This window comes from Paenibacillus sp. sgz302115 (assembly GCF_056120445.1).
Window position 1 is genome coordinate 1 of record NZ_JBVYOK010000033.1, and the last position, 54839, is coordinate 54839.

Sequence of the window (54839 nt, forward strand, 5' to 3'; positions counted from 1 at the left end):
GTATCTGTTGCGCAGACACTGGCAGAGGCCTCTGTCCACATTGGCACTTACCTCAGCCAAGGCTGGCAAAAGCTGATCGAACCGGCGGCTATTGCACTGGCAACAGCAATGGCGATGGGCCTGGTCGAGCTGGCGATGGAGTTGGGCTTCAAGGGCCTCGGCAAGGGACTCAAGAAGACCGGACAAGCCGTGAAGAAAGGCGCAGCGGCAACCGCCAAAGGTGTGAAGAAAGTAGCTGGCGCAGGAGCCAAGGGAATCAAGAGCCTTTTGAAGTCAGGAGCCAAACTGGCTTCCAAGAGCGGCAGCATGATCATCCGCAACGGTAAAATCGTAATCAAGAGCCTGCAAAAAGGGCTCATGAAGGGGGTCAAAAAGCTCCAAGGCCTGCTTGGCCGGATTCTTGCGAAGTTCAAGTTCAAGAAGTTTGAGTTGGAACGCCAAGGGAAACATATCCGTCTTTACGGAATAGTAAACCCTCGTGTGTTGCTGATTGACGGAACGATACGGGACGTCGATGCAGATGAATTGAAACAGCTTAAACGCGATGGCAAGAAACCGATCACCCTTAGCAATGCGGAGTTAGAAAAACTCAATAAATTAGATATTGATCAGCGAGCCAATATCTCTAAGAGTGCGGATGGAGATAAAGCTGAACTCAAAAGATTAATACGTGAAAGAAACAAATTGGCTAATAAACTCGATACAACCAATGAAATAAGTGAGAAATTTGACTTGAAAGTTGCAAAAGAATATGAAAGAAAAATCGATAACTCTAAATATTTCAGTCACGATAAAGGTGATTTTGGCGAAGAGGTAGCCAGAATTGTAGCAAAAGAAAACAACTTGGGTGATGATATTACATCAATGTTCCAAACAGGTAGAAACGGTATAGATGGATCATTCTTATCGAAAGGTCCGCCTCCAAAGTTAACAATGATCGAATCGAAAGCATCAGATGCGGCTAGCTTTGCATATTCAGATGCTCAGAAATTAGGTGGAGAAGGATATTTTCAACAAATGATGCGGAGTGGTGATTCAAGGTATTCGGATTTTAGGGCAAAATACAATCGCTTAAAAAGGGAAAATCCGGGATTGCAGTTTGATTATATTAGGGTAGAGACAGATATAAAGATAACTAAAAAAGGATTTGGAGTAGATACATTAAAAATAAAAGTTTGGAGTGAAATTTGAGGAGGATATAATGCTAAATCAAAAAAAGATAGAACTGGCGTATAAAAAGTACATTAAAAACTTTACGAATGGGATCATTTTTGAAAGTAGCGAAGCGGAATATGAGGAGAATAAAAGTGAAATTGTTAATCTCGTCGAAGCAAATAATATAGAGAAGGATCACATCCTATTAGTAGATTTAGAGTCGATTTTCTCATACCACCTGTCCATGTGGAAGAAGGAGGTACTTATTAACGGTGGAGACAGAGCTGACGGATTAAAACAGATGCTCATCGCCTTATTTTATCAGTGCATGGCGCAGGATCTTTATAAAATTCGTTATCCTGATGTGATGGTGGATTACACGTTTAAGGAGGTAATTGCAACCTTAATTCATTTCACGATGTACGGGTGGGAGAAAGAAGAAAAAATACTATTTGATTTTATTGTTGAACATCTTGGTGAGAATGCAATGACAGCCAATGACTGGAACAAACATACATGGTTTTTGCTGGAGCTCTACCTGCAATACAAAAATAAGACCATTTATGGAACCAACAAACATCTGTATGTTACGTTAAAAGAGAAATTCATGGAATCCGGGCTGAAATATGCTTTAATTCCGGAAGATTTGGATGTTTATGAGGAAGTGTTGGAAAGATGGTCAACTCCGGATGAGGAAGAGATCGCAACTTTGATCAATAAAATGATCATTCTCCATTCTACACTAGCCTCGGAGTTGGGGAAGTCCATTGAATTTGGCGATTATAGATATGGGTTCTATCCGTATGAGATTTTGTTCCTTATACATGTAAGGAAAAAGCTGGGCATGCCGGTTCCAGAACATTTTGACGAGTTATTGATGAATACACCAGAAGCTAAAGTGAAGATTGGAGATCCTGAACCTTATCCAGAAAGGGATCCTATGCTGGAGCTTATAGATAATTTTTATCAGAAAAATTATCCCGATTATGTTCCTAACAAGCACGAGGGACTGTTTCATTAAAGATTAGCGGAGGGAATCAACATGTCTGATGAAGCTTTCTTACAGCTCATATTTGAAGATAGGAAGGATATAGATGCGATCTTAGATGATCCGGAGGCGATTGATATATATGAGAGCCTATTGAAATATGGATTATCTACGCAAAAGTTTCTCTATCTTGACTACAAAGGCGAGGGTAATAATGAGATTGTGAATTATATTTTGGATTATGAGTTTGCCCATAACATTGAATTAGCTTCACAGGATGAACTTGAAGTGTTAGGGGAGATTGAATACGACTTTTTACCCGAAAAGGTATGTGAAGCCAACAAACTAATATCTCAAAAAGGGTATGGATTATTTTCTTATCCAACCTCTGGCGACTTTTACGTATTATTTATTGCCAAGTTAGAGAATAAAACAAAATTACTGCAAGTTGAGGTGCTTGTTGACGAAGGAATTCCACCAAAAGAAAGAGTTATAAAGTATTATTCCTAAGAAATGAGAACAGAAAGTGTGAAGATGTGGATATGAAAGTCAGGTTGATTATGGTGTGATGTACCATGGTCGACCTATTTTTATGTCCGTCGTCAAATGAAGGAAGTAATAAGTCCAAGGCTTGCTGTGCCGGATTCTTGCGAGGTTTAAGTTATTACGATTGGAGACTAGAAAATGGACCAATTTAACAATTTGATAAAAAGTAATTGGTATGGAGAAAAAAATTCTAGTTGTGATATCGCTTGTTTAAGGGAATTCCTTAAACAAGCGACGACAGAAAGAGATAGTGTATTGTTAATAATGGATTTATTGAAATCGGGTGATTTTGCAGTTAAGGATCTCCTACTTCAAATCATGAATACTACCAAAGATGAAGACATAATGAATTTATGCATTCGATTATTTTGTTCGGTGGCATCACATGAAAATCTGCTAAAAAGTGGGAATTTGTTATTTCTTTCGGACTTATCAGAATACAATGCGGATACTTTTGCAGCAAATGCTTTGTATACTTTATCTTATGATGCAGTTCCTTATTTGCTGGCAATGCTGGAAGATTGGGAGGATACAAACGTAGAAGAAACGATTAGAAACTCATTAGATATTTTCCTTAATTATTCAGATGAACTAGACGAGGATGCAACAGAAGATGAAATCGGTAATTTTTATCTTGATTTTATTAAGCAAATAAAATTGGATGATTATTACTACTATTCGACTCCAGTTTTTCCTGGAACTTTAGCAAAAAAGATTATAGAAAAATCGGTTCTATCTTTAAAAGATAGAATTCCTGTAAGAACCAGTGTAATTCCTTCATTATTGTCGGTTTGGAGCGGAATAAAATGTCCAGTTCAACATGATACAATCGTTGACAATAAGATACTTGATGATATTTACAAATATGTTGATAAGCTTTCTAAAATGAATTGGGAAGTCGGAGCAAAGTATTTTTATGGACACCGAGTAATTTAATAACTAACACTGATGTAAAGACTAGGCCACTCTTAGGTAGCTCATTGGAGGGCCTTTTGTCTTCCTTTTCCTTCATAAAAACGTAGGTTATGTATTTGCTGTGCAGACGCTGGCCCAGGCCTCTGTTTCAAATTGGTACCTACCGGAGCCAAGCCTGATAAAAAGGAGAAGTTTTCCATGATGCTGGATGACTCAATTGAAGAATTGAAAAAACGTTTAATAGAATTGAAGATTACTGCAAAAGATAATAAAAATCATAATTCAGCGATAATTGAGAGAATAGAAGAAAAGTATGATTTAGTTCTTCCAGAATTGTACAAGCACTTTCTAATGGTGTATGGAGATTGCAATCTTAATGAATCTCTTCAGTATCAAACTATTGAAAGAACACCATGGTCTGACCAGAATAATACTGAAACATTTGGGTCATTCTTTACTACTGGCGCCGGAGTCAATAATCTAGAAAAAAGTATGCAACAATACTATGAAAGAATTCCTGGATCAATTTTTCCAATAGCCAATGATTCTACCGGTAACCTAATATGTATTGGGGTAAGTGGCGAAATTAGCGGGAAAATTTACTTTTGGGATCATGAAAATGAGCTTTCAGCTAAGGTTATGTTGGGTGAAGCTCCATCAGGTAGTATAACAATTGATAATTATTGGGATAACATTTATTTAGTTGCAAATTCTTTTATTGAATTCATCAGGAGTTTGCAGGTTAAAGAAGAGAAAGTAATAAGTGATATTAATTCTAAAATTGTTAATATAAATATTAGTGATGATTTTATGGAGAAAATGAGATTAGCAAGGGAAAGATTAGAGTCAAAAGAAAGAGGAGGAGAATAAATCATAAGCGGAAACTCATTCAGCTAGCGTTGGTAACACGTAATAGTAATAGTTGCATGGATCGAGTATAGAAACCAGTAAGTCTCCGATATCTGAAGAGATTTACTGGTTTTGGTTTTATTTTGAGCCAAGGTTAACAGTAAAATTGTGATCAAGAGCTTGATATTAGATTGCCGTAATGAAAGGAGGTTATTAATGAGTTCAGAAGAATTACTTCCTACTAATGAGATAATTGAAGCTGTAATAAAAAATTCGATTAACCCTATTCTTATACAACTAGAAAATGACATTGGAAAACTTAAGTATAAATGTTCTGTCTATAACGAAGATAAGGTAATGAGTTCTCAAATATTGGTTTTTTCTGGAACGGACATTTCTAATGGGAACTCACAACCAATACGATTGAGATTCAGACCAACATTTAGTGCTAATCAACTAAAATTTCAAGTCGAAGCCGTATTTTCACAAGATGTTTCTCCTCAAGGAACAGGTTTTTCCGGCTTTTGGACAAAGGGGGAAAATTAATACTGATAATTTTATAGTACAGAAATCACCCTGGGTAGCACGGTATAATGTTTGGAAATGGAGAGGATGGAAATAAGTTGGGGGATGCACGTTTGAGATATTGAGCGAATTGATGTTGTAGAACTAATAAAAGTTGACTAGGAGACGGTAAAGGTGGAGCCTGTTCAAAAAATAGATTCGGTAATTGAAAAGCTAATAGATGGTTTAAGTCCGTACCTTCAGTCTTTAGGATTTGTTTACAACAAAAAAAGAAGCTTCTTAAGAAAGCTGGAAGAGTGCGATCAAGGACTTAGTGTGCAGTTCCGTCGTATCAAAGGTGAAGAAGCAGGCTATCTTGAAGTTTGTCCAAATGTTATTTTTGAAAAAATACAAAAGGTTTCCTATTATCTTAAAGGGGAACGATTCAAGAAGGGTTGGCCAACCATTGCCGGGAATATTGGGAATTTTCAAAGCGAGAGAAGGTACATTGAATGGCCGTTGACTCTCACATCCGATTTAGAAGGACTTCGAGTAATTATTAATGACACTATCGAAAGTGTTGCAAATCCATTATGGGATGATTATTCACAAATACATCAACTTATCGCTGGTTATGAGAATAATGATCCAAGGCTAAGTTTTAATGGGCATGGCTACGTATGGAAATGGATTGCTGCGTATTGTGTCATTGATGAGCGTGATAAAGCGATTAAAACTTTAGATAAGTGGACAATGGGTAGACCCGATGAGGTGACGGTCCAACAATGTCTATTTAAAATTAATAATCTTGACTTAAGCTCCATAGCAGAAGGGAAAAAATGATATTCGAATCAGAAAATGGCCACCGTATAGAAAATATTCAGAAGAATGAACTTTTAAGTTGCTTACGAAAAATAAATGGAACTTCTAATTCTTATGCGGTATTAGAAGCACTTGATGGTAATTACATGCAAGTTGGCGGTGGTCCGGTAGAATATACCGTCGAAGTCAGGAAGATACTTCAAGATGGAGAATTCTCTCATTGGAAGGCCAGAAAAATAAATGCTGAAAATGAGGGGATAAAGAAAATAATAATTTCAGGTTCAGTGGTTGATGTTAATTCAAATCAAGTCAAGTCATAGACCTGGATACAGTTTTAAGGTTATTTGATGCTTATTTTGATGGACAACCTTTACCATTGTCTACAGAATGGGATGATATTACGAATATGTTTTTGTGAGGTTTAGTGAGGAGTGAACAAGGTGGACCCAAGAATTATAGGGATTTTAAAAAGCATAAATTTTATTAAAAGATATGAAATGCTATCAAAAAAATACCAGTTTGACTTAAAAGAAAGTTTTGAAAGATATGATTGTGAAGTTGTTTTGAAACTTTTCAATGATCTAGGGTATGAATTTAGTTTTAATAAAAGAGAAAATTTCTTTTGGATGGTTGAAAAATCATCTGAATATGAGTTGCAGTTCAAAATATCTTTGAAATATGGCCTGGGAGAATTCATATGGTTGGCTAGGAAAAATACAGAGCAACTAATTGGTGGTACATGGGGAATGATAAAAGAACAGTTGGACGGTAAGGAGAATGATAAATTCAATAAGCCAATATTCCGCAATTATGATGAATTGAAAGAAATCCTGGAAGAAGCGTTTTTAATGTATGAAGACTTCAAGCATAAGTTAATAGCTCTTTAGAAATCTATATGATTGGTAAACTGGAATATACATACTATAAACAGGTCCATTATGGTTAGATACTATCATGATTGACCTGTTTTATATTAAGGAGGTTGAAGCCCCCTTTGAGAAACATAAATGATTCGCTCAAAGTCTTAGAAGAATGTTTATTTAAGATTGGTCTAACGCCTAGAGAAGTAAACTATTCTGATGAAGGAATTACGGAGATTGAGGAAAAATATAACGTTTTGCTTCCGGAAATATATAAATCATTCATACTAAAATATGGTGATTCTAAATTTGAGCAGGATATTATTTATCGGTCACTAGAAATATCTCCGTGCACACTTGAAAGCGATTTAAATGTGTTTGGTTCATTTTTTGATTTTGACGGTGGTGATGACGACATAAGAAATAAATTAAAACAGTATTATGAAAGAATTCCAAGTTCAATAATTCCAATTGCTGATGATGGAAAAGGAAATCTTATATGTATTGGTGTTAAGGATAGCTACATTGAAAAAATTTACTTTTGGTATCACGAAAATGAATTAATTGCAAACCTAATGCTAAATGAGAAGAAATATAGAAATGTGAGTTTAGATGATTATTGGGATAATGTCTTTTTAATTTCAGATAATTTTCTTGATTTTGTAAAAAGTTTTGAAGTTGAAGAGGCAAAAGAACAACAAGACGTTGGATTGAAAATTGTAAGTGAAAGAATGAATGCTGACTTCATGGCTAATATGCTAGCCGCAAGAGCAGAGCTGGAAGCCAAAGAAAAAGCAAGAAAAGATAAGAAGAAAAGGAGGTGAATTCTGATTCTCTGAGTTCCTTGTGCAATTGCATGAAAATCCCTATATTCGTTAAGTAAGACAGGCCGATTACAGTCCAACGACTGAATAATCGGCCTGTCTTTTTCCTTCTTCGAACTCTCCCAAAATTTCCTTCCTCATCCAGTTGTAAACCCTCCCCCCAAACTTACTTTATATATGAACAAGAAAATATAGAGTGAGGACATAAACGGGCGATGAAATTCAAAAAACTTGCCAGAACCTTTCGTCAGGAAACGCCGAAAGCCGAGTGTATGGAAGAAGCTCAACGTCCCTTGAAGCAAGATCTTACGCAAGGTGGTGAGATGGAGCTTGCTTCGGAGCAGAGCGCTGAACACGCTGCGGGTCAAGCAAATGAACATGCTGCGAATTCCGTAGCAGTGCCTGCTTCTGATCAAGCTAATGCAAGATCTGGTGCTAGTGAAGCAGCCGATTCAACGGCCGCTCAACCCCCGGTTCCCAATACTGCTTCGGAAGCCGAGGAGGTCCAGCCCTACACCTCCAGCCATGAGCATCTGGCGGAGGAACTGCGGCGGCTGGATATGCAGCTTATGCTGCAGATGCTTGCGGAGCCGCAGATGGACTCCGAGCTGGCCCTGATGGACAGTGAGATCCGCAGTTTGCTGGATGCTGAGGCAACAGGGGATGAGGATGGCAGTCTCCTGACTGCAAAGCTCGGCCTGCTAGAGCTGCGCATCGCAGCCAGGCTGGAGGCTAGCAGTCGGCAAGGGAGCAAGCTGCCGCTCCTGCAGATGGCATCGAGGCTGAATCTGTCGCTGCTCGAAATGCGGTGCATTATCGCTTGCCTCGCGCCTGAGCTGGACCGGAAGTATGAGCGCATTTACGCTTTTCTGCAGAATGATATGTCGGAAATGCGCCCTTCCGTGGATTTTATCCTGCAATTGTTTACTCAGACGGAGGAAGAGCGGCTCGCGGCCCGTCTGCTGTTCGATGCAAATGCGCCGCTGATGAAGCTCCTGCTGGAACGGAGGGGGGAATACGGCGACAGCCGCATCCCGCTTCTGGCCAGGCCGCTCAAGCTGGAGGATTGGACGGTGAATGCGCTGCTGGGTTATGAGGTACTCGATGAGCGTCTGGCGAAGGTGGCCGGCCTCTATCCCTTGGCGATCCCGGAGCAGACGGGGCAGCCAGATGAACCGGAGCAGAGCATGCTCCGGTTTGTGAAGCACTACAGCAGCAGGAAGGAACGAAGGAGCGGCAGTCTCCTGTACTGCAGCGGGCCGGATGAAGCCGGGAAGCTCAGCTCGGTCAAGGCGGTCTGCGGCCAGCTTGGCGCTTCGCTGCTGGTGGTCGAGATGGACAAGCTGCTGCTGCCTGAGGCGGATTACAGCGAAATGCTGCGGCTGCTAGGAAGGCATTCGCTTCTTATGACAACGGCGCTCTGCATTACGGGCTTCGACAGCATCGTGACTGAGGATGACCGCTACAAGCTGAAAAGCCGGATGTTGGTGGACATGCTTGAGACTTATGCGCCGCTGACTTTCATCCTTGGAGAGTCGGAGTGGGGAATGAGCTTGACCGGGTTCAGTCTGAATTTCATCCAGGTTGATTTTCCATTCCCGGATGCTGTGGCCCGCAAGCAGGCTTGGGCAACCTTCAGTCAGGACTACAGGCTGTCTCCCCAGATCAGCATGGAGGATCTCAGCGGCAGCTTCCGCTTTACCTCCGGGCAGATCCGGGCCGCGTTGACCGGAGGCGAGAATATCGCCGTCTGGAACGGTTCCGGCAGCGGAGAGGTTAACACGAAGGAGCTGTACCAGGCGTGCTACTTCCAATCCAGCCGCAAGATTCAGGCGTTGGCCACGAAGATCCGCGCAGCCTATACCTGGGACATGCTGGTGCTTCCGGGTGAGCAGATGAGCCAGCTGCGGGAGATTTGCAACCAGGTGAAGTACCGCTCGCTGGTCTATGGAGAGTGGGGTTTCGCAGGACGGCTATCACTGGGCAAGGGGCTGAACATTCTGTTTTCCGGCCCGCCGGGGTCGGGAAAGACAATGGCTGCCGAGGTAATCGCGACAGAGCTGAACCTGGAAATCTACAAAATTGATGTTTCGCAGATTGTGAGCAAGTATATCGGGGAGACGGAGAAGAATCTTTCGCGGATTTTTGAGGAAGCGGAAACCTCCAATGCGATTCTCTTTTTTGATGAGGCGGATGCCTTGTTCGGCAAACGCTCGGAGGTCAAGGATGCGCATGACCGGTATGCAAATGTGGAGATCAGCTACCTGCTGCAGAAGATGGAGGAGTATACGGGGATCGTCATCCTGGCTACGAATCTCAATCAGAACCTGGACGATGCCTTTGCGCGCAGGCTGCATTTCAAGCTGGAGTTCCCGTTCCCGGAAAAGAACCAGCGCGGGCTGATCTGGCGGGGCATGTTCCCGCAGGGAGCGCCGCTTGATCCTGACATGGATTACGATTTCATGGCAGACAAGTTCATCCTTGCCGGAGGCAATATCAAGAACATTGCGCTGAACGCGGCCTTTTATGCTGCGCATGAGGGCTGCCCCATCGGGATGAAGCAGATCATGCTTGCAGCCAAACGGGAATATCTCAAGCTGGGCAAAACCTTTTTGCAATCCGATTATCCTCCCTACCACAAACTGATTGAGGTGAAATAAGCATGGCCGTGGATACCGGTACGGTAATAAGAGATGTCAGCACGAGCCTCAAGGCTCTGCTGAAGGCACACGTGCCGGAGCTGAATGACGACAGCTTCATCAGCTTCGGCTCTCCAAGCGACATTGACAGCTCAACGATGAAGCTCTCGATGTGCTTGTACTATTTAAGCCACAGCCCAAGCATGCGCAACAGTGAGAAGGAAGAGATCAGCGGCACGAACGAGTTCCATTACCCGCCTGCCTATCTCGATTTGTATTACTTGCTCACCCCGTATGCCAAGGACAGAGAGACTGAGCAGCTTATCCTGGGCAGAATTTTTCAATTGTTTCATGAGCATCCGGTGCTCAGCGGATCTGACCTGACTGGCAACCTTGCCGCATGCGGGAACGAGAAAATCAGGATATCCTACAACAATCTCACGATTCAGGATATCAAGCAGCTATGGGAGGTCTTTCCCGGCAAACCTGCCAAGGTGAGCTTGTCCTACCTGGTATCACCGGTAAGGCTGCCGGCCGACAAGACTATCAAGATTCCGCGGGTTCAGGTAAAGGATCTGGGCATCCACCCCATTTAAATAGAATAATGGCCCAGGCTTCTTTTTTGAAGGGAGTGATTCATGGAAGGAATAAGCTCATCTGCAAGGCAACCCGAATCAGCGGATTTTCCGCAAAACTTTTAGCGTATGCTTCCGAAGTGATTTTTGTTCGAAGCGAAATCCGTGAAGTGATGCTAACAAAAAAGCGTATGCTTCCGAAGCCAGTTTTGTACGAAGAAAACTCATAGAAGCATATGCTGACAAAACTTTTAGGAGGGTAAGAGATGGCAAATTATTCATCGCCAGGAGTGTATGTGGAGGAAGTCTCAAGCGGTGTCAAGCCGATTGCCGGCGTGGGCACATCTGTGGGGGCTTTTGTAGGGATTGCGGAAAAAGGTGTGATCGGCAAAGCGGTGCTGGTCACGAACTGGAGCCAATTCGTAAACGAGTTCGGCCAATTTATTCCGAATGGCTATTTGGCCTATGCCGTGTATAACTTTTTCGCCGAAGGAGGCACCTCCTGCTATGTGGTAAGAGCAGCTGCAAAAGACATTCAGCCAGCTTCTCTTACGATCAGAGATACAGACAATCTGGATCTGTTCAAGGTGGTTGCACGTTCGGAGGGGAAATGGGGCAACCGGATTTCGGTTAAGGTCAGCCAGTCCTCCAACAAGCAGCAATTCGGCTTCAAAATGGTTGTGCAGTATCTGCTCGACAGTGAATTCAATGATGAATACACCGGGGAAGACGAAGACGGCAAAATCGTCGAGGTTTTCGATAATATGCTGCTGATCAATTTCGAGGAGAAGATCAATCAGGTGTCTGCTTTTGTCAAAGTTAAGCCGCTGGTTGACCTGACCATCCTGGAGAATATGGAGAAAACACCAGTCTTCAACGAAGCGGCCTTGTCGCTTAGCGGTGGCGTGAACGGGATGAACCCGATTGATTTCCTCGGCGATTCTGTTGGCCGGACCGGTATCCATGCGTTCGATACGATTGACGACATCAATATTGTTGCGGCTCCTGACCTTGCGGATATGCCATATAGCCGGGGCACCATCCTGGAAATGCTCAATTATTGCAAGCTAAGAAAGGACTGCATCTTCATCGTTGACCCTCCGCATGGGCTGACCCCGACAGAGGTCAAGGATTTCAAGGAAGGCGCAGGCACTGTCTACTCGGGCAATTCGTTCAATACCTCTTACGGTGCGCTGTACTACCCTTGGGTGTACATCAATGATCCGCTTACCGGCAAGCAAAAGCTCGTGCCGCCGTCAGGCGCCGTTGCCGGGACTTACGCTTATGTGGATTCTGTACGCGGTGTTCATAAAGCGCCGGCAGGCACCACGGACGGCTATCTCGATTCCGTAGTTGGCATTGAGAAGGTCATCACCAAAGCGGAGCAGGAGCTGCTCAATCCCGACGGCATCAACGTGATCCGTTCCCTGCCGGAAGGCATCTGCGTATGGGGAGCCAGAACCCTGTCCTCCGATTCCGAATGGAATTATGTCAACGTCCGGCGTCTGATGATGTACATTGAAGAATCGCTTGATGAGGGCAGCCAATGGGTTGTTTTTGAACCGAATGATCCAAGCCTCTGGGGCAAGGTGAAGCGCAACCTGACGGCCTTCCTGACCCGTGTCTGGAGAGACGGCGCTTTGTATGGAACTACGCAGGAAGAAGCCTTTTTCGTCAAAGTGGATGAGGAGAACAATCCTCCGGCAGTACGGGATGTAGGCCAGCTTATCATCGAAGTCGGCGTAGCACCGGTTAAACCTGCTGAATTCGTAATCATTCGGGTTAGCCAGAAAACCCTGTCCAAATAAAAGATTGAGAGGAGAATGATCCTATGGCAACCGGCAAAAGATTGGACCCATACCGCAATTACCGTTTCCGGGTCGTTATTGATGGCATTCAAACCGCGGCATTCGCGGATGCGACAATTCCGGATACCTCCACAGAAGCTGTGGATTACCGCGAGGGCATAGATGCCCCGCATGCACGCAAGCTGTCAGGACTGACTAAATTCGGGAACATCACCCTGAAAAAAGGCCTGACCGACTCCCTGGAGCTCTACAACTGGCGCAAGTCGATTGAAGACAAGGGAGCCCTCAAGAACCGCAAGAGCTTGTCGATTATCCTGGTCGATGAGGAAGGCAATGACAAGGCGCAGTGGGATATCCTCGAAGCCTGGCCGATCAAGTACGATGTCAGCGCATTAAGCGCGAAAGGGAACGAGGTTTCTGTCGAATCTATGGAGCTTGTGCATGAAGGTGTGCGCCGGGTGAAATAGCCTTCGTCCATCGTCACAATGAATTTGATGCGATACTCCAAAACATGAGACGGAAGGTATGCGATCAAATTCAGATGCTGATGATGCTGTCCGGGAAAGGCGAAACACACCAGAACTATCTGAGTAGAAGCGAGGGATATCATGGAACTTTTGCAGACTGAATTCAGCTTTACGCTGCCCAAAGGGTACGTGGATGAAGCAGGCACGCTGCATAAACAGGGCACGATGCGCCTGGCGACAGCCGCAGATGAAATTACGCCGCTCCGGGATTCCCGGGTCCAGCAGAACCCTGCGTACTTGACCGTCATCCTGCTCTCCAGAGTCGTAACCGCTCTGGGAGGGCTTAAGATGATTACGCCGAGGGTGATCGAAGAGCTGTATACTTCCGATTTTGCTTATTTGCAGGATATGTATAACCGGATTAACCAGAACGGTGCAAATACGGTGCATGCGAAATGCCCTAAATGCGAGCAGCCGTTTGACATTGAAATGGAATCTTTGGGGGAATAGTCGGCTACCCTCTCGACCGCCTCTATGAGGAGGTAGCCTTTCTAACCTACTATCTGCACTGGGACTATACAGCGGTGCTGAACCTGGAGCATTCCGAACGGGGCCGCTGGTGCAAGGAAGTCAGCAAAATCAACCAAAAGCTGAGTGGCGGGGAAGACAAGAAGGACTTCTTTGAGGCTTAGGAGGATAACATGAAGGCAAAAAACATATTGAATATCGGAGCGAAGCGGAACTGGGTTCCCGGTTACAGGGAAGACCCCTATCTTGCCTATAACTTTATTGTGGAGATTGACGGGATTTCTGTCGGCGGATTTACCGATGTTTCAGGCCTGAGCATTGAGACGCAGGTGGAGCGCAAAAATTTCGGCGGGGAGAATCATAAGGAGTTCGTCTTCCTCAGCCAGACCAAATTTGCCGACCTGACGCTGAAGAATGGGGTCACGAATGACGATTTTCTCTGGAATTGGTATCAAAATGTGATCAACGGCGTGATCAAGCGGCGCAGCGGCTCCATCTGTCTGCTGGACCATTCCGGCACGCCCAAGGTGTGGTGGAACTTTATCGAGGCCTGTCCCATTAAGTGGGAAGGACCGGCCTTCAGTGCAAGCAGCAGCTCGGTTGCTGTCGAGAGTCTGGTTCTAACCCATAACGGGCTGTACAGGTACAGATAATGAAACAGAGCATCCGGGCGCATATTCCACTGGCGGACCGGAAGAAGCTGGATTTTGTCCAAGGCATCCTGGGAAAGTACGGGTTAACGAGATGGCGGCGGCAATTTCAGAGCCTGATTCTGCTGCGGTACCCTTTGCTGCCGGCAGAGCCGGCTGCTGCTGCGAAGCCCTCTGACGTGATTGTTAACAATATTAGCTCTCACACAGAAAAGCATATTTACCATTCTATTTACCATCCGGTGATGCAGACCCTTACACTGCAGAAGTCACCAAATCTTATGTTGAAAATAAACCCTGACAGCATTACCCGGATTTCTCCCGGGAGCTTGTCCGTCCTTCCGCCGAATGGGGGCGGTGATAAGGGAGACAGCAAGCTGATCTACAGCAGCCCTCACCCGACTGAGGCGCTGGAGGAGAGAGTCAGGGAGCATAGAAGCTCAGGACAGAATCGGCTGGCGGATACCTTCCCGCCGCTTCATTCCGGCCTTAGGGAGCCGCAAGCGCTGAAGGATCTGGCGGCCATAAGGAATCCCGAGGTGACCGGTGATTTCCGGCGGTTTGTTCCTCCGCTGAAGTCAGCCTTGGCAGATAGAGCGGCAGAAGCGGCTAACGGAACAGGGAGCGAACTTCAGCTACAGCAGCTTAAGCTGCCCCGGCTGCGGGAATCCATTGCTGACAACGCTCCGCAGCATTTGCCAACTGCCTATCGCCAGCTTCAGGCTCTGCGGATCTACAGTCTGATTAATGGTCCTAAGGCTTCTTCCACAGCTCAGTCTATGGCGTTGAATCAGGAAGTGCAGGCTGCACCGCCTGAAAAGGCTGAGAGGTCTGGACTAACTGGGCCTCCATTAATGGCACTGAAGCATATTACCAAAGAGGCAGTCTCAGGCTCTGCCGGGACAGCTGTGGGAACACAGCATAGCACTCCATCAACAGCCTTCGTGCCAAGTCCGGGTTTCCAGTCTTCCCCAGGTCCTGGCCTTAAGCTGGCCCTTGGCCGGAGAATTGAGGCGGCACTGGAACATATGGAGGCCACGCCAGGCCAGAGTGAGGTGCAGCAGCACAAGACTGTAGTTGCGCCCAAACTGCTCCCGCTGTTGAAGGAGCGGATGATTTTGCAGTTGTCCGTTCCACAAGAGCCGCAAGAACTGCAAGAACCGCAGGAGCCACAATTGCCACAGGTTGCCGCTTTGCGGCACACTCCAGCCATGCTGAACAGTGCTGCGCGGCTGACGGAAGCTTATGGGCGGTATGCTAATGTTCTGAAGTCAGGCCGGCAGATCACAGCCGCCCCGGAGCAAGCGGATAGTCTTCAGCTTCCGGACAGGCCCCGCAGCCTGATTCTGCGCAAGCCTGAACCTGGAGCGGCAGTGCCTTCAGCGCCGGAACAGGCGCACACGGGAGATGTCCTTCGGGAGCAGGCTGTCCAGCCTCCGGCCCATTCCCCCGTCCAAGCAAAGGCTCCTGTGGTTAAGCTGGACACGGCGGAATTGAACCAGCTCGCAGAGCGGGTCTATCAGGTGCTCGAAAAGAGAATAGCCATTCGAAAGGATCGGAGGGGGCTTAGATAATGGCAGAGAAAGCGAAAATTATCCCCCTGGATATGGGCGGCGGAGCCATTGAGGTGATGTTCAACCCCAATGAGTACACCGTCTCGTTTGAAGGCAAATATACCGGGGAGAAGAACAACAAGCAGTTTCAAATTACGGAAACGCCTGAATTCAAGGTGTCTTTATTCTATGACACATATGAAAAACGCACGGATGTGCGCAAGAAAACCAAGCTGCTGACCTCACTGCTTGATCCCAAGGTTAGCGGCAAGAGCACGAAAAAGCCGCCGGTCTGCATGTTCGTCTGGGGCGGCTTCACCTACCGCGGGCTTCTGAGCAAGATTGAACAGAAATTCACGATGTTCATGGAGAACGGGACACCTGTGCGTTCCTTGCTGGACGTGACGTTCATCACGGATGAGCCGGACAAGACGGTGGAGGACAGCCAAGGGCTTAATGCTTGCCGGAAGCTGTGGGTGGTCAAGAGCGGCGACCGGCTGGATCTGATTGCAAACGAGGCGCTGAAGGATCCGCTGATGTGGCGCAGAATCGCCGAGCTGAATAAGATCGTCAATCCCATCGGCTTTCCTGGAAAAAATGATGTCGGGAGGACCCTGGTCATCCCGGATTAAGGCGGGGGTTACATGAGCACCAGCGTTGCGAATTACAAGATTGAGCTGAATGGAAGCAAGCTTTCCCAAGAGCTGACGGCAGCGGTGGAGGGCGTCACGCTGGAGGATGAAATCAATCTGCCGGCTTTATTTTCCATCCAGATGAATATGGTCAATTCCGGCAGCGGCATGTGGCGGGGAACGGATCTCAAGAGCATCAAGCCGGGGGATAAAGTGAAGCTGTCCCTTGGGCTGGACAAAACCCAGCCGCTCATCAGCGGGGAGGTTACTTCCCTGGATCTGAATTTCTCCGAGCATTCCGTGGTGGAGATCCGCGGGTACGACCTGCTTCACAGGCTCCGCATGGGGACAAGAAGCAAAGCTTTTTTGAAAAAAAAGGACAGCGACATCGCTTCGGAAATCGCCAAAGAGCATGGCTTAACGCCAGTGGTCGATGATACAGGGACCGTATATCCCTACATATTCCAGAACAATCAGAGCAATTACGAGTTCCTGCTGGAAAGGGCGGCCATGCTGGATTATGAGCTCTATGTGGACGACAAGAAGCTGTATTATGTCAAGTCGCGGGCCGGGAAAGCTCCCGAGCTGCCTGAGATGAGCTTCAAGAAGGATTTTGAACGGCTGAACCTGGAGCTGCGGGCGCTGACACGCGGAAGCAAGGTGAAAATCAGAGGCTGGGACGTCAAGGAGAAGAAGGAGCTGGAGGCCGAAGCCAAGATTGGGGATGAGAAGGCCAAGATGGGCGGCACAGAGTCCGGGTTCGCGCTGAGTGCGAAAGCCATCGAGGAATCGCCGATTGCCATCATGGCCGAGAATCTGCTCGATATGAGCGAGGCCAAAACGCTGGCATCCGCCGCGTATAACAGCCGTCTGCGCGACTTCATCGCCGGGGAAGGCATGTGCTGGGGAAATCCGCAGCTTAGAGCCGGTCAGACGGTGAAGCTGATGGGACTCGGCGACCGCTTCAGCGGCATTTATTACATTGTCTCCACGGTTCACAAGATAGACAGCAAAGGCTACACAACGACATTTAAGGTAAAGAGGACAGGCCTATGAATGAAGGACCCGGAATTTCAAATTTTACCGACAGCATCATTAATGAAGGACGGATCTACGGGGTCATGGTGGGGATTGTCACAAGCAATGATTCTGCTAACAATGTGGATAAGCCGGGGCCTGGACGGGTGAAGGTGAAAATCCCGCTGATGGGCATGCCGGAATCCAATTGGGCGCGGATGGCCTCCTGGATGGCAGGGAAGGAGCGGGGAGCTTTTTTTCTGCCGGAGGTGGATGATGAGGTGCTGGTGGCTTTTGAGAATGGTGATGTTAACCGGCCTTATGTAATCGGCTCTCTGTGGAACGGAAAGGACACCCCTCCCGAAACGAACAAGGACGGCAAGAACAACATCCGTACGATTAAATCGCGCAGCGGTCATGTGCTGGAATTTGACGATACCGCGGGGAAAGAGAAAATAACGCTCACCTCCTCCAAAGGCCATGTCATCCAGCTCGATGATAAAAGCGGCGCAGAGCAGATCAGGATCGCCGACAAATCAGGCAAAAACAAAATCGTCATAGATATCAAAGCGAATAAGCTGTCGATCCTGTCAGATCAGGATATCGACATTTCCGCGCCCAAGGGCAAGCTGTCCCTCTCCGCCAAAAATATTGAACTGAAATCATCGGCAGCGACCAAAATCGAAGCCTCGGCGGGGATGGATGTCAAAGCATCGGGCAGCATGACCCTCAAAGGGGCCACGGTGAATATCAATTAGCGAGGAGAATTGAGACATGGGACAACCTGCCGCGAAAAAAGGGGACCGTATTCTTGCTACGGATACGCACATCGTTATGCTTCCTGCCGGTTCTGCCCTCGTTCCGACGCCTTTGCCCCATCCGTTTACGGGGATTCTGGACGGTGCGCTAAGCGGCAATGTCAATATTATGGGACAGCCGGCAGCTACGGTGGACTCCACAGCCACAAATACACCGGCCCATGTCCCGCAGGGAGGCCCTTTTCAAAAGCCTCCGAAAAATCAGGGGAAAATCATAGCCGGAAGCGCAACAGTAAAAATCAATGGAAAAATGGCCGCCAGAAACAGCGATCCGGCGCTAACCTGCAATGATCCGGCTGACCTGCCTGTCGGCAAGGTGGTTGCGGCGGGGACGGTCTTAATAGGAGGCTGAATTATGGAAGTCGTTGATTTTTTGGGGCGGGGGTGGAAATTTCCCTTCTCTGTCCAAAGAGGCAGTATCAATAATTCAGATGGAGAAGACTCCATCAAGGAATCAATCATTCTGATTTTATCCACCTCCCGGGGTGAGCGTGTGATGAGGCCCGATTTTGGCTGCAGGCTAAACGAGCTTGTCTTTGCGCCAAATACGATGAGCACTGCTACATTGCTCAGAAGCTATATTCAAGAAGCACTGCTTAACTGGGAGCCGCGGATTGAAGTGGATGATATTACAGTGACGCCACGCTCCGATCTGTCGGAGCTGGAAGTTTCCATCGACTATTCGATCAAGGCCAGCAACAGTAAATATAATCTGGTTTATCCATTCTTCCTTGAAAGCGTGGGGAAATAATGCGAAACAATGTGCCTGCCATTGACAAGCGGAATCAGGAGCAGCTGGTTCCGGAGCTGAGACGTTTAATCTACCAATACTGCCGCAGAGAGTGGACGGATCTGACGGAGCTGGAAGCGGATAAGAAGGTGGACGCCCTGGTTCATATCTTTACGGACATGATGGGAAAAGTCATTGACCGTTTGAACAAGGCGCCTGAGAAGAACTTCATTTCCTTCCTGAATCTGATCGGCATTCATCCTACGCCTCCGAGAGCAGCCAAAGCCCCCCTGCTGTTCAAGCAAAAGCCGGATTCGGACAAGATCAGCACGATTCCGGCAGGGACTAAGGTATCGGCACAGCCGGAAACGGGACCTGAGGTGATTTTTGAAACCGAGAAGGATTTGACGGTTATTCAGCCACGTCTGGTCAGAGCCGTCAGTCTTGATCCCGGGGAAGACCGGTGGAGCAATCAGGATTTTCTGTTCGCAGAGGAGCGCTCCGGCAAAAACGCCAAATTGTTCACAGGAGATTCCACGGTGGTTCACAGGCTGTATCTGGGCCATTCGCAATTGCTGGGCTTCGAGGAGGCGGGCAGCTGTTTGTCGGTGTACTTCAACAAGCCTGAAGCTGCAGCTTCCGCGAAGGCAGAAGGGGACACCGAACAGCGCAGCCCGCTGCTGGATATGAACTGGTTCATCTTCGATGACCAGGGGAACGCCGTTCGGCAGAAGCCGGATTATATCCGGGAGACAGCAGATACCGCATGGAGGGCTGTTTTTCAATTCGATCATCTGTCCGGGGTTCACTCCAAAGCCATTTCCGGTTATGAACGCGGGGAGGAGCTGCGGTCCTGGACGAACAAATGGATATTTGCCGAGCTGCAAACTTCGATCACCAAGGCCGGCCTGATGCCGGATATCGAGGACATCCGCATGGAGCTGAGTGTGATCAGCCCGGCTCCATTATCGCCCGATCTGGCTGTGAACAATGGAACACTGCTGGACATGGGCAAGGATTATTATCCCTTTGGTGAGAAGCCCAAAGTAAACGACACGTTCTACATCGCCTGCAATGAGGCTTTTTCCAAGGCGGATTCAGAGATTTCGCTTAAGATTGAGCTGTCCGAGCCGGAAATCAGCAAGCTGCCGGATACTCCCTATGTCAAGCTGGGCTGGGAGTATTGGAACGGAAGCGAATGGCTCGCTATTAACAGCCTGCATGAAGAGAACAGTGGAAATGCAGAGAATTCAGAAGCCGCTGCTGCTGCCCGCGTATCCTGCTTAACCGCAAGCGGAACCCTCAGCTTCCGGTGCCCGGGGATGCGGCCGCTTACGATTAACGGCGAAGAACGCCACTGGCTTCGCGTCCGCATCACCGGCGGGAATTACGGTGAGGATGCGAAATATGAATACCAGGATGAAGCGGTCAAGCTTGGCGAGGCCAGCATCAATGTGGCTCAGCTCAAGGTGACGCAAGCGACCTACGCGCCGCCTTCGATCCGCAAACTCAGCATAACCTACAGCTATACGCTGGAGGCGCACCCTGAAATAGTGCTCACGGAGAACAATTTCAGCTTTGCGGATAAGACGGTTGAATGCATGGAGCCGGGTCAATACTTCAAGCCCTTTTATCCTTGTGCCGAGGCGGAGCCGACGTTTTATCTTGCTTTTGACCGTGATATCAGCAATCTGCCGGTGTCGCTCTTTTTCCCGTTGACAGGGGAGCAGCTCGGGCACCCGATCGTGGCCTGGGAGTATTGGGAGGGTAGACGGTGGATGACGCTTAGTGTCAATGACGAGATCAGAGGTTTTACCAGAAGAGAGATTCTGCAGTTTGCCGTTCCCGCGGATATCGAGAAGCGTCCGCTGTTCGGGACAGAGCATTACTGGATTCGCGCTCGTCTGGACGAAGGGGATTTTGAAATTCCGCCGCAGGTGGATGCGATCTCCGCAAATGCGGTGTGGGCCCGCAATTCCAATTCGATTGCCGGCGAGATTCCCGGCTCCAGCAACGGCGAAGAGAACCAGACATTCCAATTGTCCAAAACGCCGGTGTTGCCCGGCCAGCTTCTCAGCATCCGTGAGACTTCGGGACAAGGAGAGTGGGTGCGCTGGGAGGAAGTCGATGCCTTCTCCATGTCGGCATCCGGCAGCAGGCACTATATGATGGACCGCAGCAGCGGAACGATTATTTTCGGGGATGGTAAGAACGGCATGATCCCGCCTACTGGAATTGACAATATCAAGTGCGATTACAAGCATGGGGGCGGAGCCACGGGGAATGTGGCGGCTGGAACCATTACGAAGATATGGGACAGCTTCAGTTGGCTGGATTCCGTGACCAATCCGGTGGCGGCCGATGGCGGCTTTGATCAGGAAGAAGCGGAGCAGGCGGAAATCCGCGGCCCGCATACGCTGAAAAGCTGGGACAGAGGTGTAACCGCCGAGGATATGGAGTGGCTGGTGCGGGAGGCGATGCCGCAGATTGCCAAAGTAAAATGCCTCAGCGCCATGAACAGCGACCTGGAATTTGTCCCCGGTACAGCAACGATTATTGTCGTGCCGGAGACAAACGATCCGAAGCCGGTTCCCAGCCAGGAGCTGCTCAGTGAGATTGAAGCCTACCTGTGCGACCGGACCTCAGCGATTCTGGACACCAATGTGCCGGGAATCCAGGTGATGGGCCCGGATTATGTCCGCGTCGGAGTGGAAGCGAATGTAACCTTCACCTCAGTGGATCAGCGGAAGGTTGCGGAAGGCCGGATTATCGACAATCTGAAGCAGTTCTTTCATCCGCTGTATGGAGGCGACGGAAATACAGGCTGGGATTTAGGCAAACACCTGTATGTGTCCGAGGTCTATGCCGTGATTAAGAATACGCCCGGTGTCGACTATGTCTCCGGGATTGCCATCAAAGCTTCGGTGCAGTGCTTTACTGTAAGCCTTGAACCCTTAGAGAGCGGCCCCTATAAACCTCTGGCAGCTTATCCGAAATACAGTGCGGTCAGATCCGACGACAACTCCATCCTCTATGCCCTTGGGGAAAAAATTGAGGCCGGAAGCAGTGTGAAGACGCTGGTGCTGAAGGGCTTCAAGGAGAAGGAATTCATCAGACTCCGCTATAGAAGCTATACCCCGGTAGAGCTGATGGTGGTATCTATTGATGGTGACATTCTGGAATGCCGGACCAAGGATGAGGAACCGCTGGAGCGGAGCTATCCTGAGGGCAGCGATTTGGAATTTGACATTACCGAGGATTTGACGCTCCGCACCTATATTTTAAATGAGGTCGCAGCGGGTTCGGTTTCATTTTTTGTAAAAATCGCAGTGTTTGAGCCCAAGGACATTGTGTACCTAAGCCGGACCGATGAGTATGTCAACACTACGCCGCTCAAGATTCATGAGGTCAGCGCGGAAAATATTTATCTTGAGTCAAATGAGCTGATCTATGGCGGGACTCATTTCGTTAATAAGCCGGACGAGCTGGTCTTTCCTTATTTGTTGGACAAGAATGCGAACCGCATTCACGATCTGACCGGCACTACGGCAGACTGCAAGCTTGCGTCGATCATGAAGGAAGACCGGAAATATTTGACCGAGCTGACCACAGCACCGGAAACGGCAACCCATTGCACTTATTGTTTTACCGAAAATTAACATATAAGTTGAGCTTGGAAAATTCACTTTAAGGTGAAGTGCGGAGGGGAAATTTGGATACTTACGGAGCGGAAGCGTCCGCCTGAGAGCTTTCCGTAGGAAAGCTTGCATCGTAAGCATAAGCTGTCTACGGATTTCATCCGCTACAAGCGGTATAAATCAAGAAATCTGTAGACAACAGCGGCCGGAAGTCCAAATGTTCCCCGCAGTACGACTGACCTTAATATGAAAATTTAAAGTTCAACTTATGATCACAGAAAGGAGGAAATCGCATGCCGCTTCCTGTACCCAATCTGGATGACCTTGGATTCGATGCCCTTGTCGCCGATGCCAAATCATTGATCCCGCTCTACGATCCGGATTGGACGAACTATAACCCCTCCGACCCCGGTATCACACTTTTGGAGCTGTTTGCCTGGTTCAGTGAAATGGTGCTGTACCGTATGGACCAGGTGACGGAGGAGAGCCAACTGCAATTTCTCAAGCTGCTCGGCATTACGCTGGCTGAAGGGGAAGAGCTGGCATCCGGGATACGCCGCGGGGCGCAGCAATTCACGCAAAGCTACAGAGCTGTAACCGCAGCGGATTTTCAGCTTCTGGCAGAACAGGGTTTGCTCGAAATTCCCTCAATCCTTGTTAAGTATCCCGATCTGGCGGTCCGCACATTATGTCTGATCAATACGGATCTGGAGAACGGCACCGGAGTGAAGAAAGAAGCCTTCGGGCATGTCTCCGTGATTCTGATTCTGCAAACGGGCAATCAGAAGGATCTGCTGCGGGAAATAACAGAGATCAAACAAAACGTCAAAGCTTATCTGGATGCCCGCAAGCTGCTGACCACCCGGGTTCATGTGGTGGAACCTGATTACCGGGAGGTCCAGATCGAGATGGTGGTTGCAGCCAAGGATAAGAGCATTGGCAGCACTGTAAAGGACAGCATTGTCCGGTTTCTTGATCCGGTTAGCGGAGGAGAGGAAGGCAAGGGCTGGCCTCCAGGGAGAAGGCTGTACGCCTCCGATTTGTACCATCTGGTAGAGGGCATGACCGGAATCGACCATGTCACCCGTGTGGTGCTTGAGTCGCCTGAGCTGCTGCCCTATCAATTATTCAAGCTGCAGGAACTGAAGGTTGAGGTGGAACCATGAACAGTCCGAACGATAACAGCTATGTGCAGTACCTTCCGCGGGTGTTCCAGCAGAAATCGGGAGAATCCGATGAGAAGTTTTTTCTAGGCCGGTTCCTGAAGGCGTTTGAAGCGATGCTCTCCGGTAAAACCGGGGCAACCAGTGAAGAATCGGTGGGCATTGAAGCTCTGCTGGACAGCCTGCACCAGTATTTTGACCCGGCTATGGCCCCCTCGCAGTTTCTGCCCTGGCTGGCGGGTTGGGTAGGACTGGAGCTTGCGGAGGGGGTGGAATATGACGGAGAGCAGGATAACCGGGAGCGAACGCTTGCCACCCTGCAGACTCTTCCGCTGTCCGCCGCCCGCAGCACGGTCAACCGCAATCTGCTCGGCAGCATTGTCCAGTTGTACAAAAAACGCGGAACGCTGGCAGGGCTTGCCGAATATTTGCAGGTCTATGCGGGTGAAGAAGCAGCCATTCATATCAGTGACTACGAAGAGCCGGTCCGCTGCGGCAATGCACAGCGTGTGGGGATCAATACAATGGTGGGGGCAGCGGAGCCGAGCTATTTTTCCGTTCATGTGGTCCTTCCTGCGCACAGCCGGACGATTCTGCAGAACAAAGTGCAAATCCTGCAGGAGGTTATCCGGAAGGAAAGACCTTTTTACACTAATTCCAGCCTGAATGTTGAAGTCCCGTATATGTGCCTTGGGGTCTATGGCGCGCTAGGAATGGAAACCTTGCTCGGGGGTATAACAGAGGAATAGAGATTATAGAACGGAGGCAAGTCAATCATGGGAAAAGAATTTGCAAGAATGCGGTATTTTGACGGTCTCTTCCTAAACGCGGAGGACTATAAGCTGGACCAGGATTTCTATCTGCGCCTGCAGCGGCTGCATAACCGCTATCTGCACACCTGGGGTATTGTTTGCGGGCTGAAGGTGCTGCCTTTACTGGATCAAGGGGAACAAATGAAGGTGAAGGTTGCGGAAGGTCTGGCGCTGAATCAAGTGGTGATCAAGGGGACAACTCCCCAGAAGAACGAGAGCATCAGCCAGGAGATTCTCATTTATGAGGGACACCCGGACAATCCGGTGGATCTCTCCGAGTATAATGCCAACGAGAGCATTTATCTCTGGGTCAGCTATCAGGAAGTGGACGCCGAGCGGAATATTGAACGGGGCCAGGGCCAGGAGATTCATATCTGGGAGCGGGGGAAGATCAGCCACAGCACCACCAAGCCTACAGGCCCGGAGCATATTGTGCTGGCCCGGATTGTTCCGCGCAGGGAAGCCGCAGGACTCATAATCGACAATACATGTATTTTTGATTATGACAGCGATGCGGCCCGCACGCCGCTTCGGGTATACGCCGGGGCAGCAGGCAAGAAGATGGTTACGGAGAAGCTCGTCATCAAAGCCAAGAGCGATGACAGCATCGAGGATATGCAGCTGAATGAAGAAAGCCTGGCCGCCATGCCTTCGGTATACACCCTGCAGGAAGGTACGGTGCTTGAAGTCAACTCCAAGGATACCCAATTTACAGGAAACCTCAAAGTTGAAGGTGATTTGACGATTCAGGGAGAGCTGCTCCTGCAGAGCAAGGATCGGTCACAGAGCGAACTTCGGATTATGAACAGCTTCGTTGAGGTCAACAGCCCGAACTATGATGACCCGAAATATGAATTTCCCGGCCCGCGGGACGGCGGACTTGAAGTGTACCGCGGAGACGGAGGCACGCATGACGCCCGGATTGTCTGGGTGGAGAATGAGAAATGCTTCAAGGCGGGGCTGGGTACGGACCTGAAGAAAATCGCTTACGGCAATGAGTGGGACAGCCTGATCAAATATGAGTTCGCTGACCTGCTCCACAGACACAGCAAGCTTTCCTCACAGGGGGGATTGTCCCTTGGCTTCAATAGTTCAGGCAAGCTGTACAGCGATGCTGACCTGGCGCTCAAGGACGACAAGACCTTTTGGCTAAAAGCGACGAACCAGGATACGATTGACGGCTCACATGGGCTCGGTTGGTTCGGAACAGGCAAGCCTTTTGCCGGACTTGAGGTTGACGGGCCTGTATTGTTCGGGAATGCCGGAGGTGTTCTGGGCGCCAGAACGGCTAACCCGGACGGCACACGGACTGAAAAGCCGGTTCTCTCCTGGAATAAAAACGGGTATGTCGGAATCGGCCCCCAAAAGGCGCTGGAGGATTCGCTTGATGTCGATGGCAGCCTGCGTATTCTCAGCGGCAGGAACCCGATCCGCTTCACCTCCGTATGGTCCGGCTTCCCGGACAACAAAATCAACGGTGCGGAAATCAGCAATGATATCACCGAGCACAAAGCTTTGATGATTGTCGGCAACCAGTCAGCCGGGCAAGGAAGAAAGGTCGCAATCTGGGACCGCCTGGATGTGAACGGGTTCCTGTATGTGAACGGCAAAATGCAGGCGTCACAGGAGATCATTCCAAGCGCGGGCAACGGAGAGCATAACGGCATTATCTTCCCGGCCAACCCGGGCGGCGGCGGTTATGACCTGGCGTGGATCAAATATTATCCGCGCATTGGAGAAGATTGCACCCTGGAAATCGGCACCTCCAACGACGGCAATGATCACATTTCCCTGAATGCTTCAGGCAATGTGGGTATCAGTACGCTTAATCCGGCGGACAAGCTGGATGTTGCCGGTGGCATGCGTTTGTTGACCGGGGATAAGATGAATCCGATCCGTTTCACCTCCGGCTGGACGGGCTTCCCTGACCAGGCTAATAACCGCGCTGAAATCAGCAACGACACCACTAATTACAAGACCTTAATGATTGTCGGCAACTCCTCGGGCGGACAAGGCCGGAAGGTTTCGATCTGGGACCGTCTGGATGTGAACGGCTTCCTGCAGGTAAACGGCAACGCTCAGATTACAGGGGATTTGGTGATTAACGGCAAGATCAAGACCGATGTGCTCACCTTCGACGGACAGTTCAACAGGCTGAATGTAGGGAATTACTTCACCGCTACCGTAGGCTGTGCCGATTTCTGCATGGGTTACTCCGCGCGCCGTGGCTCCCCTGGCAGAGCCTTGGTCGATAATGGAAGCAATCTGGTGCTGAATTACGGCAACGATTGGTCGTATGCCTCCGTACACAGCAGTCTTGAAGTGAAAAACGCCATTGTACCAAGCGCAGGCAGCGGCAACAACGGCATTGTTTTCCCTTCCGATCCCGGCGGCGGCAGCGGCGACTCGGCATGGATCAAGTACTATCCGACCGGCGGGGAAAACTGCGTGCTGGATATCGGTGTATCCAATGACGCCGGGGACCGCATCTATCTTCACGCCAGCGGTGGTGTATATGCCAACGGCAGCATGTACTGGTGGTCTTCGCGTGAGCTGAAGGACAATATCGCCGATCTTCCGGTCAAGGAAGCGAAGCAGCTGCTGGATGGGCTGAACCCGGTTTCTTTTAAATACAAAGGCGGCACGAAGGAAAGAACACTTGGTTTTATAGCGGAAGAGGTTCCAGCAGTTCTGGCGGATGCCGATCAACGGGCGGTAAGCGGAATGGATATCATCGCGGTACTGACCAGTGTTGTGAAGGATCAGCAAAAAGCGATCACAAGAATGCAAAAACAAATTGCCACCCTGCAGGGTGCCTAAACCATAGGAGGATGAACGATATGAAAGAACAAGTAGAAGCACGTATTAACGAACTGAAGGCAGAACTTGAATCCGGGCAGCGGATGATGCAGGAGCTGGATGAAAAACGCAGCAATCTGGGTTACACCATTATGCGCATCAGCGGTGCGATTCAAGCACTCGAGGAATTAGTCGCCGGGGAAAAAGAGTCCGTTGAGGCCTGAGTAAACGCCGAATAGCCGCATATTTGAAAAGCCGGGAGGAGTGGGATTGTGCCAAAGGACATGAAACGCATGCATTATTTCAACGGGCTTTTGCTGAAGGAAGATGATTTGACGCTGGATCAGAACCACCACAAGCGTTTACAGCGCCTTCACAACCGTTATTTTCATGATTGGGGAGTTGTCACAGGCCTCGAAGTTGAGCAGAAAGAGCTGACCAAAGTAGAGATTACGCCGGGCTTCGCCTTGAACAGAGTCATTGACCCGGACAACAATGAAGAAATCAGCCAGGAAATTATAATCAGTGATACTCATCCGGCGAGGGTGCTCGATTTATCGGGCTACAGCACCTCAGATCAAATCTATATTTCAGTGAACTATAAGGAAGAGCTGGCGGATAAGGACCTTATCAAAGGCGGGGGCAAGGAAATTCATGTGTGGGAGATTTCAGAGCTCAAATCCAGCTCCCAAAAGCCTACGGATGTCCAGAAGGATATTCTGCTGGCCCGCGTAACCATGAAGCATAACCAGGACGGAACCTTGGGCATCGACCAGATTTATGATACGGATGTGGATGGAAAACCCCTGAGGATCAGAGCGGTAGGCGGAACTACGCTGAAGGCCAAGAAAATAATCATTGGTTCAAAAGAAGACCCTGCTCTGCCCTTTTTCGACATCTCTGTGGATGAAAAAGGTAAAGAGGGGAACAACCTCAATGTTCATGCCTCTCTGACAGAGTTCACGGGGAAAATTAAATCCGGTGCAATCGACACCTATGGAGCGGTTGAAGTCAACGGCGAGCTTACGGTTAAAGCCGGCAGTGAGCAGGCGCTCAAGGTTAACGCTTCCGGGGATGTGGATATGTCCGGTTCTGCCAGTGTGACAGGTCCGCTCTCGGCAAAAGGCGGGCTTGATGTCAGCGGGGGAATGGCGACACTGGATGTTCCGCAGGTGGTCATTGGCGGGAATATGGTCACACTCAACAAAAATGCCAATAAGAATTCCAGCAGCGGCATCGAGATTAACCGCGAGGATCAGCCAAACGCCAAGCTGGTGTGGGATGAAAAAGACAAAGCCTGGAAGATCGGAACGGATCAGAAGGAAGGTCAACCGGACAGCGGAATGTATAAGGTAGCTTACGGCGCTGACTGGGAGAAGCTGCATGGCGGGGCCAATGCGGACAGCCTGCACGTTCACAGCCAGCTTCATTCGGCAGCCGGAAATCCGGTGCTTAGCAGCGATCCCAAGGGGAATATTGTCATTGAGAACACCTTAACCGTGAACGGGGGGCTTGTATCGAAGAGCGGGGGACTGGAGGTATCCCGTGGAGAAACGCTCCCGAACGCCAAGATTGCCTGGAATGAACAGGAGAAATCGTGGCAGATTGGTACGGTGAACGGCGATATGACCAATATTCCTGACGGGAAGCAGTGGGAAGAGCTGACCGGCGGAAGCAGCAATGCGGATGCACTGCATACCCACAGACAATTCCATAATGAGGATAAAAGTCTGCTGGCGCTGGAGATCGGTGCGGACGGGAACGTTAACATTCCGCATGAGCTTATGGTTGGCGAGACACTTACAGTGAACAAGCTGATCGTTAGAGAAGAAGAGGTTGTCATCAAGAAGGTTGAGCAGGAAGTGGCGGACAGCTTCATTACGGTGAACAAGAACGGGAATAACACGCTGGACAGCAAGGGTGGTCTGAGCGTCTACCGGGGAAGCCAGAATCCGAGTGCCCGGATGGAATGGAATGAGACAGACCGCAAGTGGAAAATCGGCATTGAAGGCAGCCTCTCCGACATTCCGTATGGCAACAAGTGGGACTCCCTGACGAACGGCTCAGTGGCCGACAAAGCCCACAAGCACAGTACGCTGAGCACCTCATCAGGAGGAACCGTAGTATCCGTAGATGATCAGGGCAAGCTGTCGGCTTCCGGAAATGCGGAGATCGGCGGAACGCTGCTCGGTAAAGGCAATGCTGATCTGAAGGCCGATCTGAATGTGGGCGGTTCTGCAACCATTGAAGGGAACCTCACCGTAAAAGGGAAAACTACATTCGTGAAAAAAGAGGACCTGGTGGTTGTCAGCAACCGCATCGAGATGAATAAATTTGAAGGAGACAGCTCGACCCTGAATCAGAGCAGCATTGAGGTATACCGGGGCAAGTCTAAGCCCAGCGCGAAGCTGGTCTGGAACGAGAGTGAGGGCAGATGGAAGCTGGGGCTGGGAGACGAGCTGTCCAATATTGCATACGGCAAGAATTGGGATGCCTTGACCGGAGGAGTAAATTCGGATGCCGACGGACTGCACAGACATAACTCGCTCAGTGACAGCAAAGGCGCTACGGCGGTAGCGGTGAACTCCGAAGGAAATATAGAGATCACGAATGACGCTGAAGTAAAGGGAACGCTCAGCGTGAACAATGGCGCGGATATTACCGGAGGGCTGGCGGTGGATGGCTTGGTAACCGTGGCCGGCAACCTTATCGTCAAGGGTACGACTACAACCGTCGAGAAGAAGGATCTTGTCATTACCGATAATATGATCAAGATTAACAAATTCGAAGGTGAAACTCCTCCAGTGAATGAGAGCGGGCTTGAGGTATACCGCGGCGAATCGCAGCCTGCTGCAAAAATCATCTGGAGTGAAAGCGAGCGGAAATGGAAGGTTGGCACCGGCAGCGCGCTGGAAAATATCGCAAGCGGCAGCTCCTGGGATAAGCTGACGCAAAAGGCGAGTGCAGATTCCCTGCACATCCACAGCCAGCTGTACAATCCGCAGACCGACATTCTCGCACTCAGCGCCAGCGCGGACGGCGATGTGGATGTTCATCATGACCTTACTGTCGGCAGCAATCTTACAGTGGCCGGGAACCTTGAGGTCAGAGGCGCATCGGCCAGCATCAATACAGATGAGCTGGAGATCGGCAGCCCGCTGATTACGCTCAACAAAAATGACGATGCTGTGTCTTCAATCTCCGGCGGGGGAATGGAGATCTTCCGGGGAACCGGCCAGCCCGCAGCTCAAATAGCCTGGGATGAGGACAAGGACCTGTGGAAGATCGGGACCTCCGGTGAGAAAGCATTGACTGTCGATAAGGCTGGCAATGTCAGTGCCTCCGGCAGCCTGGAAGCCGCCAGCGCCAATATTCTTGGTGCTGTCACCGCAGCCAGCGCCGCAATTGCCGGAACAGTGAGCGTTGGAGATGGGCTTGAGGTTCCCCAAGGAACGGAAACCAGCGCCCAGATCAAGTGGGCGAAGGACCGCTGGAAGCTGGGGACAGCGGGTAAAACCGTCCTCAGTCTGACGCGCAGCGGAAAGATGGGTGTGGGCACCGATAATCCGACCGAAGTGCTGGATGTGGCCGGCAAGGCTATCTTCCGGACAGAAGCGGAAATCGCCGGAGCAGCTTCCTTTTCGGGCAAGGTGACTGCACATAAGGAAGCGGTTTTTGAAGGTGATACTACCTTTAACAAGGGAGTTAGCGCGGTAGACGTTTCCGTAAGCCACAACATGGTGGTGGAGGGAAGCCTTGTCGCTGGCGGTATTGAAGCACCGCGCGGCCTGGACAGCAGCGGTGCGGCCTTGCCTAATGCGCGGATAGAATGGAACAACGAACAGAAGGCCTGGTTCTATGGGGACGGGAAGACAAAATATGAGTTCGGCACCGGCAAGGGCGGACAGAACAAGCTGTATAACGAGCTTGGAGATACGATTGCGATGTATTCCGATAAAGAAGGAAAAGTCGGTATCGGGACTACGACTCCGCTTGCGCTTTTGGATGTCAGAATCGCTGGCGACAGCACTGCATTCAGTGTAACCAAGAGCGGAAATGTAGGGATCGGGACCATTCCTGCTAATCCTAATTCGAAGCTCGAGGTGCAAGGCAATACAGCAGTTAAAGGCAACCTGAGTGCTGAAAATGCTACATTCTCCAAGGATTTGACGGTAGCAGGAAATTTAACTGTTAACGGTGATGTAGTAACGATCAACGCCGCCACTTTGGAAGTTGAAGACAATATTATAAGAGTTAACAAGTATGAACCGCGCGACACCCCGATTGTGAAAAATGCAGGACTTGAGGTATTCCGCGGCGGAACCGCTCTGCCGGCACAGCTCATCTGGGATGAAACTGCCGACGAATGGCTGGCCGGAGCCGCAAATACGCTGAAGGCGATTGAGTTCAAAGGCCATACCCATCCGGAGTTTGCCGGATTGTCCGGTGCAATGACCGTGGATTCCGGGAATATCGGAATCGGTACGGCTAAGCCGACAGCCAAGCTGGACGTGAACGGTAATGTCGCTGTCTCGGGCAAGCTGACAGCAGTTGATGCGCAGCTCACCGGCAAGCTGAATGCGGCCGGGGCGGAAATCGCAGACACGTTGACCGCCAAGGATGCTGGAATCAGCAATAAGCTGACGGCGAAGGATGGCGTGTTCACAGGCAGTCTTGCGGTTAGCCAGGGTATTGAGACAAGCAGAGGCGCAGATCCGAAAGCGCAAATCCTCTGGAATGAAACGATTGATGAGTGGCAGGTTGGCATTGCCGGAAGTCTTAAGCAGTTGTCTTATCAAGGACATACCCATCAGGAGCTTGCCGATCTGACTGCTGTGCTGAAGATCGTCTCCGGCAATCTCGGAATTGGCACTGCAACACCAACAGCCAAGCTCGATGTGACCGGAAATGCGGCCATCAACGGCAAACTGACCGTCACCGAAGCCGCCGTTAGCGGAGCATTGACCGCCAAGGATGCATCAGTGACTGGAACGGCTACGCTTAAGGATGCTTCTGTCAGTGGTACGTTAACTGCGAATGATGCCAATGTCAGCGGAGCATTTACTGCCAAGGATGCTACGGTGAGCGGCAAGCTGACCGCCAAGGACGCTGCTGTCAGCGGAAATCTTACACTTGGTCAGGGGATTGAAGTGGCTAGAGGCGCTGACGCCAAAGCGCAGATTCTCTGGAATGAAGCCGCAAAAGAATGGCAGATGGGTATTGCCGGAAGCCTTAAGCAGCTCTCCTACAGCGGCCATACTCATCCGGAGCTTACGGACCTGGCGAACCTGACTGGCGTGCTGAAGGTTGTCTCCGGCAATATTGGGATCGGGACCCAAACGCCAGCGGCCAAGCTGGATGTGAAGGGAGATGCGGCGGTCTCCGGGAAGCTGACGGTGTCCGATGCGGCTGTGAGCGGTGCTCTGTCCGCGAAGGATGCATCGCTGACCGGTACACTGACCACCAAGGATGCTACGGTCAGCGGTACTTTGACGGTTCAGGATGCAACGCTCAGCGGTACATTAACAGCAAAGGATGCGGCGCTAACCGGCAAGCTGACTGCGCTGGACGCTGCAATCAGCGGAAGCCTGGCAGTTGGCAAGGGTATCGAGGTCAACCGGGGAAAAGACAAGAAAGCACAGATTGTTTGGGATGAGACCGCAGGCGAATGGCAGGTTGGTGTTGAAGGCGGCATGAAGCGCCTTGCTTACAGTGATCATACCCACGATGAGCTAACTGCACTTACGGGTGCGATCACTGTAGATTCAAGCAGCAATGTGGGGATAGGCAAAGCAGCCACAGACGGCTATATGCTTGATGTGAACGGGAACGCACGGGCGACCAATTTCGCGCAGACCTCCTCCAGAACCTTTAAGGAGAACATCTCCAGCCTTACTGCCAAAAAAGCTCTGGAGCTGCTGAACAAGCTGAAGCCGGTCACCTTCAACTACAAAGAGGAGAACGGCAAGCAGCAAAATATCGGCTTCATCGCCGAGGATGTGCCACACATTTTTGCCACCTCCGATCACAAATCTGTTGTGCTGATGGATATCATCGCCGTCCTGACAACGGTTGTGCAGAAGCAGCAAAAAGAAGCCTGCGACATGCGCAAGCAGGTTAATGAGCTGCAAGTGCAGGTAGCAGCCTTGGCAGGCATTTAATTAGAAGCCGCCCATAAACGGAATTGTATAGAAGCTCCTGCAGCCTTATCGCTGTGGGGGCTTCTTTAATGTCATCAAGTGAGATCGGCTGCAGGATCATCAAGATGCCGCAAAATAAGGCTTAAAACCAAAGTTAGCGGTTGTCATTCGATTAGGAGTCCAACTCACGTTGGAAGGCCTGATAAGAGGAAAAATACCCGCTACTTCGTATGAAAACCTCATTATCCACGAGTTAAGGGGAATTCCTCCCTGTATCATCGTCCAAACTAGCACGGAAAGGGCTACCGCCCAAATATAGGGGGAGCATTTCCCTCAGTTTTCTTGAAACGCCTGTACCTATCCAGAATAGAGGGGGATTTTCCCGCTATTTTGATGTTCGCTTCTTTTTTGCACTCGTTCTGGTACTGGCGTGAAAACAGCCCTTTTTTCACCCTCCTTCAGTCAACCACTAATTGTTAGGTGGAGCCCAAAATAAAAGTGTAAAGTTGGAGCTTTTGCGTTATCCTCAAATAAGCGATATGGAATAAGAAGATGAACACCGCAGGAGGAACATGGATGTCAAAGGAATATTCGCGCACGTATATTGAAAGTGTAAAGCTGGAACTGCTCCACAGGCTTGGCTTGAAGCAGGTCTACTATAAGGGGCAAGCAGGCGATGATTTGCTCTATGAGGCAACGGGTTTTGACAAAGGAACGCAGCATAAATTTTGCGTCAGAACGAAAACCGGAACCATTGACGAGTTCGTCGCAGGGAAATGGATGAAAGTCCGTAGCTTTGCGATCAAGAGCAGAGAACAATAAGACTTGGACAAAACAATCAAAGCCGCCTAACCTACAACTCGTGGATTAGGCGGCTTTTTTGCTGTAATGCGTCCGCCTTTGTCTCCGGATTTCATCCGCTACAAGCGGCAATAATCAAGAAATCAGGAGACAACAGCGGCCGGAAGTCCAAACATTCCCCGCAGTTATGACCAGTCCCCAATATGGAAATGTTTAGAGTTCAGCTAGTTTACATCGAGAAGTCATTTCCCAGATATACGTTCGGCGCCGTCAGGTACAGCTCCCGGACTACTACATTCCGGGGCTGCTGCAGCGCATAAATCACCGCTCCCGCAATGTCATCCCCGCTCAGGAAGGTCTGTCCCATCGCTCCGCTAATGCGGGTTATCAGCTCTTCCGGCAGATGGTCTCCCTGCTTGAAGTCAACCTCCATGCCCAGCTTGCGGGCAAGCTGCATTACGGCCTCCGGCTCCAGGTTCCGTCCGAAGTTAGTTGCCACCGCACCAGGAAGAAGCGTTGTTATCTGAATCGGTTCGGTTGCAAGCTCCCGTGTGAGCGCTTGTCCAAGCGCGTTCACCATATGTTTGGTGGCGCTGTAGAAATCGCGTCCCGGCTCATAGGCATTGCCTGAGGAAATATTAATGATATGCCCGGGGGCACCGCCTTTGTTCAGACGCATCGCTTGAACGGCTGCTTGCGAACCTGCAAGCAGGGCTACAATATTGACATCAATCATTTCCTTCCAGTCCTCAACCTTCGTATCCACGATGTTGCCATGAATGTGCAGGCCGGCGTTGTTGACCATAATATCCAAGTGGCCTGTCTGTTCCTGAGCCTGACGGATAAAGCTCTGCAGCTTCCCGGTATCCCGGAGATCAAACGCGCTATAAGTCGCCTGTCCGCCAGCCTGTTCAATTTGTGTTTTTAAGCCATCGAGCTGCTCCTCACTTCTTCCTGTAATAAAGACATGCGCACCTTCGTGTGCGAGCCGGCTGGCAATGGCGCGTCCAATACCGCTGGATGCTCCGGTAATGACGGCTGTTTTATTGTTCAGCATGATCTTTTCCTCCTTTAGATAATAAACGGTGTGTTGATTTATGAACCATGTGTTTATTATAATTAGGGCATATTGGATATACAATAATCACTATTTCGAATAGTGTTCATTAAGTGGAGGGAGTTCTTGTGAACAAAACCGATGATCTTCGGGTGGTCAGAACGAGAAGGATGATTGACGAGGCTTTTTTTGCGCTGGTTGAGGAGCAGGGAATTGAAAGTGTGAATGTAAGGAGCCTGACTGCCAAGGCGGGAATCAACCGCGGTACCTTTTATCTGCATTATCTGGATATTTACGATCTGATGGAGAAGATGGAGGATCGGATTATAGAGCAACTGAACAACCTGCCCGCTCAGAGTGAGCCGAAAGAGCTGCTTGGCAGCGGGCTACAGGATGAGCCGTTTCCATCGATTGTCCAGTTTATCCGCTTTATGACGGAGCAGCACCGTTTTTTCGCTATTTTTTTCGCCCAGGAGGGAACCTCTTTCGGCAAAAGATTAAGAGCCCTGATCCTGAGGCGCATGTATGAAAAGCTGCCTATGCGGACCTTGGAGCAAGACAGCCTGGCAGTTCCTGCAGATTACATTGTTGCTTATTTCAGCTCAGCCCACTTCGGTGTGATCCGGCATTGGTTCGAGACAGGAAGAACGCTTCCCCCGGATGAGCTGGCATTGATTTTAACCCGCCTGGTCCGGGACGGCCCGCTGCTGACCGCGCTTAACCGCAAGCCGGAGAAGCCAAAACACTCTTAAAGTGTTGAAAGCGCACTAGAATACAGGTTTACTTCTTACTTCGGGTATGATCCGGCATCAGGAATGAGAGGGCGGCAGCAGCAAGGACGATGATTAAAGAGGCCAGAAATATATCATGAATGGCCGTAGAGAGAATGCCATAGATCTCTATTAAGAACCTGTTGAAATTGTCTATTGCAGCAGGCGGGATTTGTTCCTTCAAGGCATTTATAGTTTGAGTATCCATCAGCGCTTGGGGTGAGCTTAGGACGGCACTGAAATCGATGGATGGATCAGCAGCGGAGAACCTGGATATGTCTATATTCTTAATCCCGCTTGTAAGGGATGACAGCATAATAGCGCCAAACACAGCAGAAGCAATAGTTCCACCGATATTTCTGAAAAATTGAACCGTGGCTGTGACGATCCCCATTTGAGTCTGTGGAAAAGCATTCTGGACCGCCAGCGTAAAGACCGGCATATTGAGCCCAATGCCCAGCCCGGAAATCACCATGGCCACATCAACCTCTAGAATCGTTGAACCTGCATTCAGTCTTGTCAGGATGAAGAATCCTATTGCTGTGATGATAAATCCGGTGATTGCGATGACCTTGAGTTTTCCCGTTTTGGAGATTATTTTTCCGCCAAGCACGCTTGCGATCGCAAAGCTTAGCATGAGCGGTGCCGTGGCCAGGCCGGAATTCGTTGCATCTTTGCCCAGCACAACCTGTGTAAATAAGGGAATAAACAGTACCGCTCCAAACATGCTGGCGTTAGATAGGAACACCATTGCCGTTGTTACACGAAATGTTTTGTCTTTAAAAAACCCCAAGGGGAGAATAGGCTCCTTTGCGGTCCTTTCAATCACAACAAAAATGATGAGTGCGAGCACAGAAAAAATAAACATACAGATAATCTCCGGTGATGACCATTCGAATTTTTTCCCGGCCCATGTAAAAGCCAGAAGCAGGGGAACAAGGCCCACAATTAAAGCTGCCGTGCCTGCGTAATCCACAGTTCTTGGTGCGGAGCTTTCGTTGTGGAGAGTGGGGACGGTGGTCAGGATAAGGAATATAAACAGTATGCCAATCGGAAGATTGATGTAGAATATCCATCTCCAGCCGAAGTGATCCGCGATCATCCCTCCAAGAATGGGGCCAATAATACTTGCCAATCCAAATGCGGAGTAAGCGATTCCTGTGTTCTTTGCTCTTTCATCAGGCGGGAAAATATCTCCGATCATGGCAAATGTGTTGGCCATTAAGATCCCGCATCCCAAGCCTTGGATGCCTCTGAATATAATCAGCTGGAGCATGCTTTGCGATAGTCCGCATAAGCAGGAACCGATCAGGAAGGCTGCCGCACCTATCATGAAAAAGAGCTTGCGTCCAAAGGTATCGGCGAGCTTTCCGGCGATAGGGGTAATGATCGTTGAGAACAGCATGTAAATGGTTAAGGGCCAAGCGAACAAATCCAGGCCATTCAGGTCATCGGTAATATTTTTCATCGCCGTAGAAATAATCGTGCTATCCAAAGCCGTTAGAAGAACACTCAGAGTCAGACCTACCATAATTACATTTTTTTGTTTTTGGGTTAGAGCTTCAATAGGTTTCACAATATTTCATCTCCCGATTCAGTTTTAGACATCAGCTGCTGCACAATCATCAGTGAATGTATGAATTGCTCGGATTCCTCATCACTGAGGATAGCAAACCTCTTACTGATCCTAAGCTTTAGGTTCTGTTTATTATTTACTGCCAGTTCCTTGCCTTTGTCAGTGAGTGCAATATTAACAATTCTACGATCTTCCTGATCTGGAACTCTTTCTATCAGCTCTGCTTTAAGTAGTTTGTCCACTAATACAGTCATTCTGGATTTGGATATCATCAGAATCTTCCCGACTGCTGAAATGGGAGCCCTCCCAAATTCTTCGAGTATATGTAATGTGACAAAATCTTGGTAGGTATACGACGGGTCAGATACCTCGTCTCTAAGCTGAAAAAAGTAACTTACAATTTCCGGGAAGACCTTCATCACCCCTTCTGCTACTTTATCTAGTTTGTTATCATCCAAATCCAATCTCCTCCTTAAAATTTAGATCAATAGTACATTTTGTTAATAGTACATTTTATGAATGGTACAATTTATGTACTATAATATAAATCTTCCCGCGTTCTAAGTCAACTAAAAATGACCAGATTAGTTGACACACTCAACATTTAGCGTTATAACATAGTTGACTTGATCAACTAATGGAGGCGGTCAAACTGGAGCTTTTACCTTTAGCCAGATATGTGGGGATATTTAACAGACAAACTCAGGCTTACATTACAGCAGCTTTTACCAGCTTGGACATAAGCTTTTCGGAAAGCATCCTGCTAATGAACCTGTACGGCAACGAAGGGATCAATCAGGAAGAGTTATCTGCTTTGCTATTTATTGATAAGGCTGCAACTGCGCGGTCCATCAAATCACTTGAAAGAAAAGGGTTTATCCGGCGGGAAACGATGCTGGAAGACAAGAGAGCCAAAAAGCTCTTTTTAACCCCTAAAGGAAGTGAGTATCAGGACTATTTCTACAAGCGTTTGGAAAAGTGGGAGAGGTATGTTACCGGAGGGATGGATGAAGGGGCAAAGGATCAGGTGACTAGAGGGCTGCAAATGATGGCTGAACAGGCGATGAATGTTGACCTTGACGAATTCACTATATTTGAGGAAGAAGGGTATGAACATGCCGCTGAACCCGAAACTGAATAAATTGCTTGAAACTGATTTTGAGCAACTCTATGCGCTGCCGCTTGATAAGCAAAGGGAATGGTACGCCGCAAGCTGGGATGATTGTAAAGGAAGCCCCGAAGAAGTTGGAGCTGTATACGATCTTACTGTTACAACATCCATAAGAGAAACACCGGTCAGAGTCTATCATCCTCAAGGATTTGGCCGTCATCCAGCCTTGATCTGGATCCATGGCGGCGGATTTGTGTTCGGAAATATTGAAGTGTATGACCCGGTATGCCGCGCGATTGTGAACACTGCGAAATGTGCGGTAATCTCCATAGAATATGGCTTGTCGCCGGAGCACAAGTTCCCTGAGCCGGTGGAAGAATGCTACCAGGTTGTGAAATGGATCGCTGATCATGCGGATAAATTGAATATTCTGCCCGATAAAATCGCCATCGGCGGCGACAGCGTAGGGGGAACCCTTACGGCTGTAATTAGCCAATTGTCCAGAGATAAAGGGGAATTTAAGCTTGTATATCAGCTCATTATTAATGCAATGCTAGATTTAATGGGTGAGACAAAACCGCAATCCCGGGTGGACAATGCTGTAGGCTACAGACTCACCACCAAAGGCATCGAGTGGTTTGTCCGTCAATACTTGAATGAATTAAGCGAGGCCAAGAATCCGCTCGCTTCACCACTGCTGGCCGACAACTTCGGAGAGCTTCCTCCTGCATGTATCATTACTTCAGAATTTGATCCACTGAGAGATGAAGGAGAACTGTATGCGCAGCGTTTGTCTACGGCCGGGGTTGACGTTTGTCTGAAAAGATACGATGGCGTCATTCATGGCTTTTTCAACATGCAGATGACGTTAGAGGAAGCAAGAGACGCTCTGACTTTGGTATGTACAAAATTAAGCGAAGCTTTCAATGAGGAATTGCGATGACAGCGAAAATTGATCTTCATTCCCATTACCTGCCACAGGCGTACAGAGAAGCATTGCTTCAGTTCTGTGAACCGAACCCCGACGGGTTTCCTACTCCTGCATGGAGTCCTGAACTCCATTTGGAGACTATGGACGATTTGGGGATTGCTGCTTCTATGCTCTCCTTGTCATCCCCCCATATTCATTTTGGAGACAACAATGCTACGAGAGACTTGGCCCGGATTGCCAACGAAGAAGGTGCGGAGCTTGTAAGGAAATATCCCGGGAAGTTTGGCTTGCTGGCCTCTTTGCCCTTGCCGGATATTCAGAATAGTATTGTAGAGATTCAATATGCGCTGGATGTCCTGCATGCGGATGGCTTCACATTGCCGACGAACGTACTGGGGGTGTACCTGGGCAATCCAGGCTTGGTGGACATATTTGCAGAATTGAACAACCGTAAAGCCATAGTCACTCTCCATCCTAATAAACCGGGCCTTGTGCCAGAGCATGTAGCGGAAGATTTGCCTATTCCCATGATGGAATTTTTCTTCGATACGACCCGCACGGTTATGAACCTGATCTTAACAGGAACCCTGAACCGCTTCCCCGATATAAAATTTATTGTCCCCCATGCCGGAGCATTTCTGCCGGTTCTCGCCGACCGGATTGCACCAGCTCTTCAAATGATGCCCTCAGTCTTCAGCGGACATATGGAAAATGCTGCAGTGGATATTTATGCGGCTCTGCAAGGAATGTACTATGACCTTGCCGGAGCCTGTCTGCCCAGACAACTGGCGAATCTGCTGCCATTGGTTGGAGCGGAGCATCTCATGTACGGCAGCGACTACCCTTACACACCCGGCTTCGCCTGCAAGGTTTTAGCAGATGACTTGGACAGAACGGACCTGCTGACAGATGAACAGCGCAGGCAGATTTATTGTGACAATGCGCTGCGTTTATTTCCGAATATCGCACCCGATAAGAATGGCAAGCTGACAAAGTAAATTATTGACAAAATGAATGGATTGTTTTATTGTATGTCTAAAGGATATATGTTGAAACGACATATGTTGAAACGACATATGTTCAAACGGAATATGTGGAGGGTGAAATGTTAGAGTACATTATGCTGGGTTTTTTAATGAACGGTGAACTGAGCGGTTATGACTTAAAGCAGTGTATGGTAAAAAGCACGTCGAATTTTTTTGATGCCAGCTTTGGAACAATATACACTGCACTAAAAAGAATGGAGGCTAGAGGCGCAATAGATTCGCGTGAGGTTGTTGATGGAGGGAAGCTTAAAAAGCTGTATTCAATCAGCGGGGATGGAAAATCTGAGTTTATGAAATGGCTGGAACTGCCAGTAGAGTTCACAAGGACCAAACCGGATCATCTCGTTAAGGTGTTCTTTTTGGGATTTCTTCCTAAGGAAAAGGCAATAGAGAAATTGCAGGCCCTTATTGCTGAAGTTGAAAAAGTTTTTAACAGCCTCAGGAAACATGAAAACCAAATAAAGGAATCATATGATGTGTATCAATTTTCTACGTTAGTTTTCGGAATCAATTATTATAAATACGTTATTGAATGGGGCAATAAGTTATTGAGCGATTTAGAGAACGCGTAAAACAGGAGGTGCCGGATGAAGATAACGGTTCTGAACGGAAGCCCAAAAGGCGAGGAAAGTGTGACGATACAGTATGTGAAATATTTAGAGAAAAGATTTCCGCAGCACGAGTTTATTTACATTAATGTTGCCCATTCGCTCAAAAAACTCGAGAGTGATTTAACATTTTTCAACAAAGCAATTGGGAGTGTAGCAAGCGCTGATGGAGTCATCTGGGCGTTTCCTCTTTATTTTTGCATGGTGCATTCCCATTACAAGCGCTTTATAGAGTTAATCTGGGAGAGAGGCGTGCAGGATGCTTTTAAGGACAAATACACGGCATCGGTGGCTACTTCCCTGCATTTTCACGATCATATTGCGCTGAACTATATTCATTCTATATGTGATGATTTGGGAATGCGGTATATTGATTCTTTTTCCGCTCATATGAATGATTTGATGCAAGAAAAGGTGCGAAGCAATTTGATCCTTTTTGCAGAGAACGTGTTTGAAAGTATAGAGAAAAGAAATAAGACATTAAGAACGTACATGCCCATCCAATACAGCGCTGTTGATTATATACCTGGAGAAGTGAAACGCACACTCGAAAATAAGGGGCAAAGGATCATTATTGTGACTGATTCCGTCGATCAGACGGGCAATATTGGTAGAATGGTGGATCGTTTCAGAAAGCTAACTCAAGCAGAAGTGATTGATATATCTGCCATAGAGATAAAGGGCGGCTGTAAGGGATGCATAAAGTGCGGGTTCGATAATCAATGTATATACGGGAAAAGCGATGACATCCAAAAAATCTATGAGCAAATAAGAGAGTTTGACATTATTGTCTATGCAGGCGGGATGAAGGACAGATATTTATCAGCCACATGGAAAATATTTATTGAACGGAGTTTTTTTCGGACCCACCAACCCCAGTTTACAGGCAAGCAAATGGGGGTTCTAATCTCAGGACCTTTAAGCCAGAACAGTAATTTACTTGAACATTTGCAGGCTCTTATAGAGTTTGATGGAGCAAATCTGGCGGGAATTCTTACGGATGAATACGGGGATTCCGCGGAAATCAATGAAAGAATGGAAGCCTTGGCTCACAAGCTCGTGCAGTTCTCTGCACAACACTACCTTAGACCACAAACGTTCCTTGGGATCGGCGGTATGAAAATACTAAGAGATGATATATGGGGAAACCTCAGATTTGTTTTTCAAGGCGATCACAGATATTATAAAAAGCATGGATTATACGACTTTCCACACAAGAAGTATGGCACGAGAATGGTCAATTCAATAATGATTCCGCTGACTAAGCTGCCCCCTGTAAAGAAAAACATCCGGCAAAACATCAACAAGTATATGGTTATCCCCCATAAAAATGTTGTCAAAAATAAGTAACTTGCGCAAGGATGGCATAACATATTCATTATAGAAATGGACTTGGCGAAACGCCAGGTCTATTTTTCTGTTTGCTGCCCGGTAGAAGGTAGATTAGCTAAATTCTCCAAATTGCAGGGCTTGGCGGATGCCAGGCGTCTAAAAGAACAAGTGGCGCTGGACCAAAATGGAAATCAGCTTGCCCTCCCGCGAATCTCAAATGGCTAACCTCAACTTAAGATTATCGTAAGATTCGGCTAAGAAAAAAGAAATGATTGGCAGCTACAATTAGGATTAATGACGACAATGGACTACTTAGGGGGATGAACGAGATCATTATCAAACCAAGCAAAACCACGGTACAGTCGGTCTGGATGTTATGGGAAAAAGCCTTTGCGCTCAGTTCACGTTTTCGTGGAGCCGGTACGACGCACTTTGGCATATGCAGTGTAATGCTTAAAAAGCATAGAGGGCAGCCCATCGTATGCGAGGATTCCACGGTCATTCAGCCTGGAGAGTGGGTGGGGGAGCTCCATCTTGATAACGGAAGCATTCTTAAGCTTATTCAAACCGAAGGCTCGAACCGGGCTGCGCTTCAGACAGCGCGAATGCTGCGTCAATCCATGCGGCAGATCAATGAGGCCTTTGAAACGCAAAGCGAATTTAAGCAGGTGAAGGCAGTATTAGGGATCACGCTTCTCCACCGGGGAATCACCCATGGTCTTGGATTTGAGCAGCAGAACCTCCAGCCCGGTTTTTTTAGACGCATGACTACCATTTATCTCCGCTTGCTGCTGTCTGCGCTGCATCCGGAAGGGCGGGAGCGGATTGGCCAGCGGACCGAACAACTGGTGCCGATGAGGCTGGTCCATTCGCGGGCTTCACTGAAACAGCGGTTCTCGCCTGCACAGAAATTGTCGGGGTAATTAGAGATGGAGTGAGGGAGGACACATGTTCAAATACACGGCAAGCGCAATAGTATTTATCGTAACTCTATACATGCTCGTACCCGTTCTGATCACACGCATGGCCGGATTAGGTGTCATTCGTAAAGGAAGGACCTGTGGACAGGTCGCTTTTACTTTTGATGATGGACCACACCCGGAGTACACCCCAAGGCTGCTCGATTTATTGGAGGCTCACCAGGTGAAGGCAACGTTTTTTGTGCTTGGAGCCCAAGCGGAGGAGTATCCTGATTTGATCAGAAGAATGGACAGGGAAGGCCATCAGATCGGCATCCATAATTATTGCCATACGTCCAACTGGCTGATGCTGCCCGGCACGATCCGGCGCAAACATCTGGAGCGCTCCGCCGATATTATAGAGTCGATTGTCGGCACGAGACCTGACCATTATCGTCCGCCTTGGGGATTAATCAATCTATTTGATTTCTGGCGTCTCAAGCAGTACCGGATTGTTCTATGGACGCTGATACCGGGTGACTGGAGCAGCCGGGTCTGTCAGACCAGGCTGCAGTCAACGCTATTAGGCCGGATTACTGACGGCTCAATTATTGCGTTGCATGACAGCGGCGAGACAGTAGGAGCGGACCGCCAAGCGCCTCATTTCATGCTGCAGGCTCTAGAGCAAGCACTGAAGCAACTGAAGACCAGAAATCTGGAGTTCGTCCGGCTGGATGAAATGGCGTGAAAGCATCTGAAATAGCCTGTAGACCAGACCCTCCCGGGGTGCGGTTTACAGGCTGTCTGCAAATTTAAGAATTTATATGTTTCACACTATAAATTTTTACTTATTGAGAACATCCGCATATTCGGAGTTCTGTTCGAACCGGCCCTTAGCAAACGGACATAATGGCACAATTTTAATTCCGTTTTCCCGGGCATACTCCACAATTGCTTTTACAAGCTTGTCGCCAAGCCCCTGTCCCCGATAAGCTGTGTCAACGAAAGTGTGATCAATAATATAAAGCTCCGGGTGTGAGATGACATACGTCATTTCTGCAGCAATTGAGTCTTGATCCCGGATAAAAAATTTTCTGCCCGCTGTGTCATGTTCTACAGTATGCATTTTTATACCTCTTTCATCGTTGAATGTTCATCGCTCAGACGCGCATATTGTAGTGCTCCGCTTGGACATTTGTCAATATGTCTGGCAAGCTCCTCCGCAGTGGCGGCGTCAGGGTCTACCCACGGGCGTTTGCTTAAATTAAAGACGGAAGGGAAGCCCTTAACGCAAACACCGGAATGTATGCATTTCTCTGAATTAAATGTAACGTTGATATCCTTCCCGTAGTACACCTTTTGTTCACTGCTCATTTCTTTACACCCTTCCTGCATTTTTAAAATATACTTTAAGTGTATACCCATTTGTGAATTAAGTGAAGCACTACAATATATGGAAGGTGAGGCCTAACCCCATTCACAGGTTCTGTGTTAAAATGATTCTGGAATTTTGGGTAAATGTTCCATACCTGCAGCCAGGAAGGGATTGGGTAGAACTGTGGAGAGTATTCTAATTATTGAAGACCAGGAGGATGTCAATCTGATGCTGGCGGAAGCTTTGGCGGATGCGGGCTACAATGTGAAATCCTCTTATACAGGCATTGATGACAACGTGGAGCTTCGTAGCAACACATATGATCTGGTTCTGCTCGATATTATGCTCCCCTTCAAGAACGGGGACGAGCTGCTTAAAGAGCTGCGCGAATATTCGGATATCCCCGTAATCATCATTTCCGCCAAGGGGATGATCGGGACGAAGATTGATCTGCTCAAGCTGGGCGCGGATGATTATATTACCAAACCTTTTGATTTGGGTGAAGTGATCGCACGGGTAGAGTCCAATCTGCGCCGGTCCCATAAGCTGAAGCGGGAGAGCACAGTTTTGCGTTATAAAGATTTATTGCTGGATACTGGCACCAAGCATGTCACTGTGAGCGGGGACGATGTGGAGCTGACAGCCAAGGAATATATGATTCTGGAGCTGCTGCTGACGCACGCCGGCAAGGTGTTCACCAAGTCCAATCTGTATGAGTCGGTCTGGCAGGATGAATATCTCGGCGATGACAATGCGGTGAAGACTCATATCAGCAACCTGCGCACTAAGCTTAGACAATTCAATCCGCAGGAGGAATATATCGAAACGGTGTGGGGCCTGGGCTATCGGCTATACAAGAAGTGAAGGTAGTATGCTCAGAACTTCTTTTTGCTGCACTTAACCTTTTCTAAACCTTTGAAAATTACTGTAGAGCCAGAAAGGGCTGGTGAGCAAAATGAAAGAAGCTGTTCTAAGAACAAACAACCTGACAAAAAGCTACCGGGGCCAGAGAGTGCTGCATAATGTGTCCATCACACTGGAAGCCGGTAAAATCTATGGCCTGATTGGACAGAATGGAGCGGGAAAAACTACACTCATGCGGCTTATTGCGGGGCTCAGTTTTCCTGCCGGCGGTAGCATTGAGCTTTTCGGGCATACAGGAGAAAAGGCTTTACAGGCTGAACGTAAGAGATTGGGCTCCATGATTGAGTACCCCAGTATCACCCTGAATATGACCGCTAAGGAAAATCTGAAGCTTCACCGGATCATGCGGGGCATCCCCAATCAGGAGGTGGAGCAAGAGCTGCTGGAGTTCGTCGGCCTTGCGGATACCGGAAACAAGAAGGTGAAGAATTTCTCCCTGGGCATGAAGCAGCGGTTAGGGATTGCTATCGCTTTGCTTGGAAATCCTGAACTGCTTATTCTGGACGAGCCAATCAATGGCCTAGACCCGTTAGGTGTCGTGGAAATCCGCAATTTGCTCAAACAATTGTGTGATGATCAGCAAATGACCATTCTGATCTCAAGTCATAACCTCCCGGAGCTGTATCAGACGGCAACGGATTATATTATCATCCATAAAGGCGAGGTCAGACAGACGCTTACGCTGGCACAGCTTGAAGAACGCTGCAGGCATCATATTAGGATTAGCTGTGACAATCCCGGGATGCTGGCAAGTGTTCTGGAAATGAAGCTGAATACGAAGAACTACAACGTGCTGCCGGATCATACAGTCAAGCTCTATGATTACCTGGACGACAAAGAAAAAGTATCGCGAGTCCTCTATGAGAATGGAATTGTTGTGACTAACCTTTCGGTTGAGGGTGACACGCTTGAAGATTACTTTATTTCTGTTGTTGGGGGTGGCAGCAATGTATAATCTGATTTGGGCTGACTTGTATAAATTGCGTAAATCCTTAGCCATTAAAATCCTATTTGGAATCACAACAGTAAGCGCGGTGGCGATGGCAATTATGGCCAATCTAATCCCACAGGGTAAGGTTGATGAGAGTATGACCGGCATCGGGTTCCTGTTCTCAGATGTTAACGTAATTAGTATTCTCGGGGCGGTTATCGCCGGGGTCTTTATCTGCGGTGATTTTGATAACAAAACAATTCATAATGCTATAGCGACTGGAAGCAGCAGGGTAGCCGTCATTATAAGCAAGACCATTGTATTCTGCATGGCGCTGGGCTTCATCCTGCTCCCCTATGCCATTATTACAGGTATTGCGCTTGGCACGAATTCCGAATATAGTATGGGTTCTGTGGCCATGGGCTTTCTCCATGTGCTGACGTCAGGAGCGGGCAGCGGTTTTTCAGCCTCTGTAGTATTGAAGCTGCTCGGGCTCAGCTTGACCTTGATGATCGTCTACATGGCACAACTGAGTATTACCGTACCTCTCGCCTTTGTGCTCAAGAAGCCGGTTCTTGTGGTTGCTATTTTTTATGGGTTCTCCATTCTATGCGGGCAGCTTGGGGGCCTGGCAGAGAGATATCCGGGGTTTGACCGCATTTTCTCCGCTACTCCATTTAGTGGAAACTATTCGCTTATGACGATAAATACAGGTACGGGAGTTATTTTCAAGGCAATTGCAGTGAGTCTGATATTTCTGCTTGTGATGCTTGCCATCACGTACAGCGTATTTCGGAGAACGGAAATCAAGTAATTGAAGGGCCGGTGAAGGCTTTGACGACAGCGGTTGTCATTTTGTTTTTTTTAGTTATTTTGCTCGCCATGTATAACATCTTGCTCCGGCTGCAGCTACGCAATATTAACGGGCAGCTTGAGAAGAGGCTGAGTGAAAGAACGCGGCAGCCGCTTAGTCTGGAACTGATCAACCGGGAGCTGAATCGATTGACAGCAAATATTAACAAATGCCTGAAGGCGGAGGAGAACCTCCGTCTTGACAGCATTCGCGAAGAAAAACGCTTCAAGGAAATGATTGCGAATATCTCACATGATCTGCGGACGCCGCTTACCGCCATTAAGGGGTATCAGCAGCTTGTGGAGAGGGGAAATCTGCCAGATGGAGAGCGGGACAAGCTGCGGATTGCCGGGAAACATGCGGATGAACTGGGCAGCTTGATTGAGCAATTTTTTGAATATTCCTATCTTGTGAATGCGGAGCCGGAGCCTGAGCTGCGGCGGATCAATCTGACGAACCTTGTTGCGGAGTGTCTGGCAGAAGCCGCCGAAGCTTTTGAAGACCAGCATTTGGCGGTGCATATTGCTGAAGCTGCGCCCGTGTATGCTTTTGCCGATAAGGATATGGTCGTAAGAATTGTTCACAATCTCATCCGTAACTGTATAGCGCATTCCGATGGTGACTTGGAGGTACAGATACGGACAACGCAGAATGCGGTCATTGTGTTTCGAAATCATGTGAAGCATGCTGCTGAAATGGATGTGAACCGGCTGTTCGAGCGTTTTTACACAGCCAATAAAGCAAAGAGCAGAACCACGGGTCTCGGACTGTCCATAGTCAGGCTTCTGGCCGAACAGCTTGGAGGCAGCACAGGCGCAGCTATACAAGACGGGTTTCTTGAGATCAGCGTTGAGCTTCCGGTACCGGCTGAGGACAACTAGAGAAATATAGAACAAGATTCGAAAGGGGGCGGCTCCACTGTTCAAAATCATGCTTATCGAAGACGATGTTACGCTTTTCAGTGAGCTCAAGGAACGATTGTCTCAGTGGTCCTATGAGGTCTACGGCATTTCGGATTTCGGCAACGTCATGGAGGAATTTGCGGCGGCCCAGCCGGAGCTGGTCATTATCGACATCCAGCTTCCGCGCTTTGACGGGTTCCACTGGTGCCGGATGCTGCGCGCCCACTCCAATGTGCCGATCATCTTTCTGTCCTCCCGCGACCATCCAAGCGATATGGTGATGTCCATGCAGCTTGGAGCCGATGATTTTATGCAGAAGCCGTTCCATTTCGATGTGCTTATCGCCAAAATCCAGGCCACGCTGCGCCGGGTATACAACTATAACACCGAGCGGATCGAGCTGAAAACCTGGCGCGGAGCAACGATTGAATATGGGAAGAATACAATCACGAACGGCCTTGGCACTGCGCTGCTGACAAAAAACGAAATGTTCATTCTGAAGCATCTGGCCGAGCGCAAAAATCAGATCGTGGAGCGTGAGGAGCTCATCAAAAGCCTGTGGGACAACGAGCATTTTGTAAGCGACAATACGCTGACCGTGAACGTGAACCGGCTGCGCAAAAAGCTGGAGCCGCTGGGCCTCAGCGATTTTATCGAAACCAAAGTGGGACAAGGCTATATGGCGACTGAGGAGACGGCGTCATGATATGGAAATACATAAAGGAAAGGCGGAGCTGGCTGCTCCTGCTTGGCGTAATGCAGGCGATCATTCTGTTCGTGGCCTATGTTGATGCTACAATTCCGTTTCTGCCGGTGCTCTACATTGTTGTATTGAATGTTCTGGTCTGTATCACTTTTGTGTTTATCAGATACCCAAAGGAGACCCGTTTCTATAAAAGCATGGCGGCCTGGGACGAAGTGTATGATCACAGCACATTCAGCGAAGCTGCAAGCCCGTTCGAGCAAATGGTGCAGGAAGCGGTGAATACCCAAACCGAACGGTACAGGAAGGAATCTGCGCTGAATTTCCGTCTGCTGGAGCAGGAGAAGGATGATCTGCTGTCCTGGATTCATGAGGTCAAAACCCCGCTTACTGCCATGCAGCTGATGATCGAACGATTGCCGGACGAGATGCTGCAGAGCCAATTAATGTACGAATGGCTGCGGATCCATCATTTGCTCGACCAGCAGCTTCATCAGAAGCGGATTCCGTTCATGCGCAACGACCTGTTCATCGAAATCACCCGGCTAGAGCCGATTCTGAACAAAGAGATCCGGGCATTGAAATCCTGGTGTATTCCCAAAGGCATCGGGTTCGACGTATCACTTGCTGTAGAAGAGGTGTTAACTGATGGCAAATGGCTTGGCTTCATGCTTCGGCAGCTGCTGACGAATGCGGTAAAATACAGCGAAATCTCCGATATCCTCATTGTGAGCCGGGAAGTGGACGGACACGCCGTGCTTGTCATCGAGGATCAAGGACGGGGGATTGATCCGAGGGATTTGCCGCGGATTTTTGACAAAGGCTTCACCTCGACACTGGGCCGGCAGGAAGGAGCCGCGACCGGAATGGGGCTGTATCTGACAAGACAGGTGGCGGAGGCGCTGCTGATCGGCATTCAGGTGGAGTCCACGCCCGGGGAGGGTACAACGTTTACTTTAACCTTTCCACGGGAAAATGACTTCCTGCGGATTACGGGCGTGTGACAAGAATGTCACATGCCTCTTCATATTGTTCGGCGAAACGCAGGAAAAGGAAGCAAAACCCGCTTATGATAGAACTATAGATAAGGAGTGGGTAAAACATGATGATTCTCGAAGCGAATAAAATTTATAAAACGTATGGCAATAAATTCAACAAACAGGAAGTGCTCAAGGGCATTGACCTCCAGGTGGACAAAGGCGAGTTCGTCGGCATCATGGGGGCATCCGGTTCGGGAAAAACAACTCTGCTGAATGTGCTGTCCTCCATTGACCGGGTAAGCCAGGGCACCATTGAAATTGAGGGTAAGGAATTTACAGGCATGAAGGAGAAGCAGCTTGCCGAGTTCCGCAAACACCATCTCGGGTTTATTTTTCAGGAATATAACCTGCTGGACACGCTTACGGTCAAAGAAAATGTGCTGCTGCCGCTCTCGATTACCGGTATTTCCAAGAAAGAGGCCCATCAGAGATTTGAGCAGGTGGCCGGCGAGCTGGGCATCTACGAATTGAAAGACAAATACCCGGCGGAAATCTCTGGCGGACAGAAGCAGCGGACGTCTGCGGCGCGGGCGTTTGTGCATGAGCCAAGCATTATTTTTGCGGATGAGCCTACAGGGGCGCTGGACTCCAAATCGGCGTCCGATCTGCTGAACAAGCTTGCCGACATGAATATGAAGCGTCAGGCCACAATCGTAATGGTCACTCATGATGCTGTTGCCGCCAGCTATTGCAGCCGGGTGGTGTTTATCCGCGACGGGCAGATTTACACTCAATTGAACAAAGGCGATGAATCCCGGCAATCCTTCTTCAATGACATCATTAAGACCCAGAGTGTACTAGGCGGTGTCCAGCAATGAGCCTGAATTATATCATTCTGCGCAATCTGCGGAAAAACATCAAAAACTATTACCTGTACGTCTTTGCGCTGATCTTCGGCGTGGCACTGTATTTTTCCTTCGTTACGCTGCAGTATGATCCCTCAATGGATAAAGTCGCCGGTACGGTCAAAGGAGGAGCGGCTATCGGCGCATCCTCGGTGCTGCTGGTAGCGATTGTTGCGATTTTCCTGCTGTATGCCAATACGATTTTCATCAAGCGGCGCAGCCGGGAGATTGGACTGTTTCAATTGATTGGGCTAACGAAGGGAAGAATCTTCACGCTGCTGAGCGCGGAGAACCTGATTCTCTATTTCGGTTCCATGATTATCGGGATTGGTGCCGGGTTCGCGATGTCGCGCCTGGTTCTGATGATTTTGTTCAAAATCCTGGAAATTGAAGCCGTAGCCAAGCTCCGCTTCTCTCCTGAGGCGCTGCAGCAGACTGTAATCGTTTTTGCCGCGGTATACCTGCTCATCATGCTCATGAACTATATGTTCATCAAAGGGCAGAGCATTCTCTCCCTGTTCAAAGTTACTTCCACCGCACAGGAGCGCATTAAGAAAATGCCGGTGTGGGAGATCGTCATTGGTCTGCTCGGCATCGGCTTTATCGCGGTTGGGTATTATTTATCCACCTTGCTCTTTAGCGGAAAAATAAACGGCATGAACGAGCTGATGACCTCGATGATTCTTATCCTTGGTCTGGTTATTATCGGCACGTATTTGTTCTATAAAGGCTCAGTCAGCTTCGTGTTCAACGCTATCCGCAAGAGTAAGAAAGGCTACCTTTCCATCAATGAGGTACTTTCGCTCTCGTCCATTATGTTCCGGATGAAGTCGAATGCGCTCCTGCTGACGATCATTACAACGGTATCCGCGCTGGCTATCGGGCTGCTGTCGCTCAGCTACATCTCGTATTATTCTGCCGGAGCGAATGCCAAGAGCAGCTCGCCTAACGATTTCGGGTTTTCCCGGGTGGAGGCTAAGGAGAAGTTTGAAGCGGCGCTGGATGCGGCGCAGATCAAATATAGAGAAATTCATATGCAGCCTGTCATGTTGGAAGTCGATGCTGCGAAGATTATGCCTAAGGATTCCTCAGACACCATTATTACTTCTTCCGTGGTCAGTGACAGCGGCTTGAAGGGACTGGATGTACAGCCCGGAGAAGTTCGGATTATGGGGTACAGCAGTGCTATTAGCAGCCTTATGTCACTGAGTGACACCGGGGAGGTTGGCTTTAAGACCTTGAACGGTACGATCAAGCAGCAGCTTATAAGTGTATCCGAGGATTCTATTGTGCCTTACTATTACAGCGGAGGCGCCGGCGTATTTGTTGTCGATGAGACGGTCTACCAGGAGCTGATTAAGGACCTGAATCCCAAGCTGCAAAAAGCAAAGGACAAGTCGGAGTACTACGGCATTGAGCTTGCCGACCGCTCGAAGATTGATAAGGCAAATCAAATTTTTACGGATCAGGCACCGGAGGTTCCAAGCTTTTCACAGCAAGAGTATGAAATGAGCCAGCGCAACAATATGGGGCTTATTATGTTTATTGTCGGCTTCCTGGGCTTGACCTTCCTGATTACTTCCGGCTGTATTCTGTACTTCAAGCAGATGGATGAGGGGGAGGAGGAAAAAGGAGGCTACACCATTCTGCGAAAATTGGGCTTTACCCAAGGCGATCTCCTGCGCGGCATTCAGCTCAAGCAGCTTTTCAACTTCGGAATTCCGCTGCTCGTTGGCCTGAGCCATAGCTATTTTGCCGTCAAGTCCGGCTGGTTCTTCTTCGGCACGGAAATGCTTACACCGACGATTCTGGTCATGCTGCTGTATACGGCGCTGTATTCCATTTTTGGCTTCCTGTCGGTACTGTATTACAAAAGAGTGATTCGTGAGTCGTTGTGACTTTAGCTAGTTGTATCTGGATTTAAAAGAGGCTGCCGAGATTATCTCGGCGGCTTTTTTGCTTGTTTGCGTGCCCTAGCTTAGTAGTAGATCGTTAGACTCTAAATGATGGAGTTCAAACGATACTCCGTCGAACAGATTAAGGCGTGGAGATCACGCTGCAGGCGTATCAGGTCCCACGAACAGAATCATCTCCTGGTCGAAAGAGTCTCTTCTTTTGTAACGGACTCAGCAGCTCTTATTTCTACTGGAAGTCCTTTTTCCGCAAGCGAACGGACTCCAGAGCTTTTACGGGCGGACATTTACCCCAAATTTACCTGCCGAAGAGGCAATAAGCGCGTTAAGGTCCGTTAGCTCGGATAAATGTATCCTTTTCAGGGGAATAAAGGCTTTACGGTCCGTTAAGAATCAGGAGGATTGATATGACGAAAACTCTCTCCTCCCGAACCACAAAGGCTCCGTCCTAAGCCACAGATTTAGAATTGATGCTGATCTAGACACAATCAGACGATGAAAGTCCGGTCGAGGTAAGAGCCAAGTCATATTTAAAATATTGCTTTCTCCACCTGGCTGTAAAAAGCGCTATAGAATTTACATCTTCTATAGGACTGATTTTACAGAGGGGGGACCCGGCTTGCAGACTCAGGCAACCGTGAGCAAGGAAAAAGAGAACACTTCCGTTAATCATAAACCATACAGCTATCCACAGATGTTCGTGAAGCCAGCGGCTGCGCGGCAGCCGGACCCGGTGGAAATTATCCGGCGTGTCCGCAAGAACCCGGCTTCGTTGACGCGGGAGGATCAGATGGCGCTCCAGCGGACCCTGGGCAACCGTGCCGTCGTTCAGTTGTTATCCGAGCTGAAGAAAAACGGCAAGAAAGAGGAGAAGACGGATAACGCGGTGGAGGCGAAGCAAGAGGGAGTGGGAGGGCTGGAAAAGCCCGTACAACCCGCATTAGCCACACAGGTGGAAGAGACGCCGGTGGTTAAGGTGGAGCAGCGGGCAAGTGAACCGCAGAGGCAGGGACAGAGCGTGGAGCAGGCAGCGGTGAGTAAGAGCAGCGCTGTACTTGAGCAACAGCATAATCAGAAGGAGAGGGCAAGTGAGAGAATAAAGGGGGAAGGTACTAGGAATTCGGTTGCTGGACAATTGGGCAGAGAAGAAAAAGCTGTAGCTGCTCAGAAGAAAGAAGCGGGAGTCGCGTCTAAAGCTACGGGCGGCGGGAATGATCCAGCGGCGGAGTCGGCTGAAGTGCAGTCAGCGGATGAGAAGGACGGCAAGGCTGGCGAGGACGCAAAGGGCAGCAAGGAAGCTAAGGATGGCAAGGGAAGCAAAGGCGGCAAGGAAGCCAAGGATGAGGACGGCAAGGACAGCAAGGGCGCTAAGGATGCCTCGGAGAAAGCTGAAAAAGGCGAAAAAGCCGCGCCAAAGGAGCCTTCACTGGGAGATGCCCTCGGCGCTATAGCCGGAGACGGCAAGGAAACCCCGGCCAAAGCCAAGAAGGTCAACATCCGTGGCGAAGATCCGGGGCAAATCCTGGATCAGCTTACCCAGGTGCAGCCTACCCAGATGGGCGACGCGTATGCCCAGGCTGTAGAGGTTTCCGCAGGAGCTTTTGAGAAGCAGAAGCAAAAGACCAAGCAGTCGCTCCCGGTGATCCCTACACCGACCGGACTGAAGGGGAAGGCAATACAAGCCCGGAAAAAACCGGTGCCGCTGAAGCACTCTGCTCCAGAGAGCTATAAGAGTGAGCGGTCCGGGGGAGCAGCAGCTCCGGGGAACCTCGAACGCATGAACATCGGCT

At 48.9% G+C, this 54839-nt stretch carries 51 protein-coding genes and 1 pseudogene; 47 read left to right on the forward strand and 5 right to left on the reverse strand.

Annotated elements, in window-relative coordinates; genetic code table 11:
- The 30 genes and pseudogenes from AC0LWN_RS30525 to AC0LWN_RS30670 form a co-directional block, all read left to right on the forward strand.
- Positions 1-1191, forward strand: a pseudogene (locus AC0LWN_RS30525) (hypothetical protein); the annotation flags it as partial.
- Positions 1192-1201: 10 nt separating this feature from the next.
- Complete coding sequence (locus AC0LWN_RS30530; RefSeq protein WP_474672031.1) at positions 1202-2176, forward strand: hypothetical protein; 975 nt, start codon at positions 1202-1204, stop codon at positions 2174-2176.
- 21 nt (positions 2177-2197) lie between these two features.
- A complete protein-coding gene (locus AC0LWN_RS30535) occupies positions 2198-2653 on the forward strand; it encodes a DUF6630 family protein (protein WP_474672033.1) in 456 nt (151 codons plus the stop codon).
- 174 nt (positions 2654-2827) lie between these two features.
- Positions 2828-3625 carry an Imm47 family immunity protein gene (gene imm47, locus AC0LWN_RS30540; protein WP_474672035.1) on the forward strand — a complete coding sequence of 266 codons (798 nt, stop codon included), beginning with the start codon at positions 2828-2830 and terminating at the stop codon, positions 3623-3625.
- Positions 3626-3802: 177 nt separating this feature from the next.
- Entirely contained in the window at positions 3803-4474 is a 672-nt protein-coding gene (locus AC0LWN_RS30545) for an SMI1/KNR4 family protein (protein WP_474672037.1), read from the forward strand.
- A gap of 195 nt (positions 4475-4669) precedes the next feature.
- Entirely contained in the window at positions 4670-4999 is a 330-nt protein-coding gene (locus AC0LWN_RS30550; RefSeq protein ID WP_474672039.1) for a hypothetical protein, read from the forward strand.
- A 153-nt stretch (positions 5000-5152) separates the two neighbouring features.
- A complete protein-coding gene (locus AC0LWN_RS30555) occupies positions 5153-5800 on the forward strand; it encodes a hypothetical protein (protein WP_474672041.1) in 648 nt (215 codons plus the stop codon).
- Positions 5797-6099 carry a hypothetical protein gene (locus AC0LWN_RS30560; protein ID WP_474672043.1) on the forward strand — a complete coding sequence of 101 codons (303 nt, stop codon included), beginning with the start codon at positions 5797-5799 and terminating at the stop codon, positions 6097-6099. The genes AC0LWN_RS30555 and AC0LWN_RS30560 overlap by 4 nt, the downstream gene beginning before the upstream one ends.
- Before the next feature lie 120 nt (positions 6100-6219).
- Positions 6220-6666, forward strand: coding sequence for a hypothetical protein (locus AC0LWN_RS30565; protein ID WP_474672045.1), 447 nt, complete (start codon positions 6220-6222; stop codon positions 6664-6666).
- 107 nt (positions 6667-6773) lie between these two features.
- Positions 6774-7463 carry an SMI1/KNR4 family protein gene (locus tag AC0LWN_RS30570; protein ID WP_474672047.1) on the forward strand — a complete coding sequence of 230 codons (690 nt, stop codon included), beginning with the start codon at positions 6774-6776 and terminating at the stop codon, positions 7461-7463.
- A 215-nt stretch (positions 7464-7678) separates the two neighbouring features.
- The gene (locus AC0LWN_RS30575) at positions 7679-10123 is read left to right on the forward strand and encodes an ATP-binding protein (RefSeq protein ID WP_474672049.1); all 2445 of its coding nucleotides are present in this window, start codon (positions 7679-7681) and stop codon (positions 10121-10123) included.
- 2 nt (positions 10124-10125) lie between these two features.
- Positions 10126-10698 carry a Pvc16 family protein gene (locus AC0LWN_RS30580; RefSeq protein ID WP_474672051.1) on the forward strand — a complete coding sequence of 191 codons (573 nt, stop codon included), beginning with the start codon at positions 10126-10128 and terminating at the stop codon, positions 10696-10698.
- 245 nt (positions 10699-10943) lie between these two features.
- A complete protein-coding gene (locus AC0LWN_RS30585; RefSeq protein ID WP_474672053.1) occupies positions 10944-12485 on the forward strand; it encodes a phage tail sheath family protein in 1542 nt (513 codons plus the stop codon).
- A gap of 23 nt (positions 12486-12508) precedes the next feature.
- On the forward strand, positions 12509-12952 hold the full coding sequence (locus tag AC0LWN_RS30590) for a phage tail protein (RefSeq protein WP_019910188.1): 444 nt from the start codon (positions 12509-12511) through the stop codon (positions 12950-12952).
- A gap of 141 nt (positions 12953-13093) precedes the next feature.
- A complete protein-coding gene (locus tag AC0LWN_RS30595; protein WP_474672055.1) occupies positions 13094-13462 on the forward strand; it encodes a hypothetical protein in 369 nt (122 codons plus the stop codon).
- Positions 13459-13644 carry a DUF6760 family protein gene (locus AC0LWN_RS30600; RefSeq protein ID WP_474672120.1) on the forward strand — a complete coding sequence of 62 codons (186 nt, stop codon included), beginning with the start codon at positions 13459-13461 and terminating at the stop codon, positions 13642-13644. The genes AC0LWN_RS30595 and AC0LWN_RS30600 overlap by 4 nt, the downstream gene beginning before the upstream one ends.
- Positions 13645-13653: 9 nt before the next feature.
- Positions 13654-14133, forward strand: a complete 480-nt coding sequence (locus tag AC0LWN_RS30605) for a phage tail protein (RefSeq protein WP_474672057.1) — start codon at positions 13654-13656, stop codon at positions 14131-14133.
- A complete protein-coding gene (locus AC0LWN_RS30610) occupies positions 14133-15704 on the forward strand; it encodes a hypothetical protein (RefSeq protein ID WP_474672059.1) in 1572 nt (523 codons plus the stop codon). Before AC0LWN_RS30605 ends, AC0LWN_RS30610 begins: the two co-directional genes overlap by 1 nt.
- Positions 15704-16315: a CIS tube protein gene (locus AC0LWN_RS30615; RefSeq protein WP_019910194.1), complete on the forward strand. Its 612-nt coding sequence runs from the start codon at positions 15704-15706 to the stop codon at positions 16313-16315. The genes AC0LWN_RS30610 and AC0LWN_RS30615 overlap by 1 nt, the downstream gene beginning before the upstream one ends.
- A 12-nt stretch (positions 16316-16327) precedes the next feature.
- Positions 16328-17371 carry a phage late control D family protein gene (locus AC0LWN_RS30620; RefSeq protein ID WP_474672061.1) on the forward strand — a complete coding sequence of 348 codons (1044 nt, stop codon included), beginning with the start codon at positions 16328-16330 and terminating at the stop codon, positions 17369-17371.
- Positions 17368-18090 (forward strand): phage baseplate assembly protein V, encoded by a 723-nt coding sequence (locus tag AC0LWN_RS30625; RefSeq protein ID WP_474672063.1) that lies wholly within the window; start codon positions 17368-17370, stop codon positions 18088-18090. The genes AC0LWN_RS30620 and AC0LWN_RS30625 overlap by 4 nt, the downstream gene beginning before the upstream one ends.
- Positions 18091-18106: 16 nt before the next feature.
- A complete protein-coding gene (locus tag AC0LWN_RS30630) occupies positions 18107-18502 on the forward strand; it encodes a PAAR domain-containing protein (protein ID WP_458967455.1) in 396 nt (131 codons plus the stop codon).
- Positions 18503-18505: 3 nt separating this feature from the next.
- Entirely contained in the window at positions 18506-18901 is a 396-nt protein-coding gene (locus AC0LWN_RS30635; protein ID WP_474672065.1) for a GPW/gp25 family protein, read from the forward strand.
- The gene (locus AC0LWN_RS30640; RefSeq protein WP_474672067.1) at positions 18901-22539 is read left to right on the forward strand and encodes a putative baseplate assembly protein; all 3639 of its coding nucleotides are present in this window, start codon (positions 18901-18903) and stop codon (positions 22537-22539) included. Before AC0LWN_RS30635 ends, AC0LWN_RS30640 begins: the two co-directional genes overlap by 1 nt.
- Before the next feature lie 272 nt (positions 22540-22811).
- Complete coding sequence (locus AC0LWN_RS30645) at positions 22812-23684, forward strand: baseplate J/gp47 family protein (RefSeq protein ID WP_474672069.1); 873 nt, start codon at positions 22812-22814, stop codon at positions 23682-23684.
- Positions 23681-24430 carry a phage tail protein gene (locus tag AC0LWN_RS30650; protein WP_474672071.1) on the forward strand — a complete coding sequence of 250 codons (750 nt, stop codon included), beginning with the start codon at positions 23681-23683 and terminating at the stop codon, positions 24428-24430. The genes AC0LWN_RS30645 and AC0LWN_RS30650 overlap by 4 nt, the downstream gene beginning before the upstream one ends.
- Positions 24431-24457: 27 nt before the next feature.
- On the forward strand, positions 24458-27313 hold the full coding sequence (locus AC0LWN_RS30655) for a tail fiber domain-containing protein (protein WP_474672073.1): 2856 nt from the start codon (positions 24458-24460) through the stop codon (positions 27311-27313).
- A gap of 20 nt (positions 27314-27333) precedes the next feature.
- Positions 27334-27516, forward strand: a complete 183-nt coding sequence (locus AC0LWN_RS30660; RefSeq protein WP_474672075.1) for a hypothetical protein — start codon at positions 27334-27336, stop codon at positions 27514-27516.
- Between the two features lie 48 nt (positions 27517-27564).
- The gene (locus AC0LWN_RS30665) at positions 27565-33453 is read left to right on the forward strand and encodes a tail fiber domain-containing protein (RefSeq protein ID WP_474672077.1); all 5889 of its coding nucleotides are present in this window, start codon (positions 27565-27567) and stop codon (positions 33451-33453) included.
- Between the two features lie 555 nt (positions 33454-34008).
- A complete protein-coding gene (locus AC0LWN_RS30670; RefSeq protein ID WP_474672079.1) occupies positions 34009-34254 on the forward strand; it encodes a hypothetical protein in 246 nt (81 codons plus the stop codon).
- Between the two features lie 208 nt (positions 34255-34462).
- Here AC0LWN_RS30670 and AC0LWN_RS30675 read toward each other — a convergent pair whose 3' ends face one another.
- Positions 34463-35290, reverse strand: a complete 828-nt coding sequence (locus AC0LWN_RS30675) for an SDR family oxidoreductase (protein WP_474672081.1) — start codon at positions 35288-35290, stop codon at positions 34463-34465.
- A gap of 128 nt (positions 35291-35418) precedes the next feature.
- Between AC0LWN_RS30675 and AC0LWN_RS30680 the strand changes: the two genes are divergently transcribed.
- Positions 35419-36042, forward strand: a complete 624-nt coding sequence (locus tag AC0LWN_RS30680) for a TetR/AcrR family transcriptional regulator (RefSeq protein ID WP_474672083.1) — start codon at positions 35419-35421, stop codon at positions 36040-36042.
- 28 nt (positions 36043-36070) lie between these two features.
- Here the strand turns inward: AC0LWN_RS30680 and AC0LWN_RS30685 are convergent, their stop codons facing one another.
- Both AC0LWN_RS30685 and AC0LWN_RS30690 read right to left on the reverse strand, forming a co-directional pair.
- On the reverse strand, positions 36071-37636 hold the full coding sequence (locus tag AC0LWN_RS30685; RefSeq protein WP_474672085.1) for an MDR family MFS transporter: 1566 nt from the start codon (positions 37634-37636) through the stop codon (positions 36071-36073).
- A complete protein-coding gene (locus tag AC0LWN_RS30690; RefSeq protein WP_474672087.1) occupies positions 37633-38094 on the reverse strand; it encodes a MarR family winged helix-turn-helix transcriptional regulator in 462 nt (153 codons plus the stop codon). Before AC0LWN_RS30690 ends, AC0LWN_RS30685 begins: the two co-directional genes overlap by 4 nt.
- 275 nt (positions 38095-38369) lie before the next feature.
- On the opposite strand from AC0LWN_RS30690, the gene AC0LWN_RS30695 reads away from it, so the two are divergent.
- The 7 genes from AC0LWN_RS30695 (at position 38370) to AC0LWN_RS30725 (ending at position 44311) form a co-directional block, all read left to right on the forward strand.
- Positions 38370-38777, forward strand: a complete 408-nt coding sequence (locus AC0LWN_RS30695; RefSeq protein ID WP_474672089.1) for a MarR family winged helix-turn-helix transcriptional regulator — start codon at positions 38370-38372, stop codon at positions 38775-38777.
- A complete protein-coding gene (locus AC0LWN_RS30700) occupies positions 38746-39690 on the forward strand; it encodes an alpha/beta hydrolase (RefSeq protein WP_474672091.1) in 945 nt (314 codons plus the stop codon). Before AC0LWN_RS30695 ends, AC0LWN_RS30700 begins: the two co-directional genes overlap by 32 nt.
- Positions 39687-40676 (forward strand): amidohydrolase family protein, encoded by a 990-nt coding sequence (locus tag AC0LWN_RS30705; RefSeq protein ID WP_474672093.1) that lies wholly within the window; start codon positions 39687-39689, stop codon positions 40674-40676. The genes AC0LWN_RS30700 and AC0LWN_RS30705 overlap by 4 nt, the downstream gene beginning before the upstream one ends.
- A gap of 107 nt (positions 40677-40783) precedes the next feature.
- Positions 40784-41296: a PadR family transcriptional regulator gene (locus AC0LWN_RS30710; protein ID WP_458967440.1), complete on the forward strand. Its 513-nt coding sequence runs from the start codon at positions 40784-40786 to the stop codon at positions 41294-41296.
- 15 nt (positions 41297-41311) lie between these two features.
- Positions 41312-42682, forward strand: coding sequence for an NAD(P)H-dependent oxidoreductase (locus AC0LWN_RS30715; protein ID WP_474672096.1), 1371 nt, complete (start codon positions 41312-41314; stop codon positions 42680-42682).
- 302 nt (positions 42683-42984) lie between these two features.
- Complete coding sequence (locus AC0LWN_RS30720; protein ID WP_474672098.1) at positions 42985-43587, forward strand: YkoP family protein; 603 nt, start codon at positions 42985-42987, stop codon at positions 43585-43587.
- 25 nt (positions 43588-43612) lie between these two features.
- Entirely contained in the window at positions 43613-44311 is a 699-nt protein-coding gene (locus tag AC0LWN_RS30725; RefSeq protein ID WP_474672100.1) for a polysaccharide deacetylase family protein, read from the forward strand.
- Positions 44312-44407: 96 nt separating this feature from the next.
- Here the strand turns inward: AC0LWN_RS30725 and AC0LWN_RS30730 are convergent, their stop codons facing one another.
- Together AC0LWN_RS30730 and AC0LWN_RS30735 are read right to left on the reverse strand one after the other, a co-directional pair.
- Entirely contained in the window at positions 44408-44689 is a 282-nt protein-coding gene (locus AC0LWN_RS30730) for a GNAT family N-acetyltransferase (RefSeq protein ID WP_474672102.1), read from the reverse strand.
- 2 nt (positions 44690-44691) lie between these two features.
- Positions 44692-44937 carry a (4Fe-4S)-binding protein gene (locus tag AC0LWN_RS30735; protein ID WP_474672104.1) on the reverse strand — a complete coding sequence of 82 codons (246 nt, stop codon included), beginning with the start codon at positions 44935-44937 and terminating at the stop codon, positions 44692-44694.
- Positions 44938-45121: 184 nt separating this feature from the next.
- On the opposite strand from AC0LWN_RS30735, the gene AC0LWN_RS30740 reads away from it, so the two are divergent.
- The 9 genes from AC0LWN_RS30740 to AC0LWN_RS30780 all read left to right on the forward strand — a co-directional run.
- A complete protein-coding gene (locus tag AC0LWN_RS30740) occupies positions 45122-45802 on the forward strand; it encodes a response regulator transcription factor (protein ID WP_474672106.1) in 681 nt (226 codons plus the stop codon).
- A 91-nt stretch (positions 45803-45893) separates the two neighbouring features.
- Positions 45894-46817, forward strand: coding sequence for an ABC transporter ATP-binding protein (locus tag AC0LWN_RS30745; protein ID WP_474672122.1), 924 nt, complete (start codon positions 45894-45896; stop codon positions 46815-46817).
- Positions 46810-47607: an ABC transporter permease gene (locus AC0LWN_RS30750; protein ID WP_474672108.1), complete on the forward strand. Its 798-nt coding sequence runs from the start codon at positions 46810-46812 to the stop codon at positions 47605-47607. The genes AC0LWN_RS30745 and AC0LWN_RS30750 overlap by 8 nt, the downstream gene beginning before the upstream one ends.
- An 11-nt stretch (positions 47608-47618) precedes the next feature.
- Complete coding sequence (locus AC0LWN_RS30755) at positions 47619-48527, forward strand: sensor histidine kinase (protein ID WP_474672110.1); 909 nt, start codon at positions 47619-47621, stop codon at positions 48525-48527.
- A gap of 37 nt (positions 48528-48564) precedes the next feature.
- A complete protein-coding gene (locus AC0LWN_RS30760; RefSeq protein WP_458967430.1) occupies positions 48565-49254 on the forward strand; it encodes a response regulator transcription factor in 690 nt (229 codons plus the stop codon).
- Positions 49251-50255 (forward strand): sensor histidine kinase, encoded by a 1005-nt coding sequence (locus AC0LWN_RS30765; RefSeq protein WP_474672112.1) that lies wholly within the window; start codon positions 49251-49253, stop codon positions 50253-50255. Before AC0LWN_RS30760 ends, AC0LWN_RS30765 begins: the two co-directional genes overlap by 4 nt.
- Before the next feature lie 98 nt (positions 50256-50353).
- Positions 50354-51109, forward strand: coding sequence for an ABC transporter ATP-binding protein (locus AC0LWN_RS30770; protein WP_474672114.1), 756 nt, complete (start codon positions 50354-50356; stop codon positions 51107-51109).
- The gene (locus AC0LWN_RS30775) at positions 51106-53034 is read left to right on the forward strand and encodes an FtsX-like permease family protein (protein WP_474672116.1); all 1929 of its coding nucleotides are present in this window, start codon (positions 51106-51108) and stop codon (positions 53032-53034) included. Before AC0LWN_RS30770 ends, AC0LWN_RS30775 begins: the two co-directional genes overlap by 4 nt.
- A gap of 634 nt (positions 53035-53668) precedes the next feature.
- On the forward strand, positions 53669-54839 hold a 1171-nt coding region (locus AC0LWN_RS30780), incomplete at its 3' end, for a cell envelope integrity TolA family protein (RefSeq protein ID WP_474672118.1).

What these genes read in the sequence shown, in the direction of transcription:
- AC0LWN_RS30700 (WP_474672091.1), top strand. Translation starts at nt 38,746, where the DNA reads ATGAACATGCCGCTGAACCCGAAACTGAATAAATTGCTTGAAACTGAT.
- AC0LWN_RS30765 (WP_474672112.1), top strand. Translation starts at nt 49,251, where the DNA reads ATGATATGGAAATACATAAAGGAAAGGCGGAGCTGGCTGCTCCTGCTT.
- AC0LWN_RS30655 (WP_474672073.1), top strand. Translation starts at nt 24,458, where the DNA reads ATGGGAAAAGAATTTGCAAGAATGCGGTATTTTGACGGTCTCTTCCTA.
- AC0LWN_RS30575 (WP_474672049.1), top strand. Translation starts at nt 7,679, where the DNA reads ATGAAATTCAAAAAACTTGCCAGAACCTTTCGTCAGGAAACGCCGAAA.
- AC0LWN_RS30560 (WP_474672043.1), top strand. Translation starts at nt 5,797, where the DNA reads ATGATATTCGAATCAGAAAATGGCCACCGTATAGAAAATATTCAGAAG.
- AC0LWN_RS30550 (WP_474672039.1), top strand. Translation starts at nt 4,670, where the DNA reads ATGAGTTCAGAAGAATTACTTCCTACTAATGAGATAATTGAAGCTGTA.
- AC0LWN_RS30775 (WP_474672116.1), top strand. Translation starts at nt 51,106, where the DNA reads ATGAGCCTGAATTATATCATTCTGCGCAATCTGCGGAAAAACATCAAA.
- AC0LWN_RS30720 (WP_474672098.1), top strand. Translation starts at nt 42,985, where the DNA reads ATGAACGAGATCATTATCAAACCAAGCAAAACCACGGTACAGTCGGTC.
- AC0LWN_RS30650 (WP_474672071.1), top strand. Translation starts at nt 23,681, where the DNA reads ATGAACAGTCCGAACGATAACAGCTATGTGCAGTACCTTCCGCGGGTG.
- AC0LWN_RS30630 (WP_458967455.1), top strand. Translation starts at nt 18,107, where the DNA reads ATGGGACAACCTGCCGCGAAAAAAGGGGACCGTATTCTTGCTACGGAT.
- AC0LWN_RS30745 (WP_474672122.1), top strand. Translation starts at nt 45,894, where the DNA reads ATGAAAGAAGCTGTTCTAAGAACAAACAACCTGACAAAAAGCTACCGG.
- AC0LWN_RS30585 (WP_474672053.1), top strand. Translation starts at nt 10,944, where the DNA reads ATGGCAAATTATTCATCGCCAGGAGTGTATGTGGAGGAAGTCTCAAGC.
- AC0LWN_RS30620 (WP_474672061.1), top strand. Translation starts at nt 16,328, where the DNA reads ATGAGCACCAGCGTTGCGAATTACAAGATTGAGCTGAATGGAAGCAAG.
- AC0LWN_RS30610 (WP_474672059.1), top strand. Translation starts at nt 14,133, where the DNA reads ATGAAACAGAGCATCCGGGCGCATATTCCACTGGCGGACCGGAAGAAG.
- imm47 (WP_474672035.1), top strand. Translation starts at nt 2,828, where the DNA reads ATGGACCAATTTAACAATTTGATAAAAAGTAATTGGTATGGAGAAAAA.
- AC0LWN_RS30645 (WP_474672069.1), top strand. Translation starts at nt 22,812, where the DNA reads ATGCCGCTTCCTGTACCCAATCTGGATGACCTTGGATTCGATGCCCTT.
- AC0LWN_RS30750 (WP_474672108.1), top strand. Translation starts at nt 46,810, where the DNA reads ATGTATAATCTGATTTGGGCTGACTTGTATAAATTGCGTAAATCCTTA.
- AC0LWN_RS30535 (WP_474672033.1), top strand. Translation starts at nt 2,198, where the DNA reads ATGTCTGATGAAGCTTTCTTACAGCTCATATTTGAAGATAGGAAGGAT.
- AC0LWN_RS30710 (WP_458967440.1), top strand. Translation starts at nt 40,784, where the DNA reads ATGTTAGAGTACATTATGCTGGGTTTTTTAATGAACGGTGAACTGAGC.
- AC0LWN_RS30605 (WP_474672057.1), top strand. Translation starts at nt 13,654, where the DNA reads ATGAAGGCAAAAAACATATTGAATATCGGAGCGAAGCGGAACTGGGTT.
- AC0LWN_RS30725 (WP_474672100.1), top strand. Translation starts at nt 43,613, where the DNA reads ATGTTCAAATACACGGCAAGCGCAATAGTATTTATCGTAACTCTATAC.
- AC0LWN_RS30530 (WP_474672031.1), top strand. Translation starts at nt 1,202, where the DNA reads ATGCTAAATCAAAAAAAGATAGAACTGGCGTATAAAAAGTACATTAAA.
- AC0LWN_RS30625 (WP_474672063.1), top strand. Translation starts at nt 17,368, where the DNA reads ATGAATGAAGGACCCGGAATTTCAAATTTTACCGACAGCATCATTAAT.
- AC0LWN_RS30715 (WP_474672096.1), top strand. Translation starts at nt 41,312, where the DNA reads ATGAAGATAACGGTTCTGAACGGAAGCCCAAAAGGCGAGGAAAGTGTG.
- AC0LWN_RS30730 (WP_474672102.1), bottom strand. Translation starts at nt 44,689, where the DNA reads ATGCATACTGTAGAACATGACACAGCGGGCAGAAAATTTTTTATCCGG.
- AC0LWN_RS30590 (WP_019910188.1), top strand. Translation starts at nt 12,509, where the DNA reads ATGGCAACCGGCAAAAGATTGGACCCATACCGCAATTACCGTTTCCGG.
- AC0LWN_RS30580 (WP_474672051.1), top strand. Translation starts at nt 10,126, where the DNA reads ATGGCCGTGGATACCGGTACGGTAATAAGAGATGTCAGCACGAGCCTC.
- AC0LWN_RS30615 (WP_019910194.1), top strand. Translation starts at nt 15,704, where the DNA reads ATGGCAGAGAAAGCGAAAATTATCCCCCTGGATATGGGCGGCGGAGCC.
- AC0LWN_RS30545 (WP_474672037.1), top strand. Translation starts at nt 3,803, where the DNA reads ATGATGCTGGATGACTCAATTGAAGAATTGAAAAAACGTTTAATAGAA.
- AC0LWN_RS30770 (WP_474672114.1), top strand. Translation starts at nt 50,354, where the DNA reads ATGATGATTCTCGAAGCGAATAAAATTTATAAAACGTATGGCAATAAA.
- AC0LWN_RS30705 (WP_474672093.1), top strand. Translation starts at nt 39,687, where the DNA reads ATGACAGCGAAAATTGATCTTCATTCCCATTACCTGCCACAGGCGTAC.
- AC0LWN_RS30735 (WP_474672104.1), bottom strand. Translation starts at nt 44,937, where the DNA reads ATGAGCAGTGAACAAAAGGTGTACTACGGGAAGGATATCAACGTTACA.
- AC0LWN_RS30635 (WP_474672065.1), top strand. Translation starts at nt 18,506, where the DNA reads ATGGAAGTCGTTGATTTTTTGGGGCGGGGGTGGAAATTTCCCTTCTCT.
- AC0LWN_RS30660 (WP_474672075.1), top strand. Translation starts at nt 27,334, where the DNA reads ATGAAAGAACAAGTAGAAGCACGTATTAACGAACTGAAGGCAGAACTT.
- AC0LWN_RS30595 (WP_474672055.1), top strand. Translation starts at nt 13,094, where the DNA reads ATGGAACTTTTGCAGACTGAATTCAGCTTTACGCTGCCCAAAGGGTAC.
- AC0LWN_RS30640 (WP_474672067.1), top strand. Translation starts at nt 18,901, where the DNA reads ATGCGAAACAATGTGCCTGCCATTGACAAGCGGAATCAGGAGCAGCTG.
- AC0LWN_RS30670 (WP_474672079.1), top strand. Translation starts at nt 34,009, where the DNA reads ATGTCAAAGGAATATTCGCGCACGTATATTGAAAGTGTAAAGCTGGAA.
- AC0LWN_RS30675 (WP_474672081.1), bottom strand. Translation starts at nt 35,290, where the DNA reads ATGCTGAACAATAAAACAGCCGTCATTACCGGAGCATCCAGCGGTATT.